Origin of the sequence: Kitasatospora sp. NPDC092286 (assembly GCF_044755565.1) — a bacterium.
Classification (GTDB): Bacteria; Actinomycetota; Actinomycetes; order Streptomycetales; family Streptomycetaceae; genus Kitasatospora.
In genome coordinates this window covers 56,550-100,736 of the sequence record NZ_JBIVRD010000033.1, presented here as the reverse complement: position 1 = coordinate 100,736, position 44,187 = coordinate 56,550, and the positions used below count along the sequence as shown (strand labels likewise).

41 protein-coding genes are annotated in these 44,187 nt (G+C 71.0%); 6 read left to right on the top strand and 35 right to left on the bottom strand.

Going from position 1 to position 44,187, the window contains the following annotated elements; translation table 11 throughout:
- Window positions 1–182: 182 nt before the first annotated feature.
- The 9 genes from ACIQIB_RS28730 to ACIQIB_RS28690 all read right to left on the bottom strand — a co-directional run bounded on the left by ACIQIB_RS28730 (window position 183) and on the right by ACIQIB_RS28690 (window position 10,656).
- Window positions 183–1,706 (bottom strand): CoA-acylating methylmalonate-semialdehyde dehydrogenase, encoded by a 1,524-nt coding sequence (locus ACIQIB_RS28730; RefSeq protein WP_363608993.1) that lies wholly within the window; start codon window positions 1,704–1,706, stop codon window positions 183–185.
- A 225-nt stretch (window positions 1,707–1,931) separates the two neighbouring features.
- Window positions 1,932–2,729, bottom strand: a complete 798-nt coding sequence (locus ACIQIB_RS28725) for a hypothetical protein (RefSeq protein WP_400761525.1) — start codon at window positions 2,727–2,729, stop codon at window positions 1,932–1,934.
- 109 nt (window positions 2,730–2,838) lie between these two features.
- On the bottom strand, window positions 2,839–3,270 hold the full coding sequence (locus tag ACIQIB_RS28720; RefSeq protein ID WP_363608989.1) for a hypothetical protein: 432 nt from the start codon (window positions 3,268–3,270) through the stop codon (window positions 2,839–2,841).
- 186 nt (window positions 3,271–3,456) lie between these two features.
- On the bottom strand, window positions 3,457–4,851 hold the full coding sequence (locus tag ACIQIB_RS28715) for an FAD-dependent oxidoreductase (RefSeq protein ID WP_363608987.1): 1,395 nt from the start codon (window positions 4,849–4,851) through the stop codon (window positions 3,457–3,459).
- 58 nt (window positions 4,852–4,909) lie between these two features.
- Window positions 4,910–5,713, bottom strand: a complete 804-nt coding sequence (locus ACIQIB_RS28710) for an ABC transporter permease (RefSeq protein ID WP_363608985.1) — start codon at window positions 5,711–5,713, stop codon at window positions 4,910–4,912.
- Complete coding sequence (locus ACIQIB_RS28705; RefSeq protein ID WP_400658717.1) at window positions 5,713–6,642, bottom strand: ABC transporter permease; 930 nt, start codon at window positions 6,640–6,642, stop codon at window positions 5,713–5,715. The genes ACIQIB_RS28710 and ACIQIB_RS28705 overlap by 1 nt, the downstream gene beginning before the upstream one ends.
- Window positions 6,639–7,784: an ABC transporter ATP-binding protein gene (locus ACIQIB_RS28700; RefSeq protein ID WP_400761522.1), complete on the bottom strand. Its 1,146-nt coding sequence runs from the start codon at window positions 7,782–7,784 to the stop codon at window positions 6,639–6,641. Before ACIQIB_RS28700 ends, ACIQIB_RS28705 begins: the two co-directional genes overlap by 4 nt.
- 44 nt (window positions 7,785–7,828) lie before the next feature.
- A complete protein-coding gene (locus ACIQIB_RS28695; RefSeq protein WP_363608979.1) occupies window positions 7,829–9,082 on the bottom strand; it encodes a spermidine/putrescine ABC transporter substrate-binding protein in 1,254 nt (417 codons plus the stop codon).
- A 59-nt stretch (window positions 9,083–9,141) separates the two neighbouring features.
- Window positions 9,142–10,656, bottom strand: coding sequence for a gamma-aminobutyraldehyde dehydrogenase (locus tag ACIQIB_RS28690; protein ID WP_363608977.1), 1,515 nt, complete (start codon window positions 10,654–10,656; stop codon window positions 9,142–9,144).
- Window positions 10,657–11,094: 438 nt separating this feature from the next.
- Between ACIQIB_RS28690 and ACIQIB_RS28685 the strand changes: the two genes are divergently transcribed.
- The gene (locus tag ACIQIB_RS28685) at window positions 11,095–12,747 is read left to right on the top strand and encodes a PucR family transcriptional regulator (protein WP_400658712.1); all 1,653 of its coding nucleotides are present in this window, start codon (window positions 11,095–11,097) and stop codon (window positions 12,745–12,747) included.
- A gap of 35 nt (window positions 12,748–12,782) precedes the next feature.
- Here ACIQIB_RS28685 and ACIQIB_RS28680 read toward each other — a convergent pair whose 3' ends face one another.
- The 3 genes from ACIQIB_RS28680 to ACIQIB_RS28670 form a co-directional block, all read right to left on the bottom strand.
- The gene (locus tag ACIQIB_RS28680; protein ID WP_363608973.1) at window positions 12,783–13,997 is read right to left on the bottom strand and encodes a spermidine/putrescine ABC transporter substrate-binding protein; all 1,215 of its coding nucleotides are present in this window, start codon (window positions 13,995–13,997) and stop codon (window positions 12,783–12,785) included.
- 70 nt (window positions 13,998–14,067) lie between these two features.
- Window positions 14,068–15,426: an aspartate aminotransferase family protein gene (locus ACIQIB_RS28675; RefSeq protein WP_363608971.1), complete on the bottom strand. Its 1,359-nt coding sequence runs from the start codon at window positions 15,424–15,426 to the stop codon at window positions 14,068–14,070.
- Window positions 15,427–15,643: 217 nt separating this feature from the next.
- Window positions 15,644–17,137 (bottom strand): gamma-aminobutyraldehyde dehydrogenase, encoded by a 1,494-nt coding sequence (locus ACIQIB_RS28670; RefSeq protein WP_400761519.1) that lies wholly within the window; start codon window positions 17,135–17,137, stop codon window positions 15,644–15,646.
- Window positions 17,138–17,394: 257 nt separating this feature from the next.
- Here ACIQIB_RS28670 and ACIQIB_RS28665 point away from each other — a divergent pair, with 257 nt between their 5' ends.
- The 4 genes from ACIQIB_RS28665 to ACIQIB_RS28650 all read left to right on the top strand — a co-directional run bounded on the left by ACIQIB_RS28665 (window position 17,395) and on the right by ACIQIB_RS28650 (window position 21,468).
- The gene (locus ACIQIB_RS28665; protein ID WP_030243538.1) at window positions 17,395–17,868 is read left to right on the top strand and encodes an Lrp/AsnC family transcriptional regulator; all 474 of its coding nucleotides are present in this window, start codon (window positions 17,395–17,397) and stop codon (window positions 17,866–17,868) included.
- Entirely contained in the window at window positions 17,865–19,259 is a 1,395-nt protein-coding gene (locus ACIQIB_RS28660; protein ID WP_363608967.1) for an aspartate aminotransferase family protein, read from the top strand. The genes ACIQIB_RS28665 and ACIQIB_RS28660 overlap by 4 nt, the downstream gene beginning before the upstream one ends.
- A gap of 244 nt (window positions 19,260–19,503) precedes the next feature.
- Window positions 19,504–20,289, top strand: coding sequence for an ABC transporter ATP-binding protein (locus ACIQIB_RS28655; protein ID WP_363608965.1), 786 nt, complete (start codon window positions 19,504–19,506; stop codon window positions 20,287–20,289).
- Window positions 20,290–20,316: 27 nt separating this feature from the next.
- Complete coding sequence (locus tag ACIQIB_RS28650; protein ID WP_363608964.1) at window positions 20,317–21,468, top strand: hypothetical protein; 1,152 nt, start codon at window positions 20,317–20,319, stop codon at window positions 21,466–21,468.
- Between the two features lie 48 nt (window positions 21,469–21,516).
- Here the strand turns inward: ACIQIB_RS28650 and rlmN are convergent, their stop codons facing one another.
- The 6 genes from rlmN to rpsB all read right to left on the bottom strand — a co-directional run bounded on the left by rlmN (window position 21,517) and on the right by rpsB (window position 27,666).
- On the bottom strand, window positions 21,517–22,617 hold the full coding sequence (gene rlmN, locus ACIQIB_RS28645; protein ID WP_363608962.1) for a 23S rRNA (adenine(2503)-C(2))-methyltransferase RlmN: 1,101 nt from the start codon (window positions 22,615–22,617) through the stop codon (window positions 21,517–21,519).
- A 94-nt stretch (window positions 22,618–22,711) separates the two neighbouring features.
- Window positions 22,712–23,842, bottom strand: a complete 1,131-nt coding sequence (locus tag ACIQIB_RS28640; protein ID WP_363609006.1) for a phosphatidate cytidylyltransferase — start codon at window positions 23,840–23,842, stop codon at window positions 22,712–22,714.
- 275 nt (window positions 23,843–24,117) lie between these two features.
- Window positions 24,118–24,675 carry a ribosome recycling factor gene (gene frr / locus ACIQIB_RS28635; protein WP_363608960.1) on the bottom strand — a complete coding sequence of 186 codons (558 nt, stop codon included), beginning with the start codon at window positions 24,673–24,675 and terminating at the stop codon, window positions 24,118–24,120.
- A 98-nt stretch (window positions 24,676–24,773) separates the two neighbouring features.
- On the bottom strand, window positions 24,774–25,538 hold the full coding sequence (gene pyrH / locus ACIQIB_RS28630; protein WP_148642763.1) for a UMP kinase: 765 nt from the start codon (window positions 25,536–25,538) through the stop codon (window positions 24,774–24,776).
- A gap of 262 nt (window positions 25,539–25,800) precedes the next feature.
- The gene (gene tsf, locus ACIQIB_RS28625; RefSeq protein ID WP_363608958.1) at window positions 25,801–26,640 is read right to left on the bottom strand and encodes a translation elongation factor Ts; all 840 of its coding nucleotides are present in this window, start codon (window positions 26,638–26,640) and stop codon (window positions 25,801–25,803) included.
- Window positions 26,641–26,769: 129 nt separating this feature from the next.
- A complete protein-coding gene (gene rpsB, locus ACIQIB_RS28620; RefSeq protein ID WP_363608956.1) occupies window positions 26,770–27,666 on the bottom strand; it encodes a 30S ribosomal protein S2 in 897 nt (298 codons plus the stop codon).
- 955 nt (window positions 27,667–28,621) lie between these two features.
- Here rpsB and ACIQIB_RS28615 point away from each other — a divergent pair.
- Complete coding sequence (locus ACIQIB_RS28615; RefSeq protein ID WP_400658704.1) at window positions 28,622–28,963, top strand: peptidoglycan DD-metalloendopeptidase family protein; 342 nt, start codon at window positions 28,622–28,624, stop codon at window positions 28,961–28,963.
- 136 nt (window positions 28,964–29,099) lie between these two features.
- Here ACIQIB_RS28615 and ACIQIB_RS28610 read toward each other — a convergent pair whose 3' ends face one another.
- From ACIQIB_RS28610 to ACIQIB_RS28530, 17 genes are all read right to left on the bottom strand, one after another.
- Entirely contained in the window at window positions 29,100–29,672 is a 573-nt protein-coding gene (locus tag ACIQIB_RS28610) for a helix-turn-helix domain-containing protein (RefSeq protein ID WP_363609004.1), read from the bottom strand.
- A gap of 162 nt (window positions 29,673–29,834) precedes the next feature.
- Window positions 29,835–30,665, bottom strand: a complete 831-nt coding sequence (gene whiG / locus ACIQIB_RS28605) for an RNA polymerase sigma factor WhiG (RefSeq protein ID WP_400761527.1) — start codon at window positions 30,663–30,665, stop codon at window positions 29,835–29,837.
- 585 nt (window positions 30,666–31,250) lie between these two features.
- Window positions 31,251–32,411 (bottom strand): DNA-processing protein DprA, encoded by a 1,161-nt coding sequence (gene dprA / locus ACIQIB_RS28600; protein ID WP_400761516.1) that lies wholly within the window; start codon window positions 32,409–32,411, stop codon window positions 31,251–31,253.
- Window positions 32,412–32,452: 41 nt separating this feature from the next.
- Window positions 32,453–34,144 carry a YifB family Mg chelatase-like AAA ATPase gene (locus ACIQIB_RS28595; protein WP_400761513.1) on the bottom strand — a complete coding sequence of 564 codons (1,692 nt, stop codon included), beginning with the start codon at window positions 34,142–34,144 and terminating at the stop codon, window positions 32,453–32,455.
- A gap of 1 nt (window position 34,145) precedes the next feature.
- On the bottom strand, window positions 34,146–34,733 hold the full coding sequence (locus ACIQIB_RS28590; protein WP_400761511.1) for a YraN family protein: 588 nt from the start codon (window positions 34,731–34,733) through the stop codon (window positions 34,146–34,148).
- 168 nt (window positions 34,734–34,901) lie between these two features.
- Window positions 34,902–35,228, bottom strand: a complete 327-nt coding sequence (locus tag ACIQIB_RS28585; protein ID WP_329929696.1) for a DUF2469 domain-containing protein — start codon at window positions 35,226–35,228, stop codon at window positions 34,902–34,904.
- A 55-nt stretch (window positions 35,229–35,283) separates the two neighbouring features.
- The gene (locus tag ACIQIB_RS28580) at window positions 35,284–35,757 is read right to left on the bottom strand and encodes an NUDIX domain-containing protein (protein WP_363608946.1); all 474 of its coding nucleotides are present in this window, start codon (window positions 35,755–35,757) and stop codon (window positions 35,284–35,286) included.
- Between the two features lie 118 nt (window positions 35,758–35,875).
- Window positions 35,876–36,631, bottom strand: coding sequence for a signal peptidase I (gene lepB, locus ACIQIB_RS28575; protein ID WP_363608944.1), 756 nt, complete (start codon window positions 36,629–36,631; stop codon window positions 35,876–35,878).
- A gap of 145 nt (window positions 36,632–36,776) precedes the next feature.
- Window positions 36,777–37,784 (bottom strand): signal peptidase I, encoded by a 1,008-nt coding sequence (lepB, locus tag ACIQIB_RS28570; RefSeq protein ID WP_400761508.1) that lies wholly within the window; start codon window positions 37,782–37,784, stop codon window positions 36,777–36,779.
- A 245-nt stretch (window positions 37,785–38,029) separates the two neighbouring features.
- Window positions 38,030–38,785, bottom strand: a complete 756-nt coding sequence (gene lepB, locus ACIQIB_RS28565; protein ID WP_400658694.1) for a signal peptidase I — start codon at window positions 38,783–38,785, stop codon at window positions 38,030–38,032.
- A gap of 169 nt (window positions 38,786–38,954) precedes the next feature.
- Window positions 38,955–39,872 carry a signal peptidase I gene (gene lepB, locus ACIQIB_RS28560; RefSeq protein ID WP_400761506.1) on the bottom strand — a complete coding sequence of 306 codons (918 nt, stop codon included), beginning with the start codon at window positions 39,870–39,872 and terminating at the stop codon, window positions 38,955–38,957.
- 77 nt (window positions 39,873–39,949) lie between these two features.
- Entirely contained in the window at window positions 39,950–40,300 is a 351-nt protein-coding gene (rplS, locus tag ACIQIB_RS28555) for a 50S ribosomal protein L19 (protein WP_063347674.1), read from the bottom strand.
- A gap of 154 nt (window positions 40,301–40,454) precedes the next feature.
- Window positions 40,455–41,273, bottom strand: a complete 819-nt coding sequence (trmD, locus tag ACIQIB_RS28550; protein WP_363608998.1) for a tRNA (guanosine(37)-N1)-methyltransferase TrmD — start codon at window positions 41,271–41,273, stop codon at window positions 40,455–40,457.
- 89 nt (window positions 41,274–41,362) lie between these two features.
- A complete protein-coding gene (gene rimM / locus ACIQIB_RS28545) occupies window positions 41,363–41,983 on the bottom strand; it encodes a ribosome maturation factor RimM (protein ID WP_400761503.1) in 621 nt (206 codons plus the stop codon).
- 161 nt (window positions 41,984–42,144) lie between these two features.
- A complete protein-coding gene (locus ACIQIB_RS28540) occupies window positions 42,145–42,384 on the bottom strand; it encodes an RNA-binding protein (RefSeq protein WP_030056773.1) in 240 nt (79 codons plus the stop codon).
- A gap of 2 nt (window positions 42,385–42,386) precedes the next feature.
- Complete coding sequence (gene rpsP / locus ACIQIB_RS28535) at window positions 42,387–42,815, bottom strand: 30S ribosomal protein S16 (RefSeq protein ID WP_363608934.1); 429 nt, start codon at window positions 42,813–42,815, stop codon at window positions 42,387–42,389.
- A gap of 394 nt (window positions 42,816–43,209) precedes the next feature.
- Window positions 43,210–43,788 carry a hypothetical protein gene (locus ACIQIB_RS28530; protein WP_400658689.1) on the bottom strand — a complete coding sequence of 193 codons (579 nt, stop codon included), beginning with the start codon at window positions 43,786–43,788 and terminating at the stop codon, window positions 43,210–43,212.
- Between the last annotated feature and the right edge of the window lie 399 nt (window positions 43,789–44,187).

The following is a 44,187-nucleotide window of genomic DNA, read 5'->3' as shown; positions in this document are numbered from 1 at the left end:
GAAGTGGTGTTTCGTGGATTGGCCGCCCCGGGACCGTCCGCGCCGATGCGTGTCCGGTGCTCCCTGTCGAGCGACTAGAGAACACTACGCCCATCGGCGGAAGGAAGCAAACATCGCGCAAAGAAGCCGGCCGGACCCCCGGGGGAAGGGTCCGGCCGGCTGCTCGGGGCGCCGGTCGAGGCTCAGCTGTTGGTCGGGAAGCCGAGGTTGATGCCGCCGTGCGAGGGGTCGAGCCAGCGCTGGGTGACGGCCTTGCCACGGGTGAAGAACTGCACGCCGTCCGGACCGTACGCGTGCGCGTCACCGAACAGGGAGGCCTTCCAGCCGCCGAAGGAGTAGTAGGCGACCGGCACCGGGATCGGCACGTTGATGCCGACCATGCCGACCTCCACCTCGAACTGGAAGCGCCGGGCCGCGCCACCGTCGTTGGTGAAGATGGCGGTGCCGTTGCCGTACGGGTTGGCGTTGATCAGGGCCACGCCCTCCTCGTAGGAGGCGACGCGGACCACCGACAGCACCGGGCCGAAGATCTCGTCGTTGTAGACGGACATGCCGGGCTTCACGTGGTCGAACAGCGTGGGGCCGAGCCAGAAACCGTCCGCCGTCGGCGCACCGTTCCTGTCCTCGGCGGTGATCGGGTGCTTCCGGCCGTCGACGGCCAGCTCGGCGCCGTCGGCGACACCGGACTCGACATAGGAGGTGACCTTGTCCCGGTGCTGGCCGGTGACCAGCGGGCCCATCTCCGATTCACCGTTGCAGCCGGGGCCGACCTTCAGGGTGGCCATCCGCTGCTTGATCTTCTCGACCAGCTCGTCACCGATCGGGTCGACCGCGACCAGCACCGAGACGGCCATGCAGCGCTCGCCGGCCGCGCCGAACCCGGCGTTGATGGCGGCGTCGGCGCTGAGGTCCAGGTCGGCGTCGGGCAGGACCAGCATGTGGTTCTTGGCGCCGCCGAGGGCCTGCACGCGCTTGCCGTAGCGGGTGCCGGTCTCGTACACGTAGCGAGCGATCGGGGTGGAGCCGACAAAACTGACCGACTTGATGTCGGGGTGCTCCAGCAGCCGGTCCACGGCGGCCTTGTCACCGTGGACGACGTTGAAGACACCGTCGGGGAGACCGGCCTCCTTCCACAGCCCGGCCAGGAAGTTGGCGGCGGACGGGTCCTTCTCCGAGGGCTTCAGGACGACCGTGTTGCCGGCCGCGATGGCGATCGGGAAGAACCACATCGGCACCATCGCCGGGAAGTTGAACGGCGAGATGATCGCGACCGGGCCGAGCGGCTGGCGGATCGAGTAGACGTCGACGCCGGTGGACGCCTGCTCGGTGAAGCCGCCCTTGATGAGCTGCGGGATGCCGCAGGCGTACTCGACGACCTCCAGACCGCGGGCGATCTCGCCCAGCGCGTCGGAGTGCACCTTGCCGTGCTCGGAGACGATGATCGCGGCCAGCTCGTCCCGGCGGGCGTTGAGCAGTTCGCGGAAGCTGAAGAGCACCGTGGCGCGCTTGGCGACCGAGGCGTTGCGCCACTCGGTGAAGGCCGAGGCGGCGGCCGCGACGGCCTGGTCGACCTCGGCGATCTCCGCGAAGTCGACGTGTCCCGAGACCTGGCCGGTGGCCGGGTCGAAGATGTCGCCGCGCCGGGGCGCGGCGCCGGCGGTGGCGACGGGCGCGCCGCCGATCCAGTGCGTGATGTGCTTGCTCAAGGTCGTCTGCCTCCGAAGTCCCGGGCGGCGTCCTGCCGCCGGTCCCTTGTCTGGCGCCGCCCGTGTGCGGGCCGGGCGACGGGATTCACGGGGCTACCGCGCTCATCTCCCAGTCTGCTGGCCTCCACGGCCCACCTCAACGAACAGGCTGACGGGGATCGGGGATTCAGCCTTACAGGTCGTCGGCCGGGTCCGCCGAACGGGCGAAGCCCCGCCGGCCCTCCCTCAGACCGCCTCCGTACCGTCCGTCTCCTCGGCGCCGTCCGTCTCCTCCAGGTACGGGTCGTGCAACCCGTCCGCCGCCTCCTGGGTCTCCAGCAGATCCAGTCGCAGATCCTGGGACCACGCCAACGCCCACCGCTTCAGCCCGCCGACCGCGCTGCCCGGGTACCCCCGGGCCCGGAACCGTCCGTCGGCGGCGTCGGCCAGCGTCTCCAGCCGGTCGGCGAGCACGGCGGGCTGGAAGTCCGCGTCCAACGAGACTGCCAGTGCGAGCAGTTCGCCCTCCCGGTACCAGGCGGTCAGGGCGTGTACGTCGATCAGGTCGCGCGGCAGGCCGCGGTCGGCGAGCAGCGCGGTGGCCAGGGCGGCCGCGTCCTCCAGGGCGACGGCCGTCAGCGTCAGCGCGGGCCCGCCGGGCACGGGCGCACCGAGGTCGAGCCGGACCGGTCGGTGGCCCAGCGGTTCCTTGCGCAGCTCCACCGCGTGGGTGCGGCCGCCGAGCGTGAGCCGGACGGAGAGCTGCTCCAACCGGGGCGTGCCCGGCCGCTCCGCGACGCCGCCGCCGACCGCCCGGTAGGCGGCGGCCAGCTCGGCCGCGGCCTCCGGCAGATCGGTGCCGCCGCTGGTGACCAGGGTCAGCCCGTCCTGGGGGCAGGCCGGTACGCCGTGGGCCCGCAGGGCATGGCCGCCGGCGAGGGCCAGTCCGAGCCGGTCGCAGACGGGCCGGACCAGTTCGGCGAGCCGCAGCTGGGCCGGGCCCGGGCGAAGGGACGCGTCGACGGCGTCCGGGACGGTGATCACGCCTCCAGTCTGACGCGACCGCCCGCCCCACGCCCCCACGCGCCCCTTCCACCCTTCAACCGACGCGATGCCGCCCTCGGCCTCCGGTACCCCGCCGGTGGCTCCCGTCTCACCAGTCCCGGAGCCGGGCCGCGGCCTCGTGCAGGGCGAGCTCCAGCAGGGCGGGGTCGTTGAGCCGTCCGGAGCCGTCGGGCGGGACGAGCCAGCGCGCTCCCCGGCTGCGTGGCCGGGGGTGCGGGACGACGATCCAGGTGCCGTCGCCCGCGCAGCGCACGCCGGTGCCGATCCACCGGGCCGCCGTGCCGACGGGGACGAGGAAGCCGACGCTCTCGCCCCCGAAGTCGGTGAGGACCGGCCCGCAGAGGCCGTCACCGAGGATCTCCAGGGCCGGCCGGCCGAGTCGGCCGGGCACCGAGAGGACGTCCCACCTCCGCCCGGCCGGCAACAGCATCAGTCCCAGTCCGGTGCGTTCCCACTGTTCCCTGAACGCCTCCGGGTCCGGTGCCGCCTGGGCGAGCCAGTGCAGTCCGGTGCTCTCCATGTGCCGTCCCCGTTCCTCAGCGCTGACGCTGCTCGCGGCGCGGCGGGAACCGAGACCCGCCGTCACCAACGAGAGGCGGACGGCGGGTCTCTCTTACACGGATCACCCGATCGGATGCGTCACCCGGCCGAAAGTCGCCGCAGCGGACGCATCACCGCGGCGGACGCGCGACCGGAGGCGCGGCGGTCAGCTGTCGAAGCCCAGCCCCAGCCGGTCGAGCGTGCGCAGCCAGAGGTTGCGGTGCCCGCCGTTGCGGTCCGCGCGCTGCAGGGACCGCGTGGTGATCTCGATGCCGGCCCAGCGCACCGGCTCCGGCGGGAACGGCAGCGGCTTGCTCCGCACCATCTCCAGCGTGGTGCGCTCGGTGCGCTCGCCCGCCAGCAGGTCGAGCATCACCTCGGCGCCGAACCGGGTGGCCCCGACGCCGAGCCCGGTGAACCCGGCCGCGTAGGCGACCCGGCCGCGGTAGGCGGTGTCGAAGAAGGCCGAGAAGCGACTGCAGGTGTCGATGGCGCCGCCCCAGGCATGGGTGAAGCGCACGCCCTCCAGCTGCGGGAAGCAGCGGAAGAAGTTGTGCGCCAGCGTGCGGAAGGTCTCCGGCCGCTGGTCGTACTCGTTCCGGACGTGGCCGCCGTAGTGGTAGACCGCGTCGTAGCCGCCCCAGAGGATCCGGTTGTCGGCGGAGAGCCGGAAGTAGTGGAACTTGTTGGCGCTGTCGCTGAGCCCCTGCCGGCCGCTCCACCCGATCGCGGCGAGCTGTTCCTCGCTGAGCGGCTCGGTCATCAGCGCGTAGTCGTACACCGGGACGACCAGCGGGCGGACCCGCTTGACCAGGGACGGGAACACATTGGTGCCGAGCGCGACCCGGCGGGCGAAGACCCGGCCGTAGGGAGTGCGGACGGCCATGCCGCTGCCGTACTCACGCAGGTCCAGTGCCCTGGTGTGCTCGAAGATCCGCACGCCCTGGCGCAGGCAGGCGTCCTTCAGACCCCAGGCGAGCTTGGCGGGGTGGACCATCGCCACGCCCTCCTTGTCCCAGAGCCCGCCGAGGAAGGTCGGCGAGTCGACCTGGGCGCGCAGCGCGTCGGCGTCGAGCACGGTGATGTCGAAGCCGTACTCGGCGACGGCCTCGGCGATCTCGTGCAGTTCGGCGAGTTGGTGGGGCTGGGTGGCGACGTCGATCTCGCCGGTGCGCTCCCACTCGGCGTCGATGCCGTAGCGCTTGAGGGTGGCCTCGATGCCGTCCAGGTTGGCGGCACCGAGGCGCTCGAGTTGGCCGAGTTCGGCGGGCCAGCGCTGCAGGCCGTTGCCGAAGCCGTGGGTCAGGCTGGCCGCGCAGAAGCCGCCGTTGCGCCCGGACGCGGCCCATCCCACCTCGTTGCCCTCGACCAGGACGACGTCCAGCGAGGGGTCGCGCTCCTTGGCGATGAGGGCGGTCCAGAGGCCGGAGTAGCCGCCGCCGACGACCAGCAGGTCACAGGTGGCGTCGCCGACCAGGGCGGGCAGCGCCTCCGGCCGGCCCGGGTCCTCCAGCCAGAAGGGGGTGGGCCTGGCGTCACTGAGCGCGCGGGCGGAGTCCATGCATTATCAGCCACTTTCTGCACATAGGTGATGGTTGGGCGGCCACCCCGACGGTAGGTCAGGCGGTGGCCTTGCGACGGTTGCCGAGCCACTGGCCGGCCACCGTCAGCGCGACGGCGGCGATGAACATCGCGGTACCGATGACGTTCACCTGCACCGGGATGCCGCGCTGCGAGGCGCCCCAGACGAACATCGGGAAGGTGACCGTGGTCGGGCCCGAGTTGAACTGGGTGATGATGAAGTCGTCGAAGGAGAGCGCGAAGCTGAGCAGCGCGCCGGCCGCGATGCCGGGGGCGGCGAGCGGCAGGGTGACCCGCAGGAAGGTCTGGGTCGGCGTCGCGTAGAGGTCCTGGGCGGCCTGTTCGAGCCGGGGGTCCATGCTCATCACGCGTGCCTTGACCGCCGTCACCACGAAGCTCAGGCAGAACATGATGTGCGCGATGAGGATCGTGGTGAAGCCGAACGGGATGCGCATGTTGAGGAAGAGCGTGCCGAGCGAGGCGGCCATCACCACCTCGGGCATGGCCATCGGCAGGAAGATCATCGCGGTGGTGGCCGAGCGGCCGCGGAAGCGGTAGCGGGCCAGCGCGAAGGCGACCATGGTGCCGAGCACGGTGGCGCCGATGGTGGCGAGCACCGCGACCTGCAGGCTGAGGGAGAGCGACTGGCACATGTCGGCCACACCGCAGGGATTGGTCCACGCGTCGGTGGAGAACTCGGACCACTCGTAGTTGAACTTGCCCACCGGCTTGTTGAACGAGAAGGCGAGGACGACCAGGTTGGGCAGCACCAGGTAGGCCAGGGCCAGCAGACCTGCCAGCACCACCAGATGGGCGCGGACCCATGTGAGCACTCGGGACATCAGACCAGTTCCTCCGTCCCGGCCTTGCGCATGTAGACCGTCACCATGCCCAGGATCAGGGCCATCAGGATGAAGCTCAGCGCGGCCGCCGTGGGGTAGTCGAGCACGTTCAGGAACTGCTTCTGGATGCCGTTGCCGACCATCTGCTCGCTCGGCGAGCCCAGCAGCTGGGCGTTGATGTAGTCGCCGGAGGCCGGGATGAAGGTGAGCAGCGTGCCCGCGACCACACCCGGCAGCGAGATCGGGAAAGTGACCTTGCGGAAGGTGGTGAACGGCCGGGCGTAGAGGTCGCCGGCGGCCTCGTGCAGCCGCGGGTCGATCCGCTCCAGCGAGGTGTACAGCGGCAGGATCATGAACGGCAGGAAGTTGTAGGTCAGACCGCAGACCACGGCGAGCGGCGTGGCCAGCACCCGGTCGCCGGAGGTGAGGCCGATCGCGCTGGTGACGTCCAGGATGTGCAGCGCGTTGAGGGCGCCGACCACCGGGCCGCCGTCCGAGAGGATGGTCTTCCAGGCCAGCGTGCGGATCAGGAAGCTGGTGAAGAACGGCGCGATCACCAGGATCAGGATGACGTTGCGCCACCGCTTGCTCGCCTTGAAGGCGATCGTGTACGCCAGCGGGTAGCCGATGGTCAGGCAGAGCACCGTCGCGGTGGCGGCGTAGCCGAACGAGCGGACGAAGTGCCAGCGGTACTCGACCAGGGCGTCCCAGTAGGTGGCGAAGTGCCAGGTGACCTTGAAGCCGTCCTCTAGCGAGCCGGTCTGCAGCGAGGTCGACCCCTGGTAGACCATCGGCACGGCGAAGAAGACGACCAGCCAGGCGATGCCCGGCAGCAGCAGCCAGTACGGGGTGAGCTTGCGCTTCGGCTTCCGGGCGGCCTCCGGGAGCGGTATGACTTGCGGCGGCGCCGCCGGGGTGGTGGTGGTCATGCCGCCTCCTCCCCGGTGCCCGCGTCGATCGCCTGCGCGGCGTCCAGGGCGAAGGAGTGCGCCGGGTTCCAGTGCAGGACGACCGGCGCGCCGGGGACGATCCGGGCGTCGCGCTCCATGTTCTGCTCGAAGACCGTCACCTCCTGGCCCCCGTCGGTGCGCACCAGGTACTGGGTGGAGACGCCGATGAAGCTGGAGTCGACCACGGTGCCGGCCAGCCGGTTGCGGCCGTCGGCGACCTCGGCGGAGGCGTGCTCGATGGTGATCTTCTCCGGCCGGACCCCGAGGTGGACCTTCCTGGCGTCGGTGGCGCAGCGGGCCCTGGGCACGGCGAGGCGGGTGCCGTCGGCGGTGAGCAGCAGGTCGCCGCCGTCGGCGCCGGTGACATCGGCGGGCAGCAGGTTGGACTGGCCGAGGAAGTTGGCCACGAAGGTGGTCGCGGGGTTCTCGTAGAGGTCGGCGGGCGCGCCGAGCTGTTCGACCCGGCCGCCGTTCATCACCGCGATGGTGTCGGCCATGGTCATGGCCTCCTCCTGGTCGTGGGTGACGTGGACGAAGGTGATGCCGACCTCGGTCTGGATCCGCTTGAGCTCAAGCTGCATCTGGCGGCGGAGCTTGAGGTCGAGGGCGCCGAGCGGCTCGTCCAGGAGCAGCACCTGCGGGTGGTTGATCAGGGCGCGGGCGACGGCGACGCGCTGCTGCTGGCCGCCGGAGAGCTGGTGCGGCTTGCGCCGGGCGTACGGGCCGAGTTCGACCAGTTCCAGCATGTCGTCGACCTGCTTCTTGACGTCCTTGCGGCCGCGGCGGCGCAGGCCGAAGGCGACGTTCTCGAAGATGTCGAGGTGCGGGAAGAGCGCGTAGCTCTGGAAGACGGTGTTCACCGGCCGCTTGTACGGGGGCAGGGCGGTGACGTCCTGGCCGCCGATCAGGACGGTGCCGGAGGTGGGCTCCTCCAGACCGGCGATCATGCGCAGGGTGGTGGTCTTGCCGCAGCCGGAGGCGCCGAGCAGGGCGAAGAAGGAGCCCTGGGGGACGGTCAGGTCGAGCGGGTGGACGGCGGTGAAGGAGCCGTAGGTCTTGCCGATGCCGGTGAGGCGGACATCGCCGCCCGTGGCCGCCGCGTCGCGCAGCTGGTCTGTCATGGGTGTCTTCCTGGTTTCTGCTGTCTCTGCCGTCAGTGGGGAGGTCAGGCGCCGATGAGTTTGGAGAACTTCTGCTCGAAGTCGCTCTCCTCGGTCTCGGTGAGGGTGCGGAACACGTGCGCCTTGGCCGCCATCTCGGGGGTGGGGACGACGAGTGGGTTGGCCGCGGTGTCCGGGGCGAGGGCGGCGAGCTCCTCCTTCATCCCGGTGACGGCGGAGACGAAGCCGATGCCCGCGACCAGCTGCGCCGCGATCTTCGGCTGGTAGTAGAAGTCGATCAGCTTTTCCGCGTTCGTCTTGTGCTGGGCCTTGGCCGGGATCAGCATGTTGTCGGTCGAGGAGACGAAGCCCTTCTCCGGGATGACGAACTCGATGTCCGGGTTGTCGGCACGGAGCTGGATCAGGTCGCCGCCCCAGGCGACGCAGGCGGCGATGTCGCCGGAGGAGAGCTCCTGGCCGTAGTCGTTCCCGGTGAAGCGGCGGATCTGCTTGCTGTCGACGCCCTTCTGCAACCGGGCGACCGCGGCGTCGTAGTCGTCGGCGGTGAACTTCGCCGGGTCCTTGCCGAGGTCGAGCAGGGTGATGCCGATGCTGTCGCGCATCTCGGAGAGGAAGGTGACCCGGCCCTTGAGGTCGGGGTCGTCCAGCAACTGGGAGACCGAGGCGACTTCCTTCCCCTTGGTGGCCTTCTTGTTGTAGGCGATCACCACCTGGATGCCGGCCCACGGGTAGGAGTAGAGCCGGCCCGGGTCCCAGTCGGGGGCGCGGAAGCGGGAGTCGATGGTGGTGATCGCGGTGGTGACGTTGGCCTGGTTGAGCTTCTGCGCCCAGCCGAGGCGGATCATCCGGGCGGCCATCCAGTCGGTGAGCACCATCAGGTCGCGGCCGGTGTCCTGGCCCGCCGCGAGCTGCGGTTTGACCTTGCCGAAGAACTCGACGTTGTCGTTGACGTCCTCGTTGTACCTGACCTTGATACCGGTGGCCGCGGTGAAGGCGTCCAGGGTGCCGTGCCGCTCCTTGTCCTTCTCGTCGGAGTCGATGTAGAGCGGCCAGTTGGAGAAGTTCACCTCCTTCTGGCTGTCCGAGAGGTCCTTGGCGGCGTTCGCGGTCGAGTCGCCGGTCCCGGCGGTCCTGGCCGCCGGGATGCCGCAGGCGGCCAGGGTGCCCGCGCCGGCGGTGAGGGCGGCGGCGCGCAGCAGCGCCCGCCGGCCGAGGGAGGCCCGTCCGCTGGTCAGACTGCGTTCCCAGGCCTTGCGGACCGGTTCGGGCAGACCGTCGGTGAGCTCGTTGAACGCCATGGAACGGGCCTCCTGGGGGCGAGAGGTCGGGGCGGCTGGGGGGCGCCCCTGGGTGAGGGTTATCTGTCTCCGAAGACGGTGCGGTGCCAGTCCTTGCGGGCCACCGCCGTGGTGTCGAACATGACGTGCTTGACCTGGGTGTACTCGTCCAGCGAGTACTGCGACATGTCCTTGCCGTAGCCGGAGGACTTGTAGCCGCCGTGCGGCATCTCGCTGATGATCGGGATGTGGTCGTTGACCCAGACGCAGCCGGCCGCGATCTCCCTGGTGGCCCGCAGCGAGCGGTGCACATTGCCGGTCCAGGCCGAGGCGGCCAGGCCGTACGGGGTGTCGTTGGCCAGCCGCAGGCCCTCGTCGTCGCTGTCGAAGGGCAGCACGACCAGGACCGGGCCGAAGATCTCGCCCTGGACGACCTCGCGGTCCTGCGCGGCGTCGGTGATCAGGGTGGGCAGGTAGTAGGCGCCGCGGGTGAGGTCGGTGCCGTCGTGGCCCTTCTCCGGGGCGCGTCCGCCGGTGACGACGGTGGCGCCGTAGGAGCGGGCCCGCTCGACGAAGCCGGCCACCCGGTCCCGGTGGGTGTGGGAGACCAGCGGCCCGAGGTCGGTCCGCGGGTTCAGCGGGTCGCCGAGGCGGATCGCGCCGTACAGTTCGGCGACGCCGGCCACGAAGGCGTCGTAGAGCGGGCGCTGGACGTAGGCGCGGGTGGCGGCGGTGCAGTCCTGGCCGCCGTTGATCAGCGAGGCGGCGACCGCGCCGTGCACCGCGGCGTCCAGGTCGGCGTCGTCGAAGACCACGAACGGGGCCTTGCCGCCCAGTTCCAGGTGGGTGCGCTTGACGGTCGCGGTGGCGAGTTCGGCGACCCGCCTGCCGACCGGGGTGGAGCCGGTGAAGGAGACCATCGCGACGCCCGGGTGGGAGACCAGATGCTCCCCGGCGGTGCGTCCGGCGCCGGTGACCACGTTGACCACGCCGTCCGGGATGCCCGCCGCGGTGCAGGCCCGGGCGAACATCAGCGAGGTCAGCGGGGTCAGCTCGGCCGGCTTGAGGACGATGGTGTTGCCCGCCGCGATGGCCGGGAGGATCTTCCAGGCGGCCATCTGGAGCGGGTAGTTCCACGGGGAGATCGAGCCGACCACGCCGATCGCCTCGCGCCGCACGTAGGAGGTGTGGTCACCGGAGTACTCGCCGGCCGCCTTGCCCTCCAGATTGCGGGCCGCCCCGGCGAAGAACGCGGCGTTGTCGATGGTGCCGGGGACGTCGAACTCGGTGGAGAGCTTGACCGGCTTGCCGGTCTGCGCGGTCTCCACCCGGGCGAGGTCGGCGGCGGCCCCGGTGAGGACGGCGGCCAGCCGGGTGAGCGCCTCGGAGCGGGCGCCGGGGGTGGCGCCGGACCACTCGGGCAGTGCGGCCCGGGCGGCGGCGACGGCGGCGTCCACCTGGTCGGTGGAGGCGAGGGAGATCTGCTCGACCACGCTGCCGTCGGCCGGGTTGACGACCTGGAAAGGATCGCCGCTCCCCCGGCTCTGCCGGCCCGCGATGTACTGCGCGCCCGCTCCGAAGTCGGTCAGGTCCATCTGGTTCCTCCAAGTGCCGGTGGTTCGGCTGCCCGCATGGCGTCCGATCGTCCGATCGTCCGGTTCCCGTCATGCCGCAGATGCCGGTGGGCGGCGGTCCCGTACCGGCGTCGTCCGACTGATCGAGTCGCCGCGTCTGCGGTACGGGGGAATCCGGCCCGGTTGATCTTCCGGGATGGCGCGATCCTGGCAGCCCTGCGGCGTCCCGACAAGGGATTCCGCCGTCGCTGCCCGGTGACACGACGGATTCCGCCGGTGATGTTGGTGTCTCGCCACAGCCGACCCGCTGACCATGCCTGTTGCCGCCCCGGCGTGACAAGGGTCACTCCGACAACCTCGACGCGAAGGGCCTTACAGGGTGGAAGGGTTCACGGAGGGCAACAGATCGTCGCCAGGAGGGATGATTTACCTGACACTCTGATCCCTGGAGGCCCCGCGATGCTCCCCACCGTCGCCCGCGTGCTCGATCTCGAAGTGATGCGGCGGGGCCTGCCCCAGGTCGTCGCCGGCGCCGACCGCCTGGAGCGCCCGGTCCGCTGGGTCCACGTCAGTGAGCTGCCCGATGTCGCCGGGGTGCTCCAGGGCGGCGAACTGGTGCTGACCACCGGTATCGCGCTGCCCGAGGACCGCGACGGGCTGGCCCGGTACGTCCGCGAGCTGGACGAGGTCGGCGTGGCCGGGCTGGTCGTCGAGTTCGGCCGGCGCTACTTCGACTCGCTCCCCCGCGCCCTGGTGCACGCCGCCGAGCAGCGCGGGCTGCCGCTGATCGTGCTCCGCCGCGAGCTGCGCTTCGTGGCCGTCACCGAGGCCGTGCACGCCCTGGTGGTCAACGCCCAGCTGGAGCAGCTGCGGACCTCGGAGGCGGTCCACCAGGTCTTCAACGAACTGGTGGTGGAGGGCGCCGAACCCGGTGAGGTGGTCCGCCAGGTGGCCCGGATGGCGGGCGCACCCGTCGTGCTGGAGAACCTGGCGCACCAGGTACTGGCCCATGACCCCGCCGGCCGGCCGGAGAGCGAACTGCTGGAGGACTGGGAGCGCCGCTCGCGCGGGGTGCGTCCGCCCGGGCGCACCGGCCACGACCCGCGCAGCGGCTGGCTGGTGACCACGGTCGGCGCCCGCGGCCAGGACTGGGGCCGGCTCGTCCTGGTCGAGGACCCGGCACCGCTGCCGGAGGGCGAGGCCCACCCGCACACGATGCTGCTGGAACGCGGGGCGTCCGCCCTGGCCCTCAACCGGCTGGTCGTCCGGGACCGGGAGAGCCTGGAGCGGCAGACCCACCGCACCCTGCTCTCCGGCATCCTCACCCACGCGCTGACCGTCTCCGAGGTGGCCCTGCGCGCCCAGGCGCTCGGCGTTCCGCTGGAGGGCCGCCGGCTGGTCGGGGTGGTGCTGCGGCAGCGGCGCGGGCCGATCCCGGCCGCCCTGGAGGCCCAGGCCAGGCTGCGCGACTTCACCGAGCTGGCGGCCGGCGCGATCCGCGGCTGCCGGCTCTCCGCCCTGGTCGGAGCGCTGGACGACGAGGGGGTGGGCGTCCTGATCGCGCTCGGCACCCAGCAGGACGAGCACACCGCGCTGGACGCCTTCTCCGCCGCGCTGCGCCGGCTGACGGCGGACGCCAACCGGGACGCCGCCCCCGTACCGGCCCCCGTCGTCGCCGTCGGCTCCTCGGTGGGCTCGGTCCGCGACGCCCGGCGCACCCTGCTGGAGGCCACCCAGGTCGCCGACGCCGCCCTGCACGACTCCCCCGGCGGCCGCGCCGCCGCCTACTACCGGCTGCCCGACGTCCGGCTGCGCGGTCTGCTGCACCTGCTGCGCGACGACGCCCGGCTGCAGACCTACGTCGAGCGCGAACTCGGCCCGCTGCTCGCCTACGACGCCGAGCACAACGGCCAGTTGGTCCAGATGCTGCGTATCTACCTGGAGCACGGCCGGAACAAGTCCGCGGCGGCCGATGCCGCGCACCTGTCCCGGCCCTCCTTCTACGACCGGCTGCACAAGGTCGAGCGGATCCTCGGCGTCGATCTCGACCAGGTCGAGTCCTGCCTCTCCCTGCACGTGGCGCTGCTCGCGCTGGACGCCGTCCGCCGGTGAGTACCGGGGCCCGGTGACCGCCGGGCCCGGTCCCGCTACACCCCGGTGATGCGGCCCCAGACCTTGTGCAGTTCGGGCCGCTCGGCGGAGGTGACATCGCGCATGGTGCGCAGCCGGGCGCGCATCTCCTCGGTCGGGAAGACCAGCGGGTGCTCCGCCAGCTCGGCCTTCTCCTGGTCCCCGCTCGCGGCCAGCACCTCGCGGGCGGCGGGCACCGGGCAGATGTACTGCACGAAGGCGGCCAGTTCGGCGGCCACCTCGGGCTGGTAGTAGTGGTCGATCAGCAGCTCGGCGTTGCGCTTGTGCCCGGCCCGGTTGGGGATCAGCAGGCTCTCCGCCCAGAGCTCGCCGCCCTCCTCGGGCACCACGAACTCGATGTCCGGGTTCTCGGCGGTCAGCTGGACGGCGTCACCGGAGTAGGCCTGACAGGCCAGCGCCGCGCCGGAGGCCAGGTCGCTGGTGTAGTCGTTGCCCGTGAAGCGGCGGACGTGCCGGGCGTCGACCATCTTCTGCACCAGGTCCATCGCCCGGTGCGCGTCGTCGTCGGTGAAGGCGGCGATGTCGGCGCCCTGGGCGAGCATCAGCAGGCCGAGCGCCTCGTCCAGACCGGCGAACAGGGTGACCCGGCCCTTGAGGTCGGGTGCCCAGAGGTCGGCGGTGGACCTGATCTCCCGGCCGAGCGCCTTGCGGTTGTAGGCGATGCCGGTGATCCCGGACTGCCACGGCACGCTGCGCTTGCGCCCGGGGTCGAAGGCGGGATCGGCCAGCTGCGGGTCCAGCTGGGCGGTGACGTTGGGCAGGTTGGCCCGGTCCATGGCCTGTACCCAGCCGAGCGAGACGTACCGGCCGGCCATCCAGTCGCTGACCACCATCAGGTCCCGGCCGGGGTCGGTGCCCTGGGTCAGGACCGGGCCGATCTTGCCGAAGAACTCGTCGTTGTCGTTGATGTCCTCGGTGTAGGTGACCTTGATCCCGGTCTGTTCGGTGAAGGCGTCCAGGGTCGGGCGCCGGCCGCTGTCGTCGACGTCGATGTACTGGGTCCAGTTGGAGAACGCCAGCCGCTTCTCCTGCTCCGAGCGGTCCGGGGCCGAGCGGCGGTCCTCGTCGACATAGGCGGCCGGGATGCCGCAGCCGGTCAGGGTGCCGACGCCGAGCAGCCCGGCGGTGCCGAGCACGGAGCGGCGGGTGAGCCGGCCGCGTCCGCTGCGGCGGCCGTCGAGGGGGCGGCGGGTGAGGGTGGTGCTGGGCATGGATGGGCCTTCCGGGCATGCGGCGGCCCCGGGCGCACGAGCAAGACCCGGGGCCGTCCTTGTCGGTTCCTCAGACAGTGTGCGCGTCGGTCAGCGACAGCACCTCGTCGAGCACCGCGAGGCCGGTCTTGGCCTCCTCCTCGGTGACGGTGCACGGCGGGACGACGTGGAAGCGGTTCATGTTGACGAACGGCCAGAGCCCGCGCTGCTTGCAGGCGGCGGCCAGCTCGGCCATCGGCGCGTTGGCGGCGCCCGCGGCGTTGTACGGCACCAGCGGCTCGCGGGTGGTGCGGTCCTTGACCAGGTCCAGCGCCCAGAACACGCCGAGGCCGCGGACCTCGCCGATCGAGGGGTGGCGCTCGGCCAGCTCGCGCAGGCCCGGGCCGAGCACCGTCTCGCCGATGTGCCTGGCGTTCTCGACGATGCCCTCCTCCGCCATCGTGTTGATGGTGGCGACGGCCGAGGCGCAGGCCAGCGGGTGGCCGGAGTAGGTGAGCCCGCCGGGGAACGGCCGCTCCGCGAAGGTGGCGGCGATCTCCGCGCTGATCGCCACGCCGCCCAGCGGCACATAGCCGGAGTTGACGCCCTTGGCGAAGGTCAGCAGGTCCGGGGTGACACCCCAGTGGTCGGCGGCGAACCACTCGCCGGTGCGGCCGAAGCCCGCCATCACCTCGTCGAGGATGAAGACGATGCCGTAGCGGTCGCAGATCTCCCGTACCCCGGCCAGGTAGCCCGGCGGCGGGATCAGGATGCCCGCGGTGCCGACCACGGTCTCCAGGATGATCGCCGCGATGGTGCCGGGGCCCTCGAACGCGATCACCTGCTCCAGGTGCTGCAGCGCGCGCTCGCACTCCTGCGTCTCGTTCTCGGCGTGGAAGTTGGAGCGGTAGGCGTACGGGCCCCAGAAGTGGACGACACCGGAGACACCGCTCTCGTTGGGCCAGCGGCGCGGGTCGCCGGTGAGGGCGATCGCGTTGGCGGTGGCACCGTGGTACGAGCGGTACGTCGACATGATCTTCTGGCGACCGGTGTGCAGCCGCGCCAGCCGGATGGCGTTCTCGTTGGCCTCGGCACCGCCGTTGGTGAAGAAGATCTTGTCGAGGTCGCCGGGGGTGCGCTCGGCGATCAGCCGGGCGGCCTCACTGCGCGACTCGACCGCGAAGCCGGGCGCGATGGTGCAGAGCTTCGCCGCCTGCTCCTGGATCGCGGCGACCACCTTCGGGTGCTGGTGGCCGATGTTGGTGTTCACCAGCTGCGAGGAGAAGTCGAGGTAGCGGTTGCCCTCGTAGTCCCAGAAGTACGAGCCCTCGGCGCCGGCCACCGCGAGGGGGTCGATCAGCGCCTGGGCGGACCACGAGTGGAAGACGTGCGCGCGGTCGGCGGCCTTGACGGCCTGGCCGGCGGCTGAGTCGGCGGTGGGGATGCTCATGCCGGTAAGGCTAGGGAGTTCCACCCGTGAAGTGCAGGTTCATCGTGTCAGGCGGTCATGCGAACGGCCGACAGGGTGACAGGGCAAGGGCCCGGGTCGAAACGACCCGGGCCCATTGTCAGATCACACGATCAGCGTCAGATCGCGGTCATACCCCGCCAGATGGCCATGACCCGCTCAGATCGCGGTCATACCCCGCCAGATGGCCATGACCCGCTCAGATCGCGGTCATGACGTGCTTGACCCGCGTGTAGTCCTCGAAGCCGTAGGAGGAGAGGTCCTTGCCGTAGCCGGACTTCTTGAAACCACCGTGCGGCATCTCGGCGACCAGCGGGATGTGGGTGTTGATCCAGACGCAGCCGAAGTCCAGCCGGCGCGACATCCGCATCGCGCGGGCGTGGTCCTTGGTCCACACCGAGGAGGCCAGCGCGTACTCGACGCCGTTGGCGTAGCCGACGGCCTGGTCCTCGTCGGAGAACTTCTGCACGGTGATGACCGGGCCGAAGACCTCGTTCTGGATGATCTCGTCGTCCTGGTTCAGGCCGGAGACCACGGTCGGGGCGTAGAAGTAGCCCACCTCGCCGACCCGGTGGCCACCGGCCTCGACCTTGGCGTGCGCCGGCAGGCGGTCGATGAAGCCGGAGACCTGCTTCAGCTGGTTGGCGTTGTTCAGCGGGCCGTAGAGCACGTCCTCGTCGTCCACGCCACCGGTCTTGGTCTCGGCCGCGGCCTTGGCCAGCGCCTCGACGAAGGCGTCGTGGATCGACTCGTGCACCAGCACGCGGGTGGCGGCGGTGCAGTCCTGGCCGGCGTTGAAGAAGCCGGCCACCGAGATGCCCTCGACCGCCTCGGCGATGTCGGCGTCCTCGAAGACCACGACCGGGGCCTTGCCGCCCAGCTCCAGGTGAACCCGCTTGACGTCCTTGGCCGCCGACTCCGCGACCGAGATGCCGGCCCGGACCGAGCCGGTGATGGAGGCCATCGCCGGGGTGGGGTGCTCGACCATGGCCTGGCCGGTCTCGCGGTCGCCGCAGATGACGTTGAACACGCCGGCCGGCAGGTCCAGCTCCTTGAGGACGCCGCCGATGATCTCGGCCAGCAGCACGGTGGAGGCCGGGGTGGTGTCCGAGGGCTTGAGCACGACGGTGTTGCCCGCGGCGATCGCCGGGGCGAACTTCCAGACGGCCATCATCATCGGGTAGTTCCACGGGGCGACCTGCGCGCAGACGCCGACCGGCTCACGGCGGACGATCGAGGTCATCCCGTCCATGTACTCACCGGCGGCCTTGCCCTCCAGCAGGCGGGCGGCGCCGGCGAAGAAGCGGATCTGGTCCACCATCGGGCCGATCTCCTCGGAGAGGGTCAGCGCGCGGGGCTTGCCGGTGTTGCGGACCTCGGCGTCGACGATCTCGTCGGCGCGCGCCTCGACCGCGTCCGCGATCTTCAGCAGCAGCTTCTGGCGGGTGCTCGGGGTGGCGTCGCGCCAGACCGGGAAGGCGGCGGCGGCGGCGGCCATGGCCGCGTCCACATCGGAGGCGCCGGACAGCGGGGACGTCGCGTAGACCTCGCCGGTGGTGGGATCCACGATGTCGAGCGTGCGGCCGTCGGCCGCATCGACGAACTCACCGTTGATGTAGTTGCGCAGCGCGCGAAGGTCGCTCACGGGTCTCTCCTCGGTCTGGTCCTGCGGCGTTGCAGAGTCCGGCGCCATGGTACGTCGACACACCTGCCGGTCGGCCGTCCTCCGATGCCGAGTGGCCGAGCCCGAAGCGGCACGGTCCACTGGTGGGGGAACGCGCGCTCCACTGCGAAGCTGCGCGCGTACCGGGCCAGGTTAGCCGTACAACTGCTGGAATCGACAGACCAAGCACGCCCAGGCGATGAAATCCGCATGCGATTTCCAAGATCGCGACGAAATCAGCAGCTGCCACGCTTGCGAACAGAGGTCCGATCGGGCACAGTGGCGGCGTGGCCAACCGCGACCGGAACGCCAGCGTTCCCCTCGACGCCGCCTCCAAGGCGATCATCGAGCAGCTCCAGGAGGACGGGCGCCGCCCGTACGCCGCCATCGGCAAGGCCGTCGGCCTGTCCGAGGCAGCCGTACGGCAGCGCGTCCAGAAGCTGCTCGACCAGGGTGTGATGCAGATCGTCGCCGTCACGGACCCGCTCACCGTCGGCTTCACCCGCCAGGCGATGGTCGGGATCCGGGTCGAAGGAGACATCGAACCCGTCGCCGACGCGCTGGCCGCCCTCGACGAGGTCGACTACGTCGTCTGCACCGCAGGCTCGTTCGACCTCCTGGCCGAACTGGTCTGCGAGGACGACGAGCACCTGCTCGAACTGATCAACAAGCGCATCCGCGCGCTTCCCGGCGTGCGGAGCACCGAGAGCTTCGTTTACCTGAAGCTCCGGAAACAGACCTACACCTGGGGCACCCGATGACAGCCGACCCGGCGCAGAAGGACCTTTCCAAGACCGCCTACGACCACCTGTGGATGCACTTCACCCGCATGTCGTCGTACGAGAACTCCCCCGTGCCGACGATCGTCAAGGGCGAAGGCACCTACGTCTGGGACGACAAGGGACGCAAGTACCTCGACGGCCTCGCCGGCCTGTTCGTCGTCCAGGCCGGCCACGGCCGCGAGGAGCTCGCCGAGGCCGCTGCCAAGCAGGCCAAGGAGCTCGCCTTCTTCCCGGTGTGGAGCTACGCCCACCCGAAGGCCGTCGAGCTGGCCGAGCGCCTGGCCAACTACGCCCCGGGCGACCTGAACAAGGTCTTCTTCTCCACCGGTGGCGGCGAGGCCGTCGAGACCGCCTGGAAGCTTGCCAAGCAGTACTTCAAGCTGACCGGCAAGCCCACCAAGTACAAGGTCATCTCGCGTGCGGTCGCCTACCACGGCACCCCGCAGGGCGCCCTGTCCATCACCGGCCTGCCGGGCCTGAAGGCCCCGTTCGAGCCGCTGGTGCCGGGCACCCACAAGGCCCCGAACACCAACATCTACCGCGCCCCGGCCTTCCTGGCCGGCCCCGACGGCACGGTCGACCCCGAGGCGTACGGCCGCTGGTGCGCCGACGAGATCGAGGTCGCGATCCTCAACGAGGGCGCCGAGACCGTCGCCGCCGTCTTCGTCGAGCCGGTGCAGAACGCCGGCGGCTGCTTCCCGCCGCCGCCCGGGTACTTCCAGCGCCTGCGCGAGATCTGCGACCGCCACGACGTGCTGCTGGTCTCGGACGAGGTCATCTGCGCCTTCGGCCGCCTCGGCACCATGTTCGGCGCCGACAAGTTCGGCTACCAGCCCGACATGATCACCTGCGCCAAGGGCATGACCTCGGGCTACTCCCCGATCGGCGCCACGATCATCTCGGACCGCCTCGCCGAGCCGTTCTACAAGGGTGACAACACCTTCCTGCACGGCTACACCTTCGGTGGCCACCCGGTCTCCTCCGCGGTGGCGCTGGCCAACCTCGACATCTTCGAGCGCGAGGGCCTGAACCAGCACGTCCTCGACAACGAGTCGGCGTTCCTGGGCACCCTGAACAAGCTGCGCGACCTGCCGATCGTCGGCGACGTCCGCGGCAACGGGTACTTCTACGGCATCGAGCTCGTGAAGGACAAGGTCACCAAGGAGTCGTTCAACGACGACGAGGTCGAGCGCGTGCTCTACGGCTTCCTGTCGAAGGCGCTCTTCGACAACGGCCTGTACTGCCGCGCCGACGACCGTGGCGACCCGGTGATCCAGCTGGCCCCGCCGCTGATCTCCGACCAGTCGACCTTCGACGAGATCGAGCAGATCCTGCGGACCAGCCTCACCGACGCGTGGGCGAAGATCTGACCACCTGATCTTTCTTCCTCACCCTCCGCCGAAGGGCGGTCCCGCTCCCCGCGGGACCGCCCTTCGGCGTTCGCGGCCCCTTCCGGCCGCCTCCCTCCGGTTTTTTCGGACGATCTCCCCGACCAAACACGCCTGATTGCGGGCGATTTGCCCGTTATGGACCAGTGCGCCGCACCCGCGCCCGGCTCCAGTCGTTCTAATCTGACGAGTGTCATATCCCTGCGGCCACCCAGGATGGAACCTCATGTCAGCGGCCCCGCCTGACAACGACGTGCTGTGGGCCCGGGGGATCGTCAAGTCCCATCACGGCACCCCGGCCCTGCGCGGCATCTCGCTCGGCGTCCGGGAGGGCGAGGTACTGGCCGTGACCGGCCCGCGCGGCTCCGGCAAGAGCACCCTGCTCGGCTGTCTCTCCGCCCTCCTCCCGGTCGACGAGGGCGAGGTCTGGTTCAACAGCGCCCCCGTGCACACCCTGGCCCGGGCCGGCCGCGAGCGGCTGCGCCGCGACCGCTTCGGCTTCGTCGGCTCCGAACCGCACCTGGTCCCCGAACTGACCGCCCGTGAGAACGTCGCGCTGCCCCTGCTGCTGGCCGGGGCCGGCAACAAGGCCGCGTACACCGCCGCCGACGAGTGGCTGGAGCGACTCGACGTGGGCGAGGCCGCCAGGCAGCGGCCCGACCGGCTGCTCCAGAGCCAGCGCCAGCGGATCGCCGTCGCCCGCGCGCTCGCCCCGCTGCCGCCCGTCGTCTTCGCCGACGACCCCACCGCGCCGCTGCACCGCGAGGCCGCCGACCAGGTCCTGCGGATACTGACCAGCGCGGCCCGTTCCCACCAGCTCACCCTCGTCCTGGCCACCCACGATCCCGAGCTCGTCCGGTTCGCGGACCGCTCCGTCGCCCTCGTCGACGGCCGGCTGACCGCCCCCGCCGCCCCCGTCCCGCGCGGTCTCCCCGGAGCCCCTGGAGCCCCCGGAACAGTCGGCACACCGGGAGCGGCCGGAGCCGCCGCCGTATCGGCCACCCGCCGCTGACGCCGCCCCGCGGCTGAAAGAGTCGACGTGTTCTATCTCCGTCTGGCCCGGGGCTACCGGGTGCTCGACCTCGGCCGCTGGCTGCTCACCGCCCTGGCCGGCGCAATCGTCGCCGCCTTTCTGCTGCGCGCCCTCGGCCGGGCGCTGAGCGACCCGCTCGGCGGCACCGACGCCGTCGTCCGGCTGCTCTGGTGCCTGCCGCCACTGGCCGCCGTCGCCTGGTTCGCTTCCGTCGCCGCCCGCGCGGTACCGGCCCAGCGCCCCGAGCGGATCACCGGCCTGACCACCGCCGGCGCGGGTGTCGCCCGCATCCGGGCCCTGATCGCCGGCGAGGTCGCGCTCGCCTGCACCGTCGGAAGCGCACTGACCCTGCTGGTCTTCCTGGTCCTGCGCAATGACATCGCCGGTCCCTCGCTCGCCCCCGAGCTCGGCATGGGCGTGCCGCTGCCCGCCGCCGCACCGGTCACCCTGCTCGCCCTGGTCCCGCTCACCTCAGGGATCGCCGCGGCCGGCGCGGTGCCACTCGCCGAGACCCTGCCCGGCGTGCCCCGGCCCGCACGGTCCGGCTTCGGCCCGCTGCGGATCGCCCTGCCGATCGGCCTGGCCGTACTCGGCCTCGCCCTGGAGCTCATCGCCCTGCGGCCCGGCGCCGCCGCCGACGGCCGTCCGATCCACCTCCCGGCCGGGCTCGGCAGCACCAGTACCGCCGCGCTCGGCGGCTGGGCCGCCGTCGCCCTCGGCCTCGCGCTGCTCACCGGCCCGCTGCTCTCCTGGACCGGGCGGCTGCTGGCGGTCGGCCGGCCCACGCCCCTGCGGCTGCTGGCCGGCCGGGGCCTGACCGCGCAGGCCCGCCGGCTCGGGCCGCCGCTGGCCGTGCTCACCCTCGCGGTCGCGATGGTGCTCACCACCGTCCGCTACTGGATCGGCACCCCCGACAGCGCCGACGCGCTGCCCGCGATCGAGGCCTGCCTGGTGCTGGGCTGCGCGGCGGCGGCCGTGGCGGCCCGGCTGGCCGAGGTCCGCACAGCCCGCCGGGACGTCACCGCCGCACTGCTGCGGATCGGCACCTCGCCCCGGCTGCTGTTCGGCGCCGTCGCGCTGCGTACCCTCGCGGTCGGCACGGTCCTGCTGGTCACCGGCGGGCTGACCGCCGCGCTCGCGGCCGCCGGGCTGCGCTGACGCCTCGCCCGGCGGCGTTCGGCCCGCCGTGATTCAGGATCCGGTGGTTCAGCCCGCCGCGGCGAGCTGGCCGCAGGCCCCGTCGATCTCCTGGCCACGGGTGTCCCGGACGGTGGTCGGCACACCGTGCGACTGCAGCCGGCGGACGAACTCACGCTCGTCCTCGGGCCGGGAGGCCGTCCACTTCGAGCCGGGGGTCGGGTTCAGCGGGATCAGGTTGACGTGCACCCGGTGGTTCTTGATCAGCCGGCCGAGCAGGTCCGCCCGCCACGCCTGGTCGTTGATGTCCTTGATCAGCGCGTACTCGATGGAGATCCGGCGGCCGGACTTCTCCGCGTAGTTCCACGCCGCGTCCAGCACCTCGGCGACCTTCCACCGGGTGTTGACCGGGACCAGCTCGTCGCGCAGTTCGTCGTCCGGGGCGTGCAACGACAGCGCGAGGCGGCAGCTGAGGCCCTCGTCCGCGAGCCGGTTCATCGCCGGGACCAGGCCGACGGTGGAGACGGTGATGCCGCGCTGGGAGAGGCCGAAGCCGTCCGGCGCGGGGTCGGTGAGCCGGCGGATCGCGGACAGCACCCGCTTGTAGTTGGCCAGCGGCTCGCCCATCCCCATGAAGACCACGTTGGAGAGCCGGGCCTCGCCGCCCGGGATCTCGCCGTCCTTCAGCGCGCGCATCCCGGCGGCGATCTGCTCGACGATCTCGCCGGTGGAGAGGTTCCGGGTCAGACCGGCCTGACCGGTCGCGCAGAACGGGCAGTTCATGCCGCAGCCGGCCTGCGAGCTGATGCACATGGTCACCCGGTCCGGGTAGCGCATCAGCACCGACTCGACGAGCGTGCCGTCGAAGAGCTTCCAGAGCGTCTTGCGGGTGGTGTCGTCGTCGCACGAGACGTGCCGGACCACCGACATCAGCTCGGGCAGCAGGCTCTCGGTGAGCTTCTCCCGGCTGGCGGCGGGAATGTCCGTCCAGCTCGCCGGGTCGTTCGACATCCGGCCGAAGTAGTGGTTGGAGAGCTGCTTCGCACGGAAGGCCTGCTCGCCCAGCTCGGCGACGGCCTCCTTGCGCTCGGCGGGGCTCAGGTCGGCGAGGTGTCGCGGGGGCTTGGCGCCACGCGGCGCGACAAAGGTGAGTTCTCCGGGCTTAGGCATGGTTGTTCCAGTGTCGCAGACGTTCCGGATGCCCCGAACGGCGCGGGCCCCGGACGCTTCGGCGTCCGGGGCCCGTCGGTCGGTTGTGCGGTGCTCAGCTGCCGACGAAGGCCGCGAGCAGCAGCCAGACCACCGGAGCGGTCGGCAGGAGCGAGTCCAGCCGGTCCATGATGCCGCCGTGGCCGGGCAGCAGGGTTCCCATGTCCTTGATGCCGAGGTCGCGCTTGATCATCGACTCGCCCAGGTCGCCCAGGGTCGCCGTGACCGCCGCGCAGCCGCCCAGGATCAGGCCCTGCCACCAGCTGCCGCCGTCGATGATCAGTTGCATCAGCAGGGCGCCCGCCAGCATCGACAGGCCGATGCCGCCGGCCAGGCCCTCGCGGGTCTTGCCCGGGCTGATGGTCGGGGCCAGCTTGGTCTTGCCGAACTTGTAGCCCACGGCGTAGGCGCCGGTGTCGCTGCAGACCGTGACGATCAGGAAGAGCACGATCCGCTGGGGACCGTCGTCGGCTGCCAGCATCATCGCCACGAAGGTGGCCAGGAACGGGACGTAGAAGGCGGTGAAGATCCCCGCCGTCACGTCCCGCAGGTAGTTCTCCGGCGGCGCGGCCATCCGCCAGACCATCACCGCCAGCCCGGTCAGCGCGAGCGAGGCCGCGGCCCACTGCACCCCGGCCCAGTAGCCGGTCGCGACCATCGCGACGCCACCCGCGGCCAGCGGGATCAGCGGCGCCTTGATCTCCTTGCGCTCGGCCAGCCGGCTGGTCAGCTCCCAGACGCCGACCACCACGGCCGCCATCACCACGACCAGGAACAGCGCCTTCACGACGAACAGCGAGGCGACGATCACCGCGCCGAGCCCGACGCCGACGCCTATCGCGGCCTGCAGGTTGCGACCGCCGCGCTGCTTGGGCGGCTGCGGCCGCGGATCGGGCTGGGCCAAAGGTGTCTCCTGCCCTGAATGGGACGTCGGCACGAGGTGGGGCTGCCCGGCCGCCGGGTGGCTCGGTGGCGGCGCGGGATGCACCGGGGCTCCCGGGTACGGCCGACCGCCGCGGCCGGGGGCGACGTCGTCGGTTATCGCGCGCAGCACGACCGTCTCCGCCGCGCCCGGCACCGGCGCCTCCGGCTGCTCGTCCCGGAACAGCGGGCCGCTCAGCCTCCCGGCCTCCCGGGCCGGCCCCTCCGCGGGGCCGGGCCCCGGGTCGGCCGGTACGGGAGCCATGACCTGAGTCTCCTCCGCGTCACCGCCCCAGTACACCGGAGGCTGCTGCGAGTGACCCGTTCGGTGTGCGGGGTCACCCGCAGCAGCAGCCGGCGCGACCGGGAAGGCGGCCTGGCCGCCCGGGTGGCCGGGGTACTCCTGAGCCCGCTGCGGCCCCGGCTGCTGCGGCCGCCGGTGCTGGTTCTGCGGCGGCTGCGCCTGCTGCGGCGGGCGGTACGGCTGGTACTGCTGGTCGGATGGGCCCCAGTAGCCAGGGGCGTCAGGGGCGTCGTTCATCAGACTTCGAGCAGCTCGGCTTCCTTGTGCTTCAGCAGCTCGTCGACGCTGGCCACGTACTTGGCCGTGGTGTCGTCGAGCTCCTTCTCGGCACGGCGGCCGTCGTCCTCGCCGACCTCGCCGTCCTTGACCAGCTTGTCGATGGCGTCCTTGGCCTTGCGGCGCACGGAACGGATCGAGACCTTGGCGTCCTCACCCTTGCCGCGGGCGACCTTGATGTACTCGCGGCGGCGCTCCTCGGTGAGCTCCGGCAGCACCACCCGGATGATGGAACCGTCGTTGGACGGGTTGACACCCAGGTCGGAGTCGCGGATCGCCTGCTCGATGGCCTTCAGCGCGGTCTTGTCGAACGGCGCGACGACCGCCATCCGCGGCTCCGGCACCGAGAACGAGGCCAGCTGGTTGATCGGCGTCACGGCGCCGTAGTACTCCGCGACGATCTTGGAGAACATCGCCGGGTGCGCACGGCCGGTACGGATCGCCGCGAAGTCGTCCTTGGCGACGGTGACGGCCTTCTCCATCTTCTCCTCGGCCTCGAGGAGGGTCTCTTCGATCACTGTGTACTCCCTGTCCGGTTCATCTGCTGTTGTCCCGACCGGTATCGGCGTCGAGGCCGGTCGTGGTGTCGACGTCGTCCGGTACGGCTGATTGCTGCTCAGGCCCGGACAGAATCCTGGCTGATGAGTGTGCCGATCTTCTCACTCTTCACCGCGCGCGCGATATTGCCCTCCGCCAGCAGCTCGAAGACCAGCATCGGGAGGTTGTTGTCCTTGCACAGCGTGATCGCCGTGAGGTCGGCGACCTTGAGGTCGCGCGCGATGACCTCGGAGTACTCCAGCGCGTCGAACTTGACCGCGTCCGGGTTGGTCCGGGGGTCGGAGTCGTAGACGCCGTCCACACCGTTCTTGCCCATCAGCAGCACGTCGGCGTGGATCTCCAGCGCCCGCTGGACGGCCGTGGTGTCGGTGGAGAAGTACGGCATGCCCATACCGGCACCGAAGATCACCACACGGCCCTTCTCCAGGTGCCGGACGGCGCGCAGCGGCAGGTACGGCTCGGCCACCTGGCCCATGGTGATGGCGGTCTGGACCCGGGTCTCGATGCCTTCCTTCACCAGGAAGTCCTGGAGGGCCAGGCAGTTCATGACGGTGCCGAGCATGCCCATGTAGTCGGAACGGGCCCGGTCCATGCCGCGGACCTGGAGCTCCGCACCACGGAAGAAGTTGCCGCCGCCGATGACCACTGCGACCTCGGTACCGGCGCGGACGACCGTGGCGATCTCACGTGCGATCGCGTGCACGACGTCCGGGTCGACGCCGAGCCCGCCGCCACCGGCGAAGGCCTCACCGGACAGCTTCAGCAGCACCCGGCGGCGGCTGCCGGCCTGGGGGTCCTGCGCGGTCTCCTGCGTCTCCTGCATGGACTTCTCCTTCTGCACCTACTGGTTCACAGGCGCGGGTGTGCGGATGCCCGGCCTGCGCGTACACGCGAGGAGGCCACTGCCGCGGGAACCGGTACGGTGTCCTGCACGGCAATGGCCTCCTCGTCGTTCATGGTGCCGACGCGGCCCGCCCATAGACGGATGACGCTGGGTGAGCCCGTTCGGCGCGTTCCTCCCGCCCTGGTCAGCGGGCGGGGGCGGTTCCCAGCCTAAGCGTGCTGGGAGCCCGGTGGAACGTGGCTCAGGCGCCGACGCGGAAGCGGGCGAAGCGCTTGAGGGCGACGCCGTTCTCCGCGAGGACCTTGGCGACGGTCTTCTTGCTGTCCTTCGCGAAGGCCTGCTCCAGGACGGAGTTCTCCTTCACGAAGCCGGTGACGCGACCCTCGACGATCTTCGGGAGGGCGGCCTCCGGCTTGCCCTCCTCGCGAGCGGTGGCCTCGGCGACGCGGCGCTCGTTCTCGAGCTCCTCGGCCGGGATGTCCTCGCGGGACAGGTACTTCGGCGCGAAGGCGGCGATGTGCTGCGCGACGTCCTTGGCGACCTCGGCGTTCTCCTTGTCCAGCTCGACCAGGACGCCGACGGCCGGCGGCAGGTCGGGGCTGGTCTTGTGCAGGTAGACCGCGACGAAGCTGTCGCCCTCGAACTGGGCGAAGCGACGGAAGACGATCTTCTCGCCCAGGGTCGCGTTGGCCTCGTCGACGAACTGCTGAACGGTCTTGCCGGCCTCGATCTCGGAGGCCAGGGCGGCCTCCAGGTCGGCCGGGGAGGTGGCGGCGACGTGGGCGGCGAGCGCCTCGGCGACCTCGACGAACTTGTCACCCTTGGCGACGAAGTCGGTCTCGCAGTTCAGCTCGACCAGAACGCCGGCCTTCTTGTCCTCGGCGATCAGCGCGGCAACGGCGCCGTTGGAGGCGTCGCGGCCCTCGCGCTTGGCAACGCCCTTCTGGCCCTTGATGCGCAGGAGCTCGACGGCCTTCTGGACGTCGCCCTCGGCCTCCTCCAGAGCCTTCTTGCAGTCCATCATGCCGGCGCCGGTGAGCTCACGGAGCTTCTTGACGTCCGCGGCGGTGAAGTTCGCCATGGTGTGAATCTCTTCTCGCGTCTCGCGTGTCTGCGTGGGGTTGTGCCGGGACCGCTGGTTCGGTCCCGGCACGGGAGAGAGGGGCACCTACCGGTGTCGTACCGGCGGGTGCCCCTCACCCTTGGTACGTCAGGCCTGCTCGGCCGGAGCGTCGGCGGCGGGGGCCTCGACGGCAGCGGCCTCAGCGGCCTCAGCGACGGGAGCCTCGGCGGCGGCGGGGGCCTCGGCGGCCGGAGCCTCCTCAGCCTTCTTCTCGCCCTCGATGAGGTCCTTCTCCCAGTCGGCCAGCGGCTGGTCGGCACCCGGCTCGGCCTTGACGTCGCCCTTGGCGACACCCGCGCGGGCCTTGAGGCCCTCGGCGACGGCGTCGGCGATCACGCGGGTCAGCAGGGTGACGGAGCGGATCGCGTCGTCGTTGCCCGGGATCTTGTAGTCGACCTCGTCGGGGTCACAGTTGGTGTCGAGGATGGCGACGACCGGGATGTTGAGCTTCCGGGCCTCGCCGACCGCGATGTGCTCCTTCTTGGTGTCCACGATCCAGACAGCGCTGGGAACGCGCTGCATGTCGCGGATACCGCCGAGGGTCTTCTCCAGCTTGTCGTGCTCGCGCTGGAGGACCAGGAGCTCCTTCTTGGTGAGGCCGGAGCCGGCCACATCCGCGAAGTCCAGCTCGCCGAGCTCCTTGAGGCGCTGCAGACGCTTGTAGACGGTCGAGAAGTTGGTCAGCATGCCGCCGAGCCAGCGCTGGTTCACGTAGGGCATGCCCACGCGGGTGGCCTGCTCGGCGATGGCCTCCTGGGCCTGCTTCTTCGTGCCGACGAAGAGGACGCTGCCGCCGTGGGCAACGGTCTCCTTGATGAACTCGAAGGCGCGGTCGATGTAGTTCAGCGACTGCAGGAGGTCGATGATGTAGATGCCGTTGCGCTCCGTGATGATGAAGCGCTTCATCTTCGGGTTCCAGCGGCGGGTCTGGTGACCGAAGTGGACGCCGCTCTCCAGCAGCTCCCGCATCGTGACGACGGCCATAGCCGTACTCCTAAGGTGTTGCGCCCGGCTCTCACGCAGTCGACGTCGTGGTTCGCGCGGTGGCGCTCCCCGCTCGGTCGTCTGCGTACGGCCGGGTCAGGCTCGGTTTGTCCGTGGCAGCCAGGTGACAGCCACGCCTGACGCCCCGAACGTGCCGAGCTGCTTCTGCCCTTGCGGTCCGGGGACCGGGCGGGCTCGGCAGACCGAGCGGCACTCGCACCTGGCGAGGGCGGCGGCTGAGCCGCATCCGTCCACCGGTGGCGGGGCGTGCGAAGTCGACCCGGCGGACCGGGTCGCGTGTGAAGTGTACGGGAAGCGCCGAGCGGCGGGCGACTCCGCGGCGGGCGGGGGTGGGGGTGGGGCGGGTGCAGACGGGTGTTTGGAGGGGTGGAGCGGGGTGGCGGCTGGCTTCGTACGCCCGTTTGAGGGACGAATGTTTTCCACAGGGCCGGCTTGTCCACAGGAATCGGGACGCGAGTGGTCCGGCCACGGTCCGGCGGGGAGCCTCGTCCCCATGACAGCTCATCCCGGCTCTGGCGGCTCCTTCGCCGCGGCCAGCGCCGGCTCCCCCTCGGCCGGTTCCCTTTCCGTCGGCTCCGCGTCGGGGCGGCGGACCGGCCCCGTGCTGCCGCTTCCGCCGCCAGGGCCTGGTCCCACCCGCCGGGTGCTGCTGCTCACGCTGCTGGTGCTGACCGTACTTGCGCTGGTCGCCCTGCCCGGACGGGTGGGCCGCGCGGCTCCCCGGTCGGACCGGGCGTCGGAGACGGCACCCGGGGCGGGGACTGCGGCTGGATCGGGAGCGGATCCCGGCCTTGAGACCGGTCCTGATCGCGGTCGCGCTCGCGGCCTCGGTTCCGACGCCGGGGCGCGGCGGGCATGGCCGACGGGCGGGCCGGGCTCGCTTGTCAGACGGTTCGAGGCACCGGAGAAGCCGTGGGCCGCCGGACACCGGGGCGTGGATCTCGCGGCCGGGCCCGGAACGGACGTGCGGGCGGCGGCCCCGGGGGTGGTCGCCTTCTCCGGCCTCGTGGCGGGCCGACCAGTGGTCACGATCACGCACCCGGCTTCCGGCACTCCCCCGTTGCGTACCACCTATCTGCCCGTCACCGGCACCGTCGCCGTGGGTACTCCGGTCGAGGCCGGCCAGGTGATCGGGCAGCTCGGCCCCGACCCCGGCCACTGCGCCGACGGTGGCTGTCTGCACTGGGGACTGCTGCGTGGCGAGCGGTATCTCGACCCGCTGGCCCTGTTCGGTGCGGGCGCGGCACGACTGCTGCCCCTGGTAGGCGGGCGGTGAAGCAGGTGGTGTGGCGGGCCTTGAGCCTGCCGTGGACCTGGTCCATCGGTCCGGACGCGGTGGACCGCGGTCCACCGCTCGGTCGCTGGGCACCGATCCGTGACCCGCGATCCCCGCCCGTACCGGCCGCAGTGGGTCAGCTCCGGCCCAAGCCGTGGAGGGCGAGGGCGACGGCGGCGTCCGCGACGACTTCCGGGCTCTCGGCGGGGCCTCTGGCGGCGCTCTGCTCGGCCCGCCGGACGGCGGCCTCCACGATTCCCTGGAGCAGCACGGCCGCCAGGCGGGGCTGCTCGTGACCGAGGTCCTCCAACGCCTGAACCACCAGGCCGACCAGCTTGCCGTGCGCGGCCCGGATGCGCTCGCGCGCCGCTTCGTCGAGCTCCAGCGCCGAGATGGCCGCCACCGCCCGGTGGCGCGGGTCCCCGGCCAGCGCCAGCTGGCCCCGGACGTACGCCTCGATCCGGCCGGCCGCGGTGTCGCAGCTTCCCATGCCTGCTTCGATCTCGGCCGCCCAGAGCGGGAAGTCCACCTCGCAGAGCACCTCCACCACTGCGGCGCGCGACCTGAAGTACTCGTAGACCGAGGAACGCGCCAGGCCGGTGCGCGCCGCGAGCGCGGGGAAGGTCAGGGCCTCCATGCCTCCCTCGGTGAGGAGGCTGCGGGCAGCGTCGAGGAGGGCTGCCCGCTGCAGCTGGCGATGCTCGGCCAAAGTGGCCGCTCGGATCTTCGGCACGATCCCACTCTACGGAGCCCTACACACCGCCGATACGGCGCCGCGCATCCGGGGGGAGCCGCAGGAGCACGGCGCGGCGTATGCGGCACGCCCGGCGCCGCTCGCCACCCACCAGTCGCCACCCACCTACGGCGCGTTCTAGCGGATGTCGGACAGCTTGGCGCGCAGTTGCAGAACCGACTTCGTGTGGATCTGGCTGACCCGGCTCTCCGTCACCCCGAGGACCTGCCCGATCTCGGCAAGGGTCAGCCCCTCGTAGTAGTAGAGCGTCACCACGGTCTTCTCCCGCTCGGGCAGGGTGTTGACCGCCTGCGCCAGCAACCGGCGCAGCTCCCGGTCCTCGGCCACCTCCACGGGGTTGTCCGCGCCGTGGTCCTCCAGGGTGTCCACCAGGCTCAGCCGGTCGCCGCCCTCACCGACCGGGTGGAGCAGTTCGTCGAGCGCCACCACGTTGGCGAGGGACAGCTGGCTGAAGATGGCGTGCAGATCCTCGATCGCGATGCCCATCTCGGCCGCGACCTCGGGCTCGTGCGGGGTCCGGCGCAGCCGGGCCTCCAGCGTCGCGTACGTCCGCTCGACCGCCTTCGCCTTCTGCCTCACCGAGCGCGGGATCCAGTCCAGCGCCCGCAGTTCGTCGATGATCGCGCCACGGATGCGGCTGATCGCGTAGGTCTCGAACTTGATGGCCCGGTCGATGTCGAACTTCTCGATGGCGTCGATCAGCCCGAAGACGCCCGAGGAGACGAAGTCGGCCTGCTCGACATTGGACGGCAGTCCGACCCCGACCCGGCCCGCCACGTACTTCACGAGGGGTGAGTAGTGCAGGATCAGCTGTTCTCTCAGCCGCTGGTCACCCGTCCCCTTGTAGGAGCGCCAGAGGGCTTCGAGCGCCGTGCGTTCCTGACCGTCCGCCTCCCGGCGCTGCCCGGGCGCGCCCGAGGAAGAACGCGCCGGACCCGCCCCGGTCACGCCGGGCGCGCCGGGCTGGTCGGGGCGCGCGCCGGCTTGTGCCGCGACGTGCGCTCCGCCGCTCTGGTCCTCCCGCCCCGCCGAGGGGGGACAGACCGTCGACGAGGCGCCGGGCGGGGGGTCCGCCTCGGTGCCCGCTGCGGTGGCGGCCGCGTCGGCAGACTGGCCGGGCACCGAGGCCGACCGACCGGCCTGCCGTGCGAGGCCCCCCATCGCGCCCGTCGCCTTGGGCGGGAACTCGGTCACGGGGCGCCGCTCGGTCCGCGGCCCGCCCGAGGACCGGGCGCCACCGGTCACTCTGTGTCCGGGAATGTGTGTGGGCATGCGTTGGTCTGCGCCGTTCTGCCGAGTCATGTGCTGATAGGGAAGACAGGGCGAGCGTAGCGTGACCGACTCACTGCAATGCGCTACCGCCACTCGGTCGTCCCCCGATCCGGTGGCGTTCCCCCTCCCCGGATCCCGGTGCCTGCGGCCGATCGGCCCGGCCACCGGGTCACCCCTCGTTGCCCCGTCTCCTGGCTCCCCGCGATGCCTCGCCCCGTTCCCTCACCGTGCGTCCGGTCCAATGCCCTCTCGTCCGTCTGGTCACCTCCTCCGCACCAGCCGCCAATGGGCGCCGTGCCGCTCCACGTAGCCGAGCGATCCCAACTCGTACAGCCGCTGGAGCACTTCGTCCGGCGAGAGCCCCGACTGCCGGGCCAACCGCTCCACGGGCGCCCCCTCTGCCGTCGCCGGCACGGCCTCCAGCACCTGTGCCACAGCCGGCTCCAGCAAGTCCCGGGGCAGAACCGGGCCGCTCCGCTGAGGCGCCAGATCGTCGCCGATCGCACCGATCAACTCGGCCACCTCCGCGGCGTCGGTGACCAGGGTGGCGCCACCGCTACGGATCAGGGCGTGCACTCCGGCGGAGAGTTCCGACGTCACCGGCCCGGCGACACCCATGGTGTACCGGTTGAGGTCGCGGGCGCGCCTGGCTGTACTCAGCGCCCCGCTGCGCATCGCCGCCTCGACCACCACCGTCCCCCGGGTGAGGGCGGCGATGACACGGTTGCGCAGCACGAACCGGAAGCGGTTCGGGTGCTCCCCCGGCGGGAGTTCGCTCAGCAGCAGCCCCTGGGCGGCGATCCGCCTGATCAGCTCGGCGTTTCCCCTCGGATAGGCCACGTCCACGCCACAGGCGAGGACCCCCATCGTCATTCCGCCGGCGGCCAGCGCTCCTCGATGGGCGGACGCGTCGATCCCGTACGCCGCACCGGAGACCACCACCCACCCGCGTTCGGCCAGTTGAGCCGACAGCTCCCCCGCGACATACGCCCCGTAGGCCGTACAGGCCCGCGAGCCGACCACGGCGACCGAGCGAAGGGCCAGCAGTCGCAGCGAGCCCGTCCCGGCCACCCAGAGCCCGATCGGCCGCCCGTCCCCCAGATCGTCCAGTTGGCTCGGCCATTCCATGTCGCCCGGAATGATGAAGCGCCCACCGGCCACTCGTACCCGTTCCAGGTCGTCTGCGGGGTCGACGTCCGCGAGTCTGGCCCGGTAGCCGGCGAGTCGGCCGGCGTCCAGCTCGGGGTGGTCGGGCACAGGACCGCCCCGGATCGCCTGAACCACGTCAGCGGCGTCGAGTTGGGACAGCCATCGGCCGAGGACGGCGTCTCCGGGTTCGCTGAGCCTGCTGAGCACGGCCCTGGCGCAGCGCTCGGGCTCGGTCCGCGAGGCGCTCTGGGAGGGAGGTTGAGGGTGGTTCATCGTCCGGTTCACTTGCGGTGTCCTCGTTCTCTGCACACTGGTCAGATGCCACGCTCGGCCGGGCCGGGCCGGGTGGGCTTCTCCTCGCCCCGCCCGCCTCCCTGCTCCGGGACGCGACTGAGCTGACGAAAGGAGCGCTCCGCCGGCAGCCCTTGCTCGACGCCGGTGCGCAGGACGAGGGCGGTCCGCACGTCCCGTTGGTCCGGGCGGTCTCGACCCGCGAGGTCGGCGACCGTCCAGGCCACCCGGAGCACCCGGTCCAGGCCGCGGGCGGTCAGCAACCCGCGCTCCAGTTGGCGCGCGGCGTCGTTGAGTGCGCCGGGCGCGAGCTGCCAGCGGGTGCGCAGTTCATGACCGGGCACCTCGGCATTGGTCTGCCACGGGGTGTTCGCCAGCCGCGTCGCCGCACGCTCGCGCGCCGCCAGCACCCGGGCCGCCACGGTCTCGGTGGTCTCCGCCGTGCTGTCCCGCTCCATGAGTTCGATCCTGGTCACCGGGGCGACCTGAACCTGGAGATCGACCCGGTCCAGTAGCGGCCCGGACAACCTCCCCTGGTACCGGCTGACCATCACCGGGGTGCACTCGCACCCCTCGCCGCGCCGCGAGTGCCGGCCGCAGGGGCACGGATTCGCCGCCAGGCAGAGCAGGAACCTGGCCGGGAGTCTGAGCGAACCCGCCGAACGTGCGATCACCACCTCGCCCGACTCCAGCGGTTGACGCAGCGCGTCGAGCACCCGGACCGGGAACTCCGGTGCCTCGTCCAGGAACAGGACGCCTCGATGGGCCAGTGAGACCGCACCCGGTCGCGGCAGGCCGCTGCCACCGCCGACAATCGCCGGCATGGTGGTGGAGTGGTGCGGGGCGCAGTAGGGCGCGCTGTCGATCAGCGGCCGGCCGGCCGGGAGCAGTCCCGCCACGGAGTGGACGGCGGTGACCTCCAGTGACTCCTTCTGGGTGAGCGGCGGGAGCAACGCGGGCAGCCGTTCGGCCAGCATCGTTTTGCCTGCGCCCGGCGGGCCTTTCAAATAAAGGTGGTGGCCTCCGGCGGCGGCGATCTCCAGCGCTCTCCGGGCCTCGTACTGGCCCGCCACATCGGCCAGGTCCATATGGGCCGACTTGTCATCGGGCAGGCCTCGCACACCCGCGCTGGGGAGCATCAGCCCGGCCATCAGGGGGTCGGGGCGGCCGCCGATGGGGTCGGGCGGTTCCTCCGGCTCGGGTGCCCCGGTGAGGACGGCGATCAGCTGGCGCAGGCTGCGCACGCCGATGACGGTCACGCCCGGGACCAGTGAGGCCTCGGCGGCCGTCTGCTCGGCCACCACGACCCGCTGGTACCCGGCGTCGGCGGCGGCCAGCACCGAGGGGAGCACACCGCGTACCGGCCGCACCCGGCCGTCCAGCCCCAGCTCGCCGATGATCAGCAGGTCGGCGATGGAGGACGGATCCAGCCGCTCGGCAGCGGCGAGAACGGCACACGCCACCGCGAGATCGAAGCCGCTGCCGCTCTTGGGCACCGAGGCGGGGCTGAGTCCGACGGTCAGCTTGCGCTGGGGCCAGGCCTCGCCACTGTTCACCAGGGCCGCACGCACCCGGTCGCGGGCTTCGGAGAGGGCCTTGTCGGGCAGGCCGACAAGGGTGAACGCGGCGACTCCTGGCTCCAGATCGGCCTGGACCTCGACGATCACTCCGTCGACACCGACCAGTGCCACGGAACAGGTACGAGCGAATGCCATCTCAGACCACCCCTCGCAGGTGGTCCACCAGGGCCGCGCCGCGGAACCGGTTGATGACGGCCACGAGGTCGATGCGGACGCCACCGGGTGGCACAGGTGGCCATGGCGGATCCGCAGGCCCGTTACCGGGCTCGGGCTGGTACTCGGAGCCGGCCAGCCTGGCGAAGTGGCCGGGCCAGCGCTCCGCCATCCAGCGCTCCGCGAGGCGCTGCAGCCGAGCGGCCTTGGCCTGGTCGATGGCCTCGCTGGGCTGTTGGAACCCCCGCTCGGAGCGGGTCTTCACCTCACAGACCGCCAGGGTGTCGCCGTCGAGGGCGACGATGTCCAACTCCCCTTCGACACACCGCCAGTTGCGGTCCAGGATGCGGAGCCCGTCCTCGACGAGGCGGCGCGCGGCGACCCTTTCGCCATAGCGGCCGAGGCCGTTGTTGGTACTGCGCCCCGGGCTGTTCTTCTCCGGGCGCGGCGGAGCAGGCCCGACGGCGGTCGGCGACCCTCCGTCCGCCGGCCGCACTGTCTTCCGTCTGGGCTGCCCGTCCAACCGGGCTTTCGCTGTCTGCTTGCGCGGGGAGCGCTTCGTGTCCTGCACGATGACCACCTCCGCTGTGGAGGTTGCCGCGCAGCCCGGGACCAGACCAGAGAGTTGTTATTTCCTGTGGATAACCAGGGCCTGTGGATAACTTCTGTCACCTGGAGGGGTGAGAATCCCGGAATACTCGGAATTCCTCTGGACACCACCGGCCCAGACGGTCCAACGTCAGTTCCCGAAGCCGGCGTCGTCCGAGGGCAGCTCCAGATCACTCTTCGCGAGCTCCTCGATGTTCACGTCCTTGAAGGTCAGCACCCTGACCTTACGGACGAACCGAGCCGGCCGGTACATGTCCCAGACCCACGCATCCGCCATCGACACCTCGAAGAAGACCTCGCCCTGGACCGAGTGCACCTGCAACTCGTAGTCGTTGGTGAGGTAGAAACGCCGCTCGGTTTCGATCACGTACTTGAACAGGCCGACGACGTCCCGGTACTCCCGGTAGAGCTTGAGCTCCATCTCGGTCTCGTACTTTTCGAGATCTTCGGCACTCATCCAGGCGTCCCCTCAACTTGTCACGTCCACCCATTGTGGACCACCGCACCCACCCTCAGAGCCGTACTGGAGTGACTGGCGGCCCCTCGGCCAACAGTTGCTCCACAAAGTCCGCCAGTCCGACCGGGTAGACCGTCTCGGCGGTTTCCCTGAGCTCCTCGATCGTCCACCAGCGCGCCGCGAGCAGTTGGGCGTGTTCGTCGTCGCCCATGCCCGAGTGGTCGAGCACCGTGTCCGTGGTCCGGGCCAGGTGGAACCACTGCTCCTGCTCGTAGTGCTGCCCCCGAAAGGAGAACGAAGCCGTGCCGTACGCCACCAAGGGCCCCAGCTCCACGCCCCGCAGTCCGGTCTCCTCCGCGAGCTCCCGTACGGCTGCCTCGCGCACGCCCTCGCCGGGCTCCAAGCCACCCCCCGGGGTGAACCACCAGGTGACACCCGGTACCGCCGGGTCGGACCCCCGGAAGAGAAGAAGGCGCTCCTGCCCGTCCAGCAACAGGATCCTCGCCGCTCTGCGACGCCGTGCCGTCATGGCAGATCTCCACACTCCTTCCGTTCGCCCCGGTGGCTCTCCCGATCCTGCCACCCGGCACGACCGTCCGGGGCGATGTTCGGCAGAGCGGGCAGGTCCAGGGCCGCGGCACCCGGGTTCAGGACGCGCGGCGGTTCCGGAGCCGACGGGTCAGGCCCGCCACGCCGCCCACCGCCGAGGTCACGACGATCAGCGCCGCGCCTACAACGGTGGCGTAGGCGGCCGGCTCCAGCGGGCCCGGTTCACCGGCCTTCGGGCCACCAATCACATCGAAGGCCGAGGTCCTGGCGAACATGCCCGCCCGACCGAACGGCAGGACGGTGGACTCGACCCGGGCCTGCACCTCGCCGGCCGGGATCGTTCCCCCGTCCACCTCGAGGTGGGCACGGGAGTCCAGCGATCCCTGCCGGTTGTCGCCGAGCAGGAACAGCCGCCCGGGCGGCACCTCCACGCTGAACGTGCCGCTCTCCGCGCTCTGCGCAGCCAGGTAGGGCTCGTCCACCGGCTTGCCGTTGACGGTCAGCCGGTGGTCGCCTCCGGTGATGGCCACCGTGTCGCCGCCCACCGCGACGACCCTCTTGACCATCAGCTCGCCGCCCCAGACCTGGTCACGGAAGACCACGACGTCACCGCGGCCGACGGCGCCGTCATCGATCTTCCGGGCCAGAACGGTGTCCCCGACCTTGAGCGTGGGGGTCATGGACGCGGTCGGGATGTTGTAGGGCCGGTAGTCCAGGGCCATGACCGCGAAGCCGCCGACCAGCAGGACCAGTCCCAGCGCGATCACCGCGCCCTGCAGCACGGCGGCGGGCCGGCGCCGAGGCCGGGCGGCGGCCGGCGGGCGGTCGGCCACCTGTTCCACGACACTGCTCATCGACACCGTCCACCCCTGCCCGACCTGGAAGCGCTCGCGACGCACCGGGGCCACAGGCGGGAAACCCGGCGGGCCGTGGCACGTCCGAGCAGATTACTCGTCGGTACCACGGCCCGCGCAAGACCCGGGGGCTACCCGGTAACGGTCAGGGCTGCTTCTTTCGGTCCGCCCGGTCCCTCAGCCGGCGTACCACCGGGAGCAGACCGACCGCGCCGACGGCGCCGGCCACGGGGGGCACGAGCGGCGCGGCCCCCGACAGCCCCTTCTGGTCGAAGGTGTCTGGTACCGGCAGCGTCGACCAGTGGTTGACCGGCCAGGCCACCACGAAGGCACGCCCGATCACCTCGTCCACCGGGACCGTGCCGCCGCCCGGCTGGTCCATGTGGAAGCGGGAGTCCAGGGAGTCCGCGCGGTGGTCGCCCATCACCCAGATCCGACCGGGCGGCACCTTCACCGGGCCGAAGGGCTTCGTACCGCAGGGGGTGTTGCCCGCGAAGACGTACGGCTCGTCGAGCACGGCCCCGTTGACCTTGACCGGGCCCTCGCCCTCGCACTCGACGGTGTCCCCGCCGACCGCGATGACGCGCTTGATCAGGTCCTTCTCGTTCGTGGAGGGCATCAGGCCGACGAAGCTGAGCACGTCCTGGATGCCTCGGACGAAGGAGTTGCTGCTCTGCTGGACGGGCTCGTCGTTCAGCCAGCCGCCCGGGTCGTGGAACACCACGACCTCTCCGCGCTCGGGCTCGGCCCCGAACCACGGAGTCAGCTTGTCCACCAGGACACGGTCGCCTACCTGAAGCGTGTTCTGCATCGATTCCGACGGAATGGAGAACGCCTGGACGAAGAACGTCTTGATCACAAGAGCCAGGACCAGTGCGATACCGACCAGGATCGGCAGTTCCTTCCAGAAGGAACGCTGCTTGCGCTCCTCGCCGACGGACTTCTCGTCCGACGGCTCGTCCTCCGAACCCGGCTCGACCCGGAAGGCACCCAAGGAGTCACCCGTATCGTCGGCCGGTTCGTCTGCGGACGGGGCCGCCGTGTCCTCGGCGGGAGCCGAGGGCACCGCGGACTCGGCGGACCGGGCCGCCCGGCTGCCGGAGCCCTCGGGCTCTCCGGCGCCTGAGCGGGCGCCGATCACCAAATCCCCCACAACGTCTCCTCCCTGCTGTGCGGACGCCCGCGCGCCCGCGCTCACAGTGCCGCACAGCGGGCACCACACTCCACCATCGGCCGTGAACGTCTCAGAGCCGCCCGCGTCGGGCACACCTGACACCAACACAGCCGCAGAACACAACCGGCCTGGTGCACCGGTCACTCCAGCACTTCTCTATCACTCCCAGGCATCCGGCTCGCGATCCCACACGCGTGATCTTGCTGGTCGCCGACCGGCACGGCCTACTCCCGTGGTCGTGCCGACCGACGGACGACAAACGGAAGAATGCCCAACACACCCATAACGAGCGGAGGTTCCATCGGAATCGGCCCAGCGCCCGGCAATCGCGAAGCTTCCCCGCGAGCCGCCGGAGCCCGCGCCACTGAGGAGAGTGAACCCGGTGCATCAAGTTGATGGAACCGGTCCAACGGCCACGCGATCACAAAAGCCCGGCCCACCACACCGCTCAGCGGGATAGTCCCCTGCCCCGGATTCGCCATGTGGAAGCGGGAGTCGGCGGACACGTCCCGGTGGTCGCCCATGACCCAGAGCCGCCCCTGCGGAACCTTCACCTTGAAGGGCTGGCGGGACGGCGGGTTCCCCGGTGCCAGGTACGGCTCGTCCACCACAGCGCCGTTGACGCTCACCCGCCCCTGCGCGTCACAGCACTCCACGGTGTCCCCGCCGACACCGATCACGCGCTTGATCAGATCCTGCTCGCTGTCGGACGGCAGCAGCCCGACGAAAGTGAGGACCTGCTTGGCCCCGCGCAGTACCGGCCCGTCCGTGGACGGCTTGTGGTCGGCCTCCAGCCAGCCACCCGGGTCCTTGAACACCACCACGTCACCGCGCTCCGGCTCATTGCCGAACCAGGGGGTGAACTTGTCCACCAGTACCCGGTCCCCGATCTGGATGGTCTGTTCCATCGAACCCGAGGGGATCACGAAGACCTGCACCATGAAGGTCTTCATCACCAGTGCCACCAGCAGTGCCACCACGACGATCAGTGGAAGCTCGCGCAGGAGAGAACGTCTGCGACGGCGGGCCGCCCGGCGGGCGGTGCGGCGGCGCTCGGCCCGGCCGCGTACCGGTGGCGCCGCTTCCTGGGCGGGTGTCTCCTCCGGGCTGCCCGAGGGCTCGGGGGCGGGACGGTCGGCCAGCCGGCCTCTACCTCTGGTCCCCATGTCCACCCGTCCCCCCTGTCGCGGCAAACGCCGCCGGCCGGTCCAGGCTGGTCCAGTGGCCGATCGGGTAGACGACCCAGTCCGCCCGTCCGATCACCCTGCGCTCCGGGACAAAGCCTCCGCCGGGCTCGCCCAGGTGGTCACGCGAGTCGCGCGAGTCGCTCCGGTGGTCGCCCATCACCCACAGCTTGCCGGTCGGCACCACCACGTCGAAGGCCACGCTCGACGGCTCGTCCCCCGGGGCGAGGTAGGACGTCTCGTCGACCGGCACCCCGTTGACGGTGATCCGCCCACCCGGACCGGTACTGGTCACCCGGTCCCCGCCGACACCGATGACGCGCTTGACGTAGACCGAGTTCCCGGCCGGTGCCAGTCCGAGGTCCTGGCCGAGCGAACGAAGACCGTCCCAGAACCCGGCCGACCTCTCCGGCTCATGCAGAAAGGAGCCCGTCCCGTCGAAAACCACCACATCGCCGCGCTGGGGGTGGCCGCCGAAGGCGTACGCCAGCTTGTTCGCGATCAGGCGATCGCCCGGGCGCAGGGTGTTCTCCATCGATCCGGACGGCACCGCGAACGGCCGCGCCACGAAAGCGTTCACCAGCAGCAGGGTGAGCAGGCAGATACCCACCAGCAGAAGCAGGTCACGCCCACGCGAACGCACCGGCGCCTCCGGCTCCGCGGTGGGTTCGTCCCCCGGCCCGGCAGTCTCCGGCCCCGCGCCCGTCTCCACGTCCCGCGCCTCGGCCGGCCCGGCGTCCGATACCTCGGCCGTCCCGGCCTCCACACCCGCTCCGGCCGGTTCCGCCCCGCCCCCGGAAACGGCCGCGGACCGCGACAGCGAGTCCGCACCGGTGGGTGCGGGACTGCCGTCGCGGTCCGCGAGTGGTTCGTGCGTGCTCATCGGGGGCTGAGCTTACCTTGCGGCAGCGGCGCCCCCTAGAGCGCTCCGATCCCCCGGCAGCGCCGGGGGCCGGCGGATCAGCGGTCGCGCTTCTCCTTGATCTTCGCGGCCTTGCCGCGGAGGTCACGCAGGTAGTACAGCTTGGCGCGGCGAACCGCACCGCGGGTCACGACCTCGATCTTCTCGACGACCGGGGTGTGCACCGGGAAGGTGCGCTCCACGCCGACGTTGAAGCTGACCTTGCGGACGGTGAAGGTCTCACCGACACCGGCGCCGTGGCGGCGGATGACGACGCCCTGGAAGACCTGGACACGGGAGCGGTTGCCCTCGATGACCCGGACGTGCACCTTCAGGGTGTCACCGGCGCGGAAGGCCGGAATGTCGCTACGCAGCGAAGCCGCGTCGACAGCAGCGAGCTTGTTGCTCATGTTGCTCTCCATCGCAGGCGCCACGGGCCGCCCACGGAAGTTCGTCGCAATGGGGTCTGCTGCGGGCCGCATCGGACCGAGGTGATCCCCCCGTGGCGAGGGCACCGGACCACGTGACCCCTACGAAAGGAGTCCAGCGACAGACAGCAGCGGCCTATTCTTCCACATCACCGGCCACGGACCGAAATCGGCCGAGCTGCTCGTCCCAGGCCAGTCCGAGGATGCTGAGGGCCTCACGGTCCTTCTTGTCGAAGGCGCCGTACTGCCAGCGCTCCACCAGGTCCGGCCGGTTGGCCAGGGTGCGGGCGAAGGCCTGCTCGCGTCGCCAGCGGGCAATGCGCCCGTGGTTGCCGCTGAGCAGCACGTCCGGCACGGTCCGGCCACGCCACTCGGCGGGCTTGGTGTAGACCGGGCCCTCCAGCAGGTCGGCCATCGCGCCGGGCGCGAAGGAGTCGTCCCGGTGGGACTCGGCGTTGCCCAGCACTCCGGGCAGCAGCCGGGCGATCGCCTCGACCATCACCAGCACCGCGACCTCGCCGCCGGCCAGGACGTAGTCACCGATCGACACCTCGACCACCGGCATCCGGGTGGCCGCCTCCTCGATCACCCGCCGGTCGATGCCCTCGTACCGAGCGGGGGTGAAGGCCAGCCAGGGGCGCCCGGCGAGTTCCTGCGCGAGTTCCTGGGTGAACGGACGCCCGCTGGGAGTCGGCACCACCAGAGTGGGCACCTCGCCCTCGGGCCCCTGGGCGGTCACCGCGTCCAGGGCCTCGCCCCACGGCTCGGGCTTCATCACCATGCCGGGGCCGCCGCCGTACGGGCTGTCGTCCACGGTCCGGTGCACGTCGTACGTCCAGCCGCGCAGGTCGTGGATGTGCACATCGAGCTGGCCACGAGCGCGGGCCTTGCCGACCAACGAGATGTTCAGCGGCTCCAGGTACTCGGGGAAGATCGTGACGACGTCTATCCGCATCCCGCTCTGCACCGCGGCCACCGGCCCGGACTCCGGCCTCGGCTCCTGCGCCGCGCCCTGCCCCTGCCCCTGCTCACGTTCGTCGGAGCTCACTCCGCGGCCTCCGAACCGTCTCGCACACCGTCGCCCTGAGCACCGTCGCCCTCAGCAGCGTCGCCCCCAATACCGTCAGCACCGTCGCCCCGGGCGACCTCGGCCTGCTCGGAGTCGATCAGCCCGCCCGGCGGGTCGATCACGGCGCGCTGGTTCTCCAGGTCGATGATCGGCACGATGCGGGTGACGAACGGCACCAGCACCTCGGTCCCGTCGGGCTTCTTCACCGTGAGCAGGTCCTGATAGGGCAGGTGGACGACCTCGGTCAGCTCACCGACCAGGGTGCCGTCGAGCAGCACCACGTCCAGACCGATCAGCTGGTGGTCGTAGAACTCCTCCGGATCCTCCGGGTGCTCCTCCGGGTCGACCTCGGCGATCAGGATGGTGCCGCGCAGCGCCTCGGCGGCATTGCGGTCCTTGACGCCGGCGAAGCGCAGCAGCAGCCGGCCGCTGTGCACCTTGCCGGACTCGACGGTCAGCGGCCCGGCCGACGCGGGGTCGGTGAGCAGGACGGCACCCGGTCCGAGCCGGAGTTCCGGCTCGTCGGTGCGGACCTCGACGCTGACGTCCCCCCTGATGCCGTGGGCGCGGCCGATCTTGCCGACGACGAGCTGCACGGTGATCGTTCTCCTGGATGAGTGCTAGGGAAGGCAGAGAAAGAAGGCTGAAGAGAAGGAAGGCTGACAAGAAGAGGCGGGAACCGGGGAGAAAGAAAGGCCGGCCGGGACGACATACGTCCCGGCCGGCCTCAAGCCTGACGGCTGAACGAGCAGCCGCGTCAGCGGATGTTGTCCACGTCGACCAAGTCGACCCGGACGTTGCGACCGCCGAGGGCGCCGACCACGGTGCGCAGTGCGCGTGCCGTGCGGCCGCCCCGGCCGATCACCTTGCCGAGGTCATCGGGGTGCACGCGCACCTCGATGGTGTTGCCCCGCCGCAGGTTGCGCGAGCGCACCTGCACTTCATCGGGGTGCTCGACGATGCCCTTCACCAAGTGGTCGAGGGCGTCCTCGATCACGATCAGGCCTCGGCGGCGGCGTCGGCCTCAGCCTCGGCCTTGTCCGACTTCTTGGCCTTCGGGGTGATGGCGACACCGGTGGTGGCGTCCTCGAAGCCGGCGACGGCCTTGGCGAACAGGTGCGAGAAGTCCTCGACCTTCGGCGCGGCGACCTTCAGCGGCTCCGGAGCCGGCAGGCCCTTGAACTTCTGCCAGTCGCCGGTCAGCTTGAGGATGGCGAGCACCGGCTCGGTCGGCTGGGCGCCGACGGACAGCCAGTACTGGGCGCGGTCGCTGTCGACCTCGATCTTCGAGGGGTCGTAGGTCGGCTGGTAGATGCCGATCTCCTCGATCGCGCGACCGTCACGCTTGGTGCGCGCGTCGGCGACGACGATGCGGTAGTGCGGGGAGCGAATCTTGCCGAGACGCTTGAGCTTGATCTTGACTGCCACGGGAGTGGATTCTCCTGGTGTTGACGTGGGTGAGCAGCCCTGCCGTCGCGTGGGGTTGCGGGGCGGGCCGTTCAAGGGACACGCCAGCCGTAGGAGAGAGGGGTCCTGTCTCGGCTGCCGAGTACTCAGCTGTCCATTCTGCCATACCGGCGCGAACCGCCTTCACCCGGCCGCCACCACCAGGCCGTCTTCACCGCCGCCAGCCACCCGACGGCCGCCCGACGGCCCCGGCAACAGGCCCGACCGGGAGCCCTCGCCCCCGGTCAGCCCGACACACATCGGCCGCCCGCCCGGTAGAGCCGATCGGTAGAGCCACTCGACAACTCAATGGGCCGATCGGCCGATTGCTCCGGCCGGACGTGCTGCCCGCACAGCCGCCGGCCGGTTCTCCAAGCTATGCGATCTTGAACGGCTGCTGGCACGCGCCGCAGACGATGGACGCCTGCGCGAGCACCGACGGCACGACCCGGACGTTCCGCCCGCAGCCGCAGACCGCCTTGACCCGGACGCCGCCCCCGGAGGAGCCGTGCCGGGCGGCCGGACCGCGGAAGGCGCGCGTCACGCCATCACCGGCCACCGCCTCCTGGTGGGCGCCGAGGGCCCGGTCCAGGCGTTCGATGGTGTCGGCGTACCGCTCCTGCGTCTCCTTGAGCATGGTCACCTGGGAGAAGCCGCTGCTCGCGTGCGGTTCGACCGGGTGCGCCAGGCCGAGCTCGGAGGCGAGCAGCAGGAAGCGCCGGTTGTGGTAGCGACCGGCGCGCGAGGTGTCCCGGATGTCCCGGGCCGCGGCCAGACCGTGGGCGGCCTCGTGGAGGAGCCGCTCGAAACCGAGCCGGGTGCCACAGGCCGAGGAGGATTCACCGATCAGCGCCTCGGGCGAGGCGAGGTCGGGGAGGTCCTGATGGAAGGCCTGGATGTCACTCCAGGCGGCGGCCAGTTCGGCCGCGAGAACGAGGGGCTGTGTCGTGCTCACGCTAGACCAACGATGCAGTGGGAGCCAATGTTCCGCGTGTTCTCGCTCTCCGGGAATTCCCAGGGAACTCTCAGGAATGCACGACCGCGCGCGAATTGCGCGTTCCGGATCTGACGCAAGACCAACCCCCTGCAGGTTTCGGCCCGTCGCAACTCGCCGAGCCTCGTATTTTCCGTCCGGGCGCGGGCTGTCGCCCCCAGGACGTACGGCCCGTGGTCCTGCCGAGTTGACAGGGCCACGGGCCGTACACCGTACCGCTATTCCGTTAATACTGGCAGTTGACTGGCCAGTAGCGATGTCAACAGGTGAGACGGTCTCTGGATACTTACAGCCCGTATTCTCAGCAGGCGTTGTCAGCAACCATCAGCACGCATCGGCGGCTGTCGACATCCGTCGGCT

What these genes read in the sequence shown, in the direction of transcription:
- rpsB (WP_363608956.1), bottom strand. Translation starts at nt 27,666, where the DNA reads ATGGCCGTCGTCACGATGCGGGAGCTGCTGGAGAGCGGCGTCCACTTC.
- dprA (WP_400761516.1), bottom strand. Translation starts at nt 32,411, where the DNA reads ATGAACCACCCTCAACCTCCCTCCCAGAGCGCCTCGCGGACCGAGCCC.
- ACIQIB_RS28580 (WP_363608946.1), bottom strand. Translation starts at nt 35,757, where the DNA reads ATGACGGCACGGCGTCGCAGAGCGGCGAGGATCCTGTTGCTGGACGGG.
- lepB (WP_400761506.1), bottom strand. Translation starts at nt 39,872, where the DNA reads ATGAGCACGCACGAACCACTCGCGGACCGCGACGGCAGTCCCGCACCC.
- ACIQIB_RS28690 (WP_363608977.1), bottom strand. Translation starts at nt 10,656, where the DNA reads ATGGACCTGACCGACTTCGGAGCGGGCGCGCAGTACATCGCGGGCCGG.
- ACIQIB_RS28675 (WP_363608971.1), bottom strand. Translation starts at nt 15,426, where the DNA reads ATGAGCATCCCCACCGCCGACTCAGCCGCCGGCCAGGCCGTCAAGGCC.
- lepB (WP_363608944.1), bottom strand. Translation starts at nt 36,631, where the DNA reads ATGAGCAGTGTCGTGGAACAGGTGGCCGACCGCCCGCCGGCCGCCGCC.
- tsf (WP_363608958.1), bottom strand. Translation starts at nt 26,640, where the DNA reads ATGGCGAACTTCACCGCCGCGGACGTCAAGAAGCTCCGTGAGCTCACC.
- ACIQIB_RS28640 (WP_363609006.1), bottom strand. Translation starts at nt 23,842, where the DNA reads ATGGCTCCCGTACCGGCCGACCCGGGGCCCGGCCCCGCGGAGGGGCCG.
- ACIQIB_RS28670 (WP_400761519.1), bottom strand. Translation starts at nt 17,137, where the DNA reads ATGGCGCCGGACTCTGCAACGCCGCAGGACCAGACCGAGGAGAGACCC.
- ACIQIB_RS28710 (WP_363608985.1), bottom strand. Translation starts at nt 5,713, where the DNA reads ATGTCCCGAGTGCTCACATGGGTCCGCGCCCATCTGGTGGTGCTGGCA.
- ACIQIB_RS28595 (WP_400761513.1), bottom strand. Translation starts at nt 34,144, where the DNA reads ATGGCATTCGCTCGTACCTGTTCCGTGGCACTGGTCGGTGTCGACGGA.
- ACIQIB_RS28680 (WP_363608973.1), bottom strand. Translation starts at nt 13,997, where the DNA reads ATGCCCAGCACCACCCTCACCCGCCGCCCCCTCGACGGCCGCCGCAGC.
- rplS (WP_063347674.1), bottom strand. Translation starts at nt 40,300, where the DNA reads ATGAGCAACAAGCTCGCTGCTGTCGACGCGGCTTCGCTGCGTAGCGAC.
- ACIQIB_RS28705 (WP_400658717.1), bottom strand. Translation starts at nt 6,642, where the DNA reads ATGACCACCACCACCCCGGCGGCGCCGCCGCAAGTCATACCGCTCCCG.
- ACIQIB_RS28720 (WP_363608989.1), bottom strand. Translation starts at nt 3,270, where the DNA reads ATGGAGAGCACCGGACTGCACTGGCTCGCCCAGGCGGCACCGGACCCG.
- trmD (WP_363608998.1), bottom strand. Translation starts at nt 41,273, where the DNA reads ATGCGGATAGACGTCGTCACGATCTTCCCCGAGTACCTGGAGCCGCTG.
- pyrH (WP_148642763.1), bottom strand. Translation starts at nt 25,538, where the DNA reads ATGCAGGAGACGCAGGAGACCGCGCAGGACCCCCAGGCCGGCAGCCGC.
- ACIQIB_RS28715 (WP_363608987.1), bottom strand. Translation starts at nt 4,851, where the DNA reads ATGGACTCCGCCCGCGCGCTCAGTGACGCCAGGCCCACCCCCTTCTGG.
- ACIQIB_RS28700 (WP_400761522.1), bottom strand. Translation starts at nt 7,784, where the DNA reads ATGACAGACCAGCTGCGCGACGCGGCGGCCACGGGCGGCGATGTCCGC.
- rlmN (WP_363608962.1), bottom strand. Translation starts at nt 22,617, where the DNA reads ATGCCTAAGCCCGGAGAACTCACCTTTGTCGCGCCGCGTGGCGCCAAG.
- ACIQIB_RS28655 (WP_363608965.1), top strand. Translation starts at nt 19,504, where the DNA reads ATGTCAGCGGCCCCGCCTGACAACGACGTGCTGTGGGCCCGGGGGATC.
- ACIQIB_RS28660 (WP_363608967.1), top strand. Translation starts at nt 17,865, where the DNA reads ATGACAGCCGACCCGGCGCAGAAGGACCTTTCCAAGACCGCCTACGAC.
- ACIQIB_RS28685 (WP_400658712.1), top strand. Translation starts at nt 11,095, where the DNA reads ATGCTCCCCACCGTCGCCCGCGTGCTCGATCTCGAAGTGATGCGGCGG.
- ACIQIB_RS28695 (WP_363608979.1), bottom strand. Translation starts at nt 9,082, where the DNA reads ATGGCGTTCAACGAGCTCACCGACGGTCTGCCCGAACCGGTCCGCAAG.
- ACIQIB_RS28585 (WP_329929696.1), bottom strand. Translation starts at nt 35,228, where the DNA reads ATGAGTGCCGAAGATCTCGAAAAGTACGAGACCGAGATGGAGCTCAAG.